The 56,608-nt window shown below is 70.0% G+C and carries 49 protein-coding genes (2 of these 49 cut by a window edge); 22 read left to right on the forward strand and 27 right to left on the reverse strand.

The window, feature by feature from the left end; translation table 11 throughout:
• On the forward strand, positions 1-745 hold the 3' portion of the coding sequence (locus CK500_RS12655; protein ID WP_095637579.1) for an LLM class oxidoreductase. The gene continues 224 nt to the left of window position 1, outside the view; the window shows 745 of its 969 coding nt (coding positions 225-969); its start codon lies beyond the left edge, outside the window; it ends in the stop codon at positions 743-745.
• 27 nt (positions 746-772) lie between these two features.
• Here the strand turns inward: CK500_RS12655 and CK500_RS12660 are convergent, their stop codons facing one another.
• Positions 773-1,411: an NAD(P)-dependent oxidoreductase gene (locus CK500_RS12660; protein ID WP_095637580.1), complete on the reverse strand. Its 639-nt coding sequence runs from the start codon at positions 1,409-1,411 to the stop codon at positions 773-775.
• Positions 1,412-1,673: 262 nt separating this feature from the next.
• Between CK500_RS12660 and CK500_RS12665 the strand changes: the two genes are divergently transcribed.
• Positions 1,674-2,219: a hypothetical protein gene (locus CK500_RS12665; protein WP_095637581.1), complete on the forward strand. Its 546-nt coding sequence runs from the start codon at positions 1,674-1,676 to the stop codon at positions 2,217-2,219.
• A gap of 300 nt (positions 2,220-2,519) precedes the next feature.
• Here CK500_RS12665 and CK500_RS12670 read toward each other — a convergent pair whose 3' ends face one another.
• Positions 2,520-3,593 carry an aldo/keto reductase gene (locus tag CK500_RS12670; RefSeq protein ID WP_095637582.1) on the reverse strand — a complete coding sequence of 358 codons (1,074 nt, stop codon included), beginning with the start codon at positions 3,591-3,593 and terminating at the stop codon, positions 2,520-2,522.
• A gap of 187 nt (positions 3,594-3,780) precedes the next feature.
• Here CK500_RS12670 and CK500_RS12675 point away from each other — a divergent pair, with 187 nt between their 5' ends.
• From CK500_RS12675 to CK500_RS12685, 3 genes are all read left to right on the forward strand, one after another.
• Positions 3,781-4,692 carry an acyltransferase gene (locus CK500_RS12675; RefSeq protein WP_095637583.1) on the forward strand — a complete coding sequence of 304 codons (912 nt, stop codon included), beginning with the start codon at positions 3,781-3,783 and terminating at the stop codon, positions 4,690-4,692.
• Between the two features lie 47 nt (positions 4,693-4,739).
• The gene (locus CK500_RS12680) at positions 4,740-6,032 is read left to right on the forward strand and encodes a glucose-6-phosphate isomerase (RefSeq protein WP_095637584.1); all 1,293 of its coding nucleotides are present in this window, start codon (positions 4,740-4,742) and stop codon (positions 6,030-6,032) included.
• Positions 6,033-6,120: 88 nt separating this feature from the next.
• The gene (locus CK500_RS12685; RefSeq protein WP_095637585.1) at positions 6,121-6,849 is read left to right on the forward strand and encodes a CPBP family intramembrane glutamic endopeptidase; all 729 of its coding nucleotides are present in this window, start codon (positions 6,121-6,123) and stop codon (positions 6,847-6,849) included.
• Between the two features lie 381 nt (positions 6,850-7,230).
• Here the strand turns inward: CK500_RS12685 and CK500_RS12690 are convergent, their stop codons facing one another.
• On the reverse strand, positions 7,231-8,514 hold the full coding sequence (locus CK500_RS12690) for a DNA double-strand break repair nuclease NurA (RefSeq protein ID WP_095637586.1): 1,284 nt from the start codon (positions 8,512-8,514) through the stop codon (positions 7,231-7,233).
• 501 nt (positions 8,515-9,015) lie between these two features.
• On the opposite strand from CK500_RS12690, the gene CK500_RS12695 reads away from it, so the two are divergent.
• Complete coding sequence (locus tag CK500_RS12695; RefSeq protein WP_269843958.1) at positions 9,016-10,833, forward strand: methyl-accepting chemotaxis protein; 1,818 nt, start codon at positions 9,016-9,018, stop codon at positions 10,831-10,833.
• A 96-nt stretch (positions 10,834-10,929) separates the two neighbouring features.
• On the opposite strand, the gene CK500_RS12700 is transcribed toward CK500_RS12695, so the two are convergent.
• The 4 genes from CK500_RS12700 to arcD form a co-directional block, all read right to left on the reverse strand.
• Positions 10,930-11,403 carry a hypothetical protein gene (locus CK500_RS12700; RefSeq protein WP_095637588.1) on the reverse strand — a complete coding sequence of 158 codons (474 nt, stop codon included), beginning with the start codon at positions 11,401-11,403 and terminating at the stop codon, positions 10,930-10,932.
• Entirely contained in the window at positions 11,403-11,861 is a 459-nt protein-coding gene (locus CK500_RS12705; protein ID WP_095637589.1) for a DUF2240 family protein, read from the reverse strand. The genes CK500_RS12700 and CK500_RS12705 overlap by 1 nt, the downstream gene beginning before the upstream one ends.
• A gap of 131 nt (positions 11,862-11,992) precedes the next feature.
• Positions 11,993-13,408 carry an MFS transporter gene (locus tag CK500_RS12710; protein WP_095637590.1) on the reverse strand — a complete coding sequence of 472 codons (1,416 nt, stop codon included), beginning with the start codon at positions 13,406-13,408 and terminating at the stop codon, positions 11,993-11,995.
• The gene (gene arcD, locus CK500_RS12715; protein WP_095637591.1) at positions 13,371-14,846 is read right to left on the reverse strand and encodes an arginine/ornithine antiporter ArcD; all 1,476 of its coding nucleotides are present in this window, start codon (positions 14,844-14,846) and stop codon (positions 13,371-13,373) included. The genes CK500_RS12710 and arcD overlap by 38 nt, the downstream gene beginning before the upstream one ends.
• A 212-nt stretch (positions 14,847-15,058) precedes the next feature.
• Here arcD and CK500_RS12720 point away from each other — a divergent pair, with 212 nt between their 5' ends.
• Positions 15,059-16,045: an NOG1 family protein gene (locus tag CK500_RS12720; RefSeq protein WP_095637592.1), complete on the forward strand. Its 987-nt coding sequence runs from the start codon at positions 15,059-15,061 to the stop codon at positions 16,043-16,045.
• A gap of 81 nt (positions 16,046-16,126) precedes the next feature.
• Here CK500_RS12720 and CK500_RS12725 read toward each other — a convergent pair whose 3' ends face one another.
• The 3 genes from CK500_RS12725 to CK500_RS12735 all read right to left on the reverse strand — a co-directional run bounded on the left by CK500_RS12725 (position 16,127) and on the right by CK500_RS12735 (position 20,638).
• Positions 16,127-16,888: an SIMPL domain-containing protein gene (locus CK500_RS12725; protein ID WP_095637593.1), complete on the reverse strand. Its 762-nt coding sequence runs from the start codon at positions 16,886-16,888 to the stop codon at positions 16,127-16,129.
• Between the two features lie 86 nt (positions 16,889-16,974).
• A complete protein-coding gene (locus CK500_RS12730; protein ID WP_095637594.1) occupies positions 16,975-19,179 on the reverse strand; it encodes a formate/nitrite transporter family protein in 2,205 nt (734 codons plus the stop codon).
• A 184-nt stretch (positions 19,180-19,363) separates the two neighbouring features.
• A complete protein-coding gene (locus tag CK500_RS12735) occupies positions 19,364-20,638 on the reverse strand; it encodes a TIGR00341 family protein (protein ID WP_095637671.1) in 1,275 nt (424 codons plus the stop codon).
• 217 nt (positions 20,639-20,855) lie between these two features.
• Here CK500_RS12735 and CK500_RS12740 point away from each other — a divergent pair, with 217 nt between their 5' ends.
• Positions 20,856-21,107 carry a hypothetical protein gene (locus CK500_RS12740; RefSeq protein ID WP_095637595.1) on the forward strand — a complete coding sequence of 84 codons (252 nt, stop codon included), beginning with the start codon at positions 20,856-20,858 and terminating at the stop codon, positions 21,105-21,107.
• Positions 21,108-21,291: 184 nt separating this feature from the next.
• The gene (locus tag CK500_RS12745; protein ID WP_095637596.1) at positions 21,292-22,173 is read left to right on the forward strand and encodes a homoserine kinase; all 882 of its coding nucleotides are present in this window, start codon (positions 21,292-21,294) and stop codon (positions 22,171-22,173) included.
• 632 nt (positions 22,174-22,805) lie between these two features.
• Here the strand turns inward: CK500_RS12745 and CK500_RS12750 are convergent.
• Genes CK500_RS12750 through trxA form a run of 3 tightly spaced genes read right to left on the reverse strand, consistent with a single transcriptional unit; the run spans position 22,806 to position 24,911 of the window.
• A complete protein-coding gene (locus tag CK500_RS12750) occupies positions 22,806-23,378 on the reverse strand; it encodes a class I SAM-dependent methyltransferase (protein WP_095637597.1) in 573 nt (190 codons plus the stop codon).
• A gap of 45 nt (positions 23,379-23,423) precedes the next feature.
• Positions 23,424-24,572 carry an aminotransferase class V-fold PLP-dependent enzyme gene (locus CK500_RS12755; protein ID WP_233139172.1) on the reverse strand — a complete coding sequence of 383 codons (1,149 nt, stop codon included), beginning with the start codon at positions 24,570-24,572 and terminating at the stop codon, positions 23,424-23,426.
• Positions 24,573-24,911 (reverse strand): thioredoxin, encoded by a 339-nt coding sequence (gene trxA, locus CK500_RS12760; RefSeq protein ID WP_095637598.1) that lies wholly within the window; start codon positions 24,909-24,911, stop codon positions 24,573-24,575.
• Positions 24,912-25,054: 143 nt separating this feature from the next.
• On the opposite strand from trxA, the gene CK500_RS12765 reads away from it, so the two are divergent.
• The 3 genes from CK500_RS12765 (at position 25,055) to CK500_RS12775 (ending at position 27,127) form a co-directional block, all read left to right on the forward strand.
• Positions 25,055-25,585 carry a DUF5817 domain-containing protein gene (locus CK500_RS12765; RefSeq protein WP_095637599.1) on the forward strand — a complete coding sequence of 177 codons (531 nt, stop codon included), beginning with the start codon at positions 25,055-25,057 and terminating at the stop codon, positions 25,583-25,585.
• A gap of 91 nt (positions 25,586-25,676) precedes the next feature.
• Positions 25,677-26,693 (forward strand): DUF7490 domain-containing protein, encoded by a 1,017-nt coding sequence (locus tag CK500_RS12770; RefSeq protein ID WP_095637600.1) that lies wholly within the window; start codon positions 25,677-25,679, stop codon positions 26,691-26,693.
• The gene (locus tag CK500_RS12775; protein ID WP_095637601.1) at positions 26,690-27,127 is read left to right on the forward strand and encodes a hypothetical protein; all 438 of its coding nucleotides are present in this window, start codon (positions 26,690-26,692) and stop codon (positions 27,125-27,127) included. The genes CK500_RS12770 and CK500_RS12775 overlap by 4 nt, the downstream gene beginning before the upstream one ends.
• A 26-nt stretch (positions 27,128-27,153) precedes the next feature.
• Here CK500_RS12775 and CK500_RS12780 read toward each other — a convergent pair whose 3' ends face one another.
• Both CK500_RS12780 and CK500_RS12785 read right to left on the reverse strand, forming a co-directional pair.
• The gene (locus tag CK500_RS12780) at positions 27,154-27,522 is read right to left on the reverse strand and encodes a hypothetical protein (protein ID WP_095637602.1); all 369 of its coding nucleotides are present in this window, start codon (positions 27,520-27,522) and stop codon (positions 27,154-27,156) included.
• A 98-nt stretch (positions 27,523-27,620) separates the two neighbouring features.
• On the reverse strand, positions 27,621-28,457 hold the full coding sequence (locus tag CK500_RS12785; protein ID WP_095637603.1) for a cytochrome B: 837 nt from the start codon (positions 28,455-28,457) through the stop codon (positions 27,621-27,623).
• 242 nt (positions 28,458-28,699) lie between these two features.
• Between CK500_RS12785 and ppc the strand changes: the two genes are divergently transcribed.
• Positions 28,700-31,402, forward strand: a complete 2,703-nt coding sequence (gene ppc / locus CK500_RS12790; protein ID WP_095637604.1) for a phosphoenolpyruvate carboxylase — start codon at positions 28,700-28,702, stop codon at positions 31,400-31,402.
• A gap of 81 nt (positions 31,403-31,483) precedes the next feature.
• Here ppc and CK500_RS12795 read toward each other — a convergent pair whose 3' ends face one another.
• The 6 genes from CK500_RS12795 to CK500_RS12820 all read right to left on the reverse strand — a co-directional run bounded on the left by CK500_RS12795 (position 31,484) and on the right by CK500_RS12820 (position 39,807).
• The gene (locus CK500_RS12795) at positions 31,484-33,940 is read right to left on the reverse strand and encodes a DUF5059 domain-containing protein (protein WP_095637605.1); all 2,457 of its coding nucleotides are present in this window, start codon (positions 33,938-33,940) and stop codon (positions 31,484-31,486) included.
• Between the two features lie 359 nt (positions 33,941-34,299).
• Positions 34,300-34,755: a 30S ribosomal protein S19e gene (locus CK500_RS12800; protein ID WP_095637606.1), complete on the reverse strand. Its 456-nt coding sequence runs from the start codon at positions 34,753-34,755 to the stop codon at positions 34,300-34,302.
• 154 nt (positions 34,756-34,909) lie between these two features.
• Positions 34,910-36,253 (reverse strand): hydroxymethylglutaryl-CoA synthase, encoded by a 1,344-nt coding sequence (hmgB, locus tag CK500_RS12805; protein WP_095637607.1) that lies wholly within the window; start codon positions 36,251-36,253, stop codon positions 34,910-34,912.
• Positions 36,254-36,315: 62 nt separating this feature from the next.
• The gene (locus tag CK500_RS12810; protein ID WP_321166837.1) at positions 36,316-37,908 is read right to left on the reverse strand and encodes a carboxypeptidase regulatory-like domain-containing protein; all 1,593 of its coding nucleotides are present in this window, start codon (positions 37,906-37,908) and stop codon (positions 36,316-36,318) included.
• A gap of 108 nt (positions 37,909-38,016) precedes the next feature.
• Entirely contained in the window at positions 38,017-39,507 is a 1,491-nt protein-coding gene (locus CK500_RS12815) for a PKD domain-containing protein (protein ID WP_233139177.1), read from the reverse strand.
• A gap of 99 nt (positions 39,508-39,606) precedes the next feature.
• Entirely contained in the window at positions 39,607-39,807 is a 201-nt protein-coding gene (locus CK500_RS12820; RefSeq protein ID WP_095637609.1) for a hypothetical protein, read from the reverse strand.
• A 187-nt stretch (positions 39,808-39,994) separates the two neighbouring features.
• Here CK500_RS12820 and CK500_RS12825 point away from each other — a divergent pair, with 187 nt between their 5' ends.
• Positions 39,995-40,720, forward strand: coding sequence for a nucleoside phosphorylase (locus tag CK500_RS12825; RefSeq protein WP_095637610.1), 726 nt, complete (start codon positions 39,995-39,997; stop codon positions 40,718-40,720).
• Between the two features lie 21 nt (positions 40,721-40,741).
• Here CK500_RS12825 and CK500_RS12830 read toward each other — a convergent pair whose 3' ends face one another.
• Positions 40,742-41,188, reverse strand: a complete 447-nt coding sequence (locus CK500_RS12830; protein WP_095637611.1) for a UPF0179 family protein — start codon at positions 41,186-41,188, stop codon at positions 40,742-40,744.
• 125 nt (positions 41,189-41,313) lie between these two features.
• Here CK500_RS12830 and tmcA point away from each other — a divergent pair, with 125 nt between their 5' ends.
• From tmcA to CK500_RS12845, 3 genes are all read left to right on the forward strand, one after another.
• Positions 41,314-43,737: a tRNA(Met) cytidine acetyltransferase TmcA gene (gene tmcA / locus CK500_RS12835; protein WP_095637612.1), complete on the forward strand. Its 2,424-nt coding sequence runs from the start codon at positions 41,314-41,316 to the stop codon at positions 43,735-43,737.
• Positions 43,738-43,859: 122 nt separating this feature from the next.
• Positions 43,860-44,870 carry an ATP-dependent sacrificial sulfur transferase LarE gene (gene larE / locus CK500_RS12840; protein WP_095637613.1) on the forward strand — a complete coding sequence of 337 codons (1,011 nt, stop codon included), beginning with the start codon at positions 43,860-43,862 and terminating at the stop codon, positions 44,868-44,870.
• Positions 44,871-44,973: 103 nt separating this feature from the next.
• Positions 44,974-45,177: a hypothetical protein gene (locus CK500_RS12845; protein WP_095637614.1), complete on the forward strand. Its 204-nt coding sequence runs from the start codon at positions 44,974-44,976 to the stop codon at positions 45,175-45,177.
• Between the two features lie 807 nt (positions 45,178-45,984).
• On the opposite strand, the gene CK500_RS12850 is transcribed toward CK500_RS12845, so the two are convergent.
• Complete coding sequence (locus CK500_RS12850; RefSeq protein WP_095637615.1) at positions 45,985-47,169, reverse strand: M50 family metallopeptidase; 1,185 nt, start codon at positions 47,167-47,169, stop codon at positions 45,985-45,987.
• 1,139 nt (positions 47,170-48,308) lie between these two features.
• Positions 48,309-49,181 (reverse strand): fumarylacetoacetate hydrolase family protein, encoded by an 873-nt coding sequence (locus tag CK500_RS12855; RefSeq protein WP_095637616.1) that lies wholly within the window; start codon positions 49,179-49,181, stop codon positions 48,309-48,311.
• A gap of 198 nt (positions 49,182-49,379) precedes the next feature.
• On the opposite strand from CK500_RS12855, the gene CK500_RS12860 reads away from it, so the two are divergent.
• The 5 genes from CK500_RS12860 (at position 49,380) to CK500_RS12880 (ending at position 54,762) form a co-directional block, all read left to right on the forward strand.
• Positions 49,380-50,906, forward strand: coding sequence for a class I adenylate-forming enzyme family protein (locus CK500_RS12860; protein WP_198951565.1), 1,527 nt, complete (start codon positions 49,380-49,382; stop codon positions 50,904-50,906).
• Positions 50,907-50,976: 70 nt separating this feature from the next.
• On the forward strand, positions 50,977-51,837 hold the full coding sequence (locus tag CK500_RS12865; RefSeq protein ID WP_198951561.1) for a branched-chain amino acid ABC transporter permease: 861 nt from the start codon (positions 50,977-50,979) through the stop codon (positions 51,835-51,837).
• 4 nt (positions 51,838-51,841) lie between these two features.
• On the forward strand, positions 51,842-52,864 hold the full coding sequence (locus CK500_RS12870) for a branched-chain amino acid ABC transporter permease (RefSeq protein WP_095637618.1): 1,023 nt from the start codon (positions 51,842-51,844) through the stop codon (positions 52,862-52,864).
• A 115-nt stretch (positions 52,865-52,979) separates the two neighbouring features.
• Entirely contained in the window at positions 52,980-54,218 is a 1,239-nt protein-coding gene (locus CK500_RS12875) for an ABC transporter substrate-binding protein (protein WP_095637619.1), read from the forward strand.
• Between the two features lie 88 nt (positions 54,219-54,306).
• Positions 54,307-54,762, forward strand: a complete 456-nt coding sequence (locus tag CK500_RS12880) for a pyridoxamine 5'-phosphate oxidase family protein (RefSeq protein ID WP_095637620.1) — start codon at positions 54,307-54,309, stop codon at positions 54,760-54,762.
• A 23-nt stretch (positions 54,763-54,785) separates the two neighbouring features.
• Here the strand turns inward: CK500_RS12880 and CK500_RS12885 are convergent, their stop codons facing one another.
• The 3 genes from CK500_RS12885 to CK500_RS12895 all read right to left on the reverse strand — a co-directional run.
• Entirely contained in the window at positions 54,786-55,490 is a 705-nt protein-coding gene (locus CK500_RS12885) for an ABC transporter ATP-binding protein (RefSeq protein WP_095637621.1), read from the reverse strand.
• On the reverse strand, positions 55,487-56,206 hold the full coding sequence (locus CK500_RS12890; protein WP_095637622.1) for an ABC transporter ATP-binding protein: 720 nt from the start codon (positions 56,204-56,206) through the stop codon (positions 55,487-55,489). Before CK500_RS12890 ends, CK500_RS12885 begins: the two co-directional genes overlap by 4 nt.
• 117 nt (positions 56,207-56,323) lie before the next feature.
• Positions 56,324-56,608, reverse strand: the end of a protein-coding gene (locus tag CK500_RS12895) for a UbiA prenyltransferase family protein (RefSeq protein WP_095637623.1). It continues 696 nt past the right edge of the window; only the last 285 of its 981 coding nucleotides appear in the window; its start codon lies off the right edge, out of view; the stop codon is at positions 56,324-56,326.

A 56,608-nucleotide genomic window follows, 5' to 3' on the forward strand; every position in this document is an offset into this window, starting at 1 on the left:
CGACGCCGGCGGCGCGTTCGACCCGTGGGCGCTGCTCTCGCACGCGGCCGCACGCACCGACGAGGTCGCGCTCGGCACGGCGAGCGTCGTCCTCCCGCTCCGCCACCCGATCCACCTCGCGAAGTCCGCCGCGACCGTCGACCGGCTCTCCGACGGCCGGGTCGTACTGGGGGTCGCCTCCGGCGACCGCGACCCCGAGTACCCGGCGTTCGGCGTCGACCCCGAGCGGCGCGGGGAGATGGTCCGGAACCGGATCGCGGCGATGCGCGCGTGCTGGCGCGAGTCGTTTCCCGAGGTCGACGGCGAGTGGGGCGAGCTCGACGGGGAGCTCGACGTGCTCCCGAAGCCGACGACGGAGACGCTCCCGGTGCTGCCGACGGGCAACGCGCGGCAGTCGACCGAGTGGATCGCGGAGCACGGCGACGGCTGGCTGTTCTACCACCTCCCGGACGAGACCCTCCGGAGCTACGTCGCCGAGTGGCGCGAGCTGGCGGGCGCGAAGCCGTTCGCCATCGCCGTCGGCGTCGAGTTCGCCGACGACCCGACCGCCGAGCCAGAACACCTCCACCTCGGCTACCGCGCCGGCGCCGAGTGGTTCCGCGAGTACTTCCGTCGGCTCGACGAGTTCGGCGTCGACCACGTCGTCGTCGGCCTGCGCGGCGACGACCCGGAGGGGGCGATGGAGACGTTCGCGGATGAGGTGATGGGAGCGGTCAGCGGCGGAGACGGCGGAGGCGGCGGGTAGGCGCCGCGACGGGGGACGCGGCGTCGTTCAGTAACCGGTTCCGAGGTAGGTGTGGACGGCGTCGCCCGACTCGAGCTCGTCGACGAAGGCGATCGCGAAGTCCTCCATCGAGATGTAGCTGTCGCCGTCCTCGTCGGCGACGAGCTCCCCCTCGGCGGTCCGGTACTCGCCGGTCCGCTCGCCAGGTTCGATGAGCGCGGCGGGCGCGACGTAGGACCACCGGATGTCGTCCGCCTCCCGGAACACCTCGAAGGCGTCGATGGCGGCTCGGGCGACCGGCTCCCACTCGTCCGGGAACTCCTCGGTGTCGACGAGCCGCGTGCCCGGAGCGACCTCCAGCCCGCCGGCGCCGCCGGTCCAGACGAGGCGGTCGACGCCCGCCTCGCGCATGCCGCCGACGACCGCCTCCGCCATCGACACGAGGGCGTCGACGGTCTCGTCCTCGCTGGGGCCGAGCGCGGACGCGACCGCGTCACGGCCCGCGGCGAGGTCCGCGATCCGGTCGGCGTCGGTCGCGTCGCCGGCGACCGCCTCGAAGTCGGGGTCGTCGACGCCGTCGACCTCGCCGCTCCGGGAGACGCCGGTGACCGCGTGGCCGCGGTCGAGGAGCTCGTTCGCGATCCGGTGACCGATTCGTCCGCTCGCACCGAGTAGGAGTACGTCCATTGTTGGAGTGGTGTGGTGGGTCGCCTGTCGACGCGAAACGAGAGACCGTAACTCGATCGCGCGTTCGCGTCGGTCTTGGCCCGTGAGCCACATATACGTTAGCGGACGGCGACCCGATCAGGTCACACCGATGTCACCGGGCGGTCACGTGATCCCCGTCAGTCGTATCCAGACCCCGAGCCCGACACCGAAGACGAGGTGGTACGCGTGCGAAGGTGTACCGAACCGCAATAGCTAGTTCCGTGGGAGCGCATCGCCCCGTATGAGAACGGAACGACGGACGGTGATCGCCGTCTCGGTCGGCCTGCTCACGGCGGGGTGTACCGGACTGAACGACGGCGGCTCGGACGGCGACGCGCCTCCGACGGGTCCCGGACCGGACACGCCGCAGTGCGACCCCGACGACGTCGCTCGCCCGCCCGTGGCGACGGGGACGAACATCGAGGGGCGCGAGTACCCGCGCAAACCGGAGACGCTGACGGAGCAGTCGATCATGGAGTACTTGGACGACTTCGAGACGTCGTTCGCCTGGAACCGGATCCTGCAGTCGGCGGAGGGCGTGACGAGCGTCAACGTCGACAACCTGAACGGGTTCACCCCGGACGAGACGGGCGACGGCTTCCTCGCCTCCAGCGGGATCCGCGCCTCCTACAGCACGGAAGCCGGGGCGACCGACGAACGGGAGTACATCGCGAACTACTTCGTCGCTCCCGGGGCGGTGTACCGGCACGAGTCGACCGGCGACCCGACGGCGCCGGAACCGCGAGACGAGGAGACGGCGCTCGTGCAGTGCGGGACCGACGACTGAGCGAATCACGGTCAGTTTATGGTCGTCGCCGAGTTACTCCCCCTGTGGTGGCCATGACGATCCGTTACCCCCTCTGAGCCCCTTGTGACGATCAGTTCCCACCGAGCCACCACGTTCACGCCGCCGAGCGGCGGCGCTCTCGGTTTCCTCTCACGCAGTTTCGTCACCCTCAGCCTCCTCGTTCGCAGTCCCGTCGCTCGCGTCCTCGTCAGTGATCCACAACCGCGGTGAAAGTGGTTCGAACACTGATATTCCCGTCGCTGTCTTGCGGTTTCGACGAGAAACGAGCGGGTCGGGCGTTCAGTACGACGCGGCGCGCTTGTCGAGGCCGGCGGCCTCGATGTCCTCGCCGCCGACGGAGGTCCGGAGGGAGTCCATCCCGTCGTCGCGGTCGATGTCGAAGTTGCGCGCGTACAGCTCCTCGACGCGGTCGTACTCGGCGTCCGAGAGCGGCGGCACGTCGCTCGCGGCGCTCCACGCCGCGATGTCGTCGCCGTCGCGGAACGTCGGCGTCACGGAGGCGACCTCGTCGTGCGCGAGCAGCCAGCGGATCGCCGCCTGCGCCATCGTGCGAGTCCCCTCCGCGTGGTCGGGTTCTTCGAGGAAGCGGATCGCCTCGACCTTCTCCCAGCCGGTCTCGTACCACTCCTTGGGGCGGTGCGAGCGGTGGTCGCCGTCTTCGAGGACGGTGTCGGGCGTCACCTGCTCGTTGAGCAGGCCGGAGGAGTGCGGGACGCGGGCGATCACGGAGGTGTCCGAGTCGCTCTCGCGGATCGCGTCGACGAAGTGGCGCCCCGGCTGCTGCTCGAACAGGTTGAAGACGGTCTGGACCGCATCGAACTCCTCGTACTCGATGGCGGCGTCGCCCTCGGCGAGCCAGCCGATCGAGGGGCCGAGCGCCCAGCCGAGCGCGCGGACGCGCCCCGACTCCTTCCACTCGCGGAGGAGGTCCCGGACCTCGGGCGTCACGTCGTCGACGTTGGCGTTGTGGAGCTGGAGCAGGTCGACGTAGTCGGTGTCGAGCCGGTCGAGCGAGCGCTCGAACGCGGTCTCGAGGTACTCGCGGTCGAGCTCCTTCGGGAGCTCGCCGTGGCCGGCCTGCGGGTTGTTGTAGAAGTCGTAACCGATCTTCGTGGCGAGCGTCACCTCGTCGCGGCGGCCTTCGATCGCCTTCCCGATTATCTCCTCGCTGTCGCCGTGGCCGTACACGTCGCCGGTGTCGACGTAGGTGACGCCCGAATCGAGCGCGTCTTCGACCATTCCGACCGCCTGTTCGTCCGAGCGGTCGCCCCACCAGTCGGTGCCGACGACCCACGCGCCGAAGCCGATCTCCGAGACCTCGACGCCGGAGTTCCCGAGTTCGCGGTGCTGCATACCCCTCTTTCGGGATCGGGACACTTAGCGGGTGCGGTCTCCCTCACCGGGCGGGAGCGCGGAGCGGGTTTATACGACCGACCGCTCCCGGCCCGGCCGGCGACGACCGACCGCTCCCGGCCCGGTCGGCGTGGCGCGAACGTCGCACAACCGAATCCCTTTGGGGCACGGCGACGAACGGGCGGTGATGACAAAGCGACACGTGTCCCTGCCCGACGCCGCGGAGGCCGGGGTCCGAGGCTTCATCGACGAGGTGGACGAACGCCTTTCCTCGGACGAGGACACCTGTGAGGTCGTCCGAGACACGCTGATCGACCTCCACGGCGACCGCGAGCGCTGGGAGGCGTGGCAGGACGGCGAGTCGGTGTCGAAGGCGGAGCGCGTGCGCCTGCAGGGGTACGACCCGTGCAACGCCACGCTGGAGTCGGAGTACTACGCCGAGAAGGACGAGGACCGGTTCCAACGCTCCAAGCACCTCCAGTGGCTCTGGCGCCAGTTCGACGCCACGCCGATGGCCGACAACGTCGAGTTCGCGCTCCGGTTCCGCCAGATGCTCGGGAACCACCTGTTCGCCGAGTGCGGGGAGAACTGCCGATTTTTCAAGGGGATCTCCGTCACCTACGGCCACAACATCGAGGTCGGCGACAACGTCGTGATCCACGACGACGTGCACCTCGACGACCGCGGGAAGCTGACGATCGGCGACCGCGCGTCGATCTCCGACGGCGTCCACCTCTACAGCCACGACCACGACCTCGTCGACCAGACCGAGGTCCGGAACTTCCACACGGTCGTCGAGGACGACGCCCGCGTCACCTACGACGCCATGGTCCGGGCCGGCTGCCGGATCGGCGAGAACAGCGTCGTCGGCGCCCGGTCGGTCGTGCAGGGCGACGTGCCGGATCACCACGTCGTCGTCGGCTCGCCCGCCCGGAGCGTCCGCGTGAAACCGGGCTGGGAGGAGGTCGCCGACGAGCTGGAGGACGGCCGGCTCCCCGACCGACAGGACGAACGCGAGATCGAGTACGAGCTCCCCGAGGACCTCGATCGGTTCGACGAGTTCCAGCGCGACCTGCGGCCGCCGAACCCGCCGCAGTGAGTCCGTCGGAGACCCATGCTTAAGTCCCGGTCGCGCCCACGTCCGGTATGCACGTCGACCTCGGCAACGCCCTCGACACGACGCCGGGACTCACGGCGGAGACCTTAGAGCGCCTCGACGACCGAGTCGCGGACGCGCACGACCGGATCGCCGCCGGCATGGCGGACGACGAGTTCGGCTACGCCGCCCTGACCCTCCCGGAGACCGCCGATCCGGACGCGATCCGCGAAGCGACCGACCGGTTCGACCGCCCCGAGGCGGTCCTGACGGTCGGCATCGGCGGGAGCGCGCTCGGCGCGGCGACGCTCGCGAACGCCCTCGAGAGCGACGTGGACGCGTACTTCCTCGACAACGTCGACCCGGACGCGGTCCGATCGCTGCTCGACGACCTCCCGCTCGCGGAGACCGTCGTCAACGTCGTCTCGAAGTCGGGGACGACCGCGGAGACGCTCGCGAACTTCCTCGTCGTCCGCGAGACGATGGAGCGGGCGGGCGTCGACTGGACCGAGCGCACCCTCGTCACGACCGGGGAGGCGGGGAACCTCCGCGCGCTCGCCGACGCCCACGACCTGCCCGCGCTCGACGTGCCGGACGGGGTGCCGGGGCGCTTCTCCGCGCTCTCGACGGTCGGGCTCGCGGTGCCGGCGCTGCAGGGACACGACATCGAGGCGGTCCTCGCGGGCGGCCGCGACGGGATGGCGGACTTGTCGGGCTCGCTGTTCGAGACGCCCGCGTACGCCTACGGCGCGGCGACGTACGCGCTCGCGGAGCGCGGCGCGCTCACGAACGCCGTGATGCCGTACGCGGAGTCGCTGGAGACGTTCGCGGAGTGGTTCGCCCAGCTGTGGGCCGAGAGCCTCGGGAAGGACGGGCTCGGCCAGACCCCGGCGCGCGCGCTCGGCGCGACCGACCAGCACTCACAGCTCCAGCTGTACCGCGCCGGGCCGCCGGACAAGCTGGTCTCGCTGATCCGGCCGACCGAGCGCGCAGAGACGGCGATCCCGGAGACCGACCTCGATGGGCTGGCGTACCTCGGCGGCTCGTCGCTCGGCGACCTGCTCGACGCCGAGTTCGAGGCGACCGAGGCGAGCCTCGCGGCCGCCGACGTGCCGAACCTCCGCGTCGAAATCGACCGCGTCGACGAGCGCAGTCTCGGCGAGCTGCTGTACGGGATGGAGGCCGCCTGCGTGCTGTACGGCGAGCTCGCGAGCGTCTCGACGTTCACCCAGCCCGCGGTCGAGTGGGGGAAGAAGGCGGCCCGCGGGCTGCTCGGCGGCGGCGACTTCCCGGAGGCCGACGCGGTGGCGGACAAACGCGAGCTGCGGATCGACGGGTCCTGAGGCGGGTCCGGGTCCGGGTCCGGGGCCGGAGCGGTCGAGCCGTTCCCCTTCCGGTGCCGATAAACCGCAGCGAGCCGTATCGCCGTCGATGAGCGAGTCGCCCCCCGAGCCGGTGAACCGGGTCCTCCGCGTCGCCAGCGCCGCGTTCGCGGTCGTCTTCGCCCTCCTCGTCGCCAGCGCGGTGACCGAACCGGCGGCGCAGGCCGCCGTCTCGCTGGGGCTCGTCGGCGCGGAGACGACCGGACAGCAGGTGGTACGCACCCTGGTGCAGTTCGCCGGGTTCCTCGCCGCGGTCGTCGGCTACCTCGCGATCACCGACCAGTGGGGGCTCGTCAGGCTCTCGCGGCCGACGCTACGCGACGCCGGGCTCGTCGTCGGCGGGGGGATCGCCCTGTTCGCGTTCCAGTACGGCGCGCTGTTCGCGCTCGGACAGGTCGGGCTCACCACCGGCCAGAACCAGGCGGTCGTCCCCGCGGGCGACCCGGTGACGTACTACCTCGCCATGATCGCCGTGTCGCTGTTCGTGGTCGGACCGGTCGAGGAGGCGCTGTTCCGCGGCGCCGTGCAGGGCGGGCTCCGGCGCGCGTTCGACGCCGCCCCGGCGATCATGCTCGCGAGCCTCATGTTCGGGCTGGTCCACTACCCCTCCGTCTCCGGCACGCCGGGCCAGCGGTGGGCCTACGTCGCCGTCGTCGTCGTGCTCGGCGCGGTGCTCGGCGTCCTCTACGAGCGCACGGGGAACGTGTTGGTCCCCGGATTCGCTCACGGCGTGTACAACGCCGTCATCTACGTCGTGTTGCTCGCGCAGTCGCTTTAAAACGGAGTGAGAGACCCGAATAGCTCCGAAATCCTGGCCGCTCGGTTATAAATCGCTGACTGTGGACCGGCAGTGAACACCTCCAAAGCCCCAGTCGCGACGACTCGCGTGACTCGCTGCGGTCCTCACTCACTCGCTGCGCTCGTTCCTTGCGTCGTCAAGCGTGTCCTCGCGACTGCCCCTTTGAGTCCCACCCCCGCAACCGCACAGCACCTCACGCCTCCCCAACCTCGCGGCTCCCTTCGGTCGCCGCGTCCCTCGCGCGTGCTCTCGCCGGCGGCGTCGCCGCCGGCTGTCAGAGAGACCGAAGGTCTCTCCCTACTCGCGGCCGCCTTCGGCGGCACGCTCACAGGCACGCGCCACCGCGTCGGGACATTGGCGTTAATACGGCGCTTTTCCCCACCGCTGATCGTCGTACGTCGCCTGCTGGTCGCTGTCGAACCGCTCCTCGAACTTCCGTCTGAGCGCCGCCTTCTCAGTCGCCGAGATCCGCGCCAGCTCGTCGGCCTTCCCGACCGCCTCCGGCGGGCCGCGGGTGGTCGCCACGTCGGCGAGGACCTGCCGGGTGAGCCGGTCGCGGACCGCGTCGTCGCGGGCGAACGCGTAGGGCGTCTCCAGCTTGTACGTCACGTCGGTCCGGGGGTCGTACACGACCATGAACGTCGGCTCGTACAGCTCCGGGTCGAGCTCCCGGTCGATCCCGAGCGCGTCGCCGTCGGCGGCCATCGTCGCGTCGGCGCCGCCCCGGCTCCGGAACCACGTGGTGAAAGTGAGCTCGTCGTCGACGCGCTCGGTCCGACCGCTCCCCTCGCTCCGGCCGCCGCCCGCAGAGCCCTCGGCCTCGCGCCGCTCCAGGAGCCGGGTGAAAAGCGCCGTGTCGTCGGGCCACGGCGGCTCGATCCCCTTCCGGGCGAGCGCGCGGACGATCGTCCCGCTGGAGGGGTTCTTCACGAAGCCGGCCAGCGGCACGTCGCGCTCGACGAAGCGCTCGACGAGGCGGACGTACTTCTCGACCACCGCGCGCGGCTTCGCCTCGCGGGCGAGCGCGCCGAGTTCGGGGTTGCGGTCGTCCCACGTGAACAGCTCCTTCGGGTAGATCGGGCCGTCGAGGACGAGCAGGTCGTCGACCGCGTCGGCGTGGTCGAGGGCGTGCGTCCCCTCGGCGAGGTATAAGGCGAGCGCGTGGACGACGCCCTCGGCGTACCGGTTCACCCGCGGCGCGTGGAGCACGCGCTGGCGGGTGTGGCCGTCGTCGCGCTCGCGCCACTCGCCGTCGAAGCTCGCGGTCGAGTCGCCGGCGTGGACGGTCGCGACGATGGTCCGGTCGCGGTGGAGGTCCAGATCGCTCGGCGCGCTCGCCATCGCGGCGTGGGCCACGTCGACGACGAGGCCGTTCTTGAACGTGGTCGGGTTGATCGTGCCGGAGTCGAGCCCGTGGACCGTCTCGAACGGCCGGTCGGTGAGGGCCACGTCGTCGATGGGGGCCCGCCGGCGCTCGTGCTCGTCGACGGGCTCGATCACGACCCGCCCGTCGCGGCGGAGCTCGGGGAGCCAGTCGCGCCACACCCGCCCCGCGAGATCGTCGTGATCGGTCGTGTCCACGTCGCCAGCGATGCCGTACGCGAGCTGCGCGATGTTCTCGACGTGGATCGGATCGAGCGTCACGGGCGTACCGCGGCGCGGACCGATATAAAAGTCGTCGGCTCGGGAACCGGTTCGGGCCTCACTGATCCGACAATCGACCGGGAGCCGCCGGCTCCCGAGCCGAGGGCGACCCGACGAAAAACCGACCATGAACTCACGACAAACCGACGACGAGGGCCGGGCTCCGAGCGTCGGGCGAACATGTTCGACTCGCGTCGTACAACCAGCAAGGTAGCCAGGGTTTCTCCGGCGGATCGACGGCCGCACCGATCAGCGGGCGGAACCCGGCAACAGCAAATCAGATGTCGGTTTATGCGAGGTTCGCAGTATCAACGGTAATAGTTGGAGGCGACGTTCTTTTTACCGATACGACGTTCGACGTGTATGGCAGAGCCAGCGATTGGCGCGGAGACGGGGGAGACAGCACGCGGGGGTGCGGCCGGCTCGCGAGACGACACGGAGGGCGGCGGGATCGGGGCGACGGTTCGAGACGTGATCCGGTACATCCCGGACGGCACGTCGATGCCGGAGGAGATGTGGCACGGCCGCCACCGGAACATCCTCCTCATCGTCGTCGCGCAGGTCCCGTTCCTGATCGCGTTAGGGCTGTACGAGGGGACGGAGTCGCTCCTCACGGGCGCGGAGATCCCCGCGACGCCGACGTGGATGCTCGTCGCGTTCGTGACGATCATCCTCGCCACCGCGGCGCTGGCGATGTGGGCACCGATCGACCGCCGAAAGCGGACCGTCCTCGCCGCGTTCAGCGTGATGACGGTCTCGATGGCGCTCGTCAAGCTCTCCGGCGGCTACATCGAGGCGCACTTCCACTTCTTCGTGTTCGCCGGCGTGCTGGCGCTGTACGAGGACTGGCTCCCGTTCGGCGTCGGGGTCGCGTACGTGGCGGTCGGCCACGGGGCGTTCAGCCAGATCGACTCCAGTCTCGTGTACAACCACGCGGCGGCCATCGAGAACCCCGTCGTGTGGGGCGGTATCCACGCCGCCTTCGTCCTCGGGCTCGTGGGCGCGCTGATGGTCAACTGGTACTCCATCGAGAAGTCCCGCGAGGAGGCGCAGCGCCAGCTCGACCTCGTCGCCGAGCAGAAGGCGGAGATCCAGGACGTCGAGGCGGCGAAGGCCGAGGTCGAGGAGCGCCGCGAGGAGGTCGAACGGCTGAACGACCACCTCGAACGGAAGGCCGACGACTACAGCGCGACGATGGCCCTCGCGGCCGACGGCGACCTCACGGTCCGGCTGGACGCCGACAGCGAGAGCGAGGCCATGGAGCAGATCGGGAGCGCGTTCAACGAGATGATGGACGACATCGAGGCGACGATGCAGGACGTGCAGTCGTTCGCGGGCGAGGTGTCCGCGGCCAGCGAGAAGACGGTCGAGGGCGTCGACGCCGCCGAGGCGCGCAGCGAGGACGTCCGCGGGTCGATCGGGGAGATCGCCGAGGGCGCCGACGACCAGCGCGAGATGCTCGAACAGGTCTCCGGCGAGATGAACAACCTCTCGGCGACGATCGAGGAGGTCGCCTCCTCGACGGAGACGGTCGCCGACGCGGCCCAGCAGACCGCCGCCATCGCCGACGAGGGGCAGGAGACCGCCGACGAGGCGATCGACAGCGTCCGGGAGTCGCAGGACGCGATCGGCGAGACGGCCGAAAAGGTCCGGGTGCTCGACGAGCGGATGGAGGACATCGGCGAGATCGTCGACCTCATCGGCGACATCGCCGAGCAGACGAACCTGCTCGCGCTGAACGCGAACATCGAGGCGGCGCGGGCGGGCGGGAGCGGCGGCGGGAGCGACGGCTTCGCGGTCGTCGCCGACGAGGTAAAACAGCTGGCGGAGGAGACCCAGGAGGCGGCCCAGGAGATCGAGGAGCTCATCGCCGGCACGCAGGCGCAGACGCAGGCGACCGTCGAGGAGGTCCGGACCGCCGAATCGCACATGGAGGACGGTGCCGAGGCGGTCGAGGACGCCGGCGACGCGTTCGCCGAGGTGGCGGACAACGCCGGGGAGACCGACGACGGCATCCGCGAGATCAGCAAGGCGACCGACGATCAGGCCGCGAGCACGGAGGAGACGGTGTCGATGGTCGAGGAGGTCGCGGGGATCAGCCGGTCGACCGCCGACGAGGCCGACGCGGTCGGCGCCGCGGCCGACGAACAGCTCGCCGCGATGTCGCAGGCGACCGCCGAGGCCGGCTCGGTCGCCGAACAGGCCGAGCGGCTCCGCGCGCTGCTCCGGAAGTTCGACGTCGGCGGGGAGTCGGTCGACGATCCCTCCGCGTCGGGATCGCGCAACGTCGCGATGGGCGACGGCGGACAGGCGAACTGAGGCGAGACGGTCAACTGAGGCAGAAGACCAACTGAGGCGCAGGCGGACGAACGAGACGACTGCCCGCGGCGCTGCTCTCCCTTTTGCCCCGCGGCGCTACTCCCCGTTTCCGGTCGCGTCGAGTGCGGGTTCGACGACCGCTTCGAACACCGGGAGCGCCCGCTTCACCTGCGCGCCGTCCTCGACGAACACCAGCGTCCGCGGCGGGCGGACCGCCTTCGGTCTCACGCGGAGGCCGACCTCGTCGGCCGCGTCGGCGGCGGCTTCCGGGCGGACAGGCTGTTCGACCGCGTTCCCCTCTCCGCCGGCACCCGCGACGAACTCGATCCGAACGCGGTCGGGCTGGACGTACACCTCTGCGACGGTGAGGGCGTCGGCCTCCGCGTCGTCCCCCGCACCGCCCTCCCCGGCGCGAACGATCCGGTACGCGAGCGCGCCGTCCGGGGTCGGCTCGACGTCGGGGTCGGCGTCGGCCAGCGCGAGGTCCCGCAGGCGCCCCTCGTTGCCGGAGATCTCCGACGCGAGCAGCTGACCGATCCGGACCCCGTCCGTCAGGCGGTCCGCGACCATCACTCCGCCCCCGCGGCGGCCAGTTCCTTCCGAACGTCGGCCGCGAGCTGGTCAACCGCGGCGCCGTGCTCCTTCGCGAACAGGACCGCGGCGGCCTCGATGCTGATCGCGAGGGCGCGCTGCCGCTCGTTGATGCCGGCGACCGCGCGCTGTTTCTCCACCCCGGCGGCGACGATCGCGTCGAGCGCCGTCTCGAAGGTGGACTGCTCGCGGAGGATCGACTCGTCGGGCGTGAATCCCTCCGGCACGGTCACGTCGGCGGGGTCGAAGCGCGCGCGGAGGTCGCCGTCCTCCTCGGCGACCAGCCCGCGCCCGACCGCGACGTCGACGAGCCGCTTTGCCTGGTCCGGAGAGAACCACTCCCGATCGAGCGACAGCGCGACGACGAACTCGCCCTCGCCCAACCGCTCCGTCGCTCGCTGCTTGAAGGGCACGGCGACGGCGACCTCGAGACTCATGTACGGGGGAGGGCGCGGCGGGCGCGTAAACGTGTCGGACGGGGGCGGAGAACGGTGGGTAGGGGCGGAGAACGGTGGGTAGGGGCGGAGATAGTGGTAGGTTGCGGCGGAGACCGGTCGGACGGGGCGCGTCACCCCGCCGCTCGCGGGGCGTCGCCGTCGACGCGCCGACCGACCGCGAGCCCGACCGCCGCGCCGGCGAGCACGAGCGCGCCGGCGACGGCGAACGCGAGCCCGTAGCTGTCCGCCGCGAGCCACCCGCCGACGACGCTGCCGATCCCGCCAGCGAACGCGCCGAGCGCGGCGTACACGCCGAGGGCCTCGCCGCGGATCGCCGGCGGCGAGAGCCGCGTGACGACGGTGCCGGCGGTGACGGCGATCACCGCCCACGTGAGCCCGACCGCGGCGAACGCGGCCCCGACGGCGGCGAACCCGAGCGCGCTCGCCCCGAGCGCGGCGCCGACCACGGCGACGACCGGGAGGAGGACCCCGCGAGCGACCAGCCCACCGACCTGGAGGCGCACGACGTTCCGGTCGGCCGAGAGCCGTCCGACGGTCCCGAACGCGACCGCGGCGGCCGCGCTGTTCGTGAGGTACAGCGCGAACGTGCCGCCGGACCCGAATCCGACCTCGGTGAGGAACGCCGGGAGCGGCGCGAAGAAGGCCGCGGAGCCGGAGAGAAACAGCAGCGCGGCCGCGAAGTACGCCGCGAGCGCGGGGGTGAACCGCGCGGCGAACCGCCGGGGATGCAGTCCGCGGAAGTCGGTCCGCGTGAGGGCTCCGGGGAGCGTCGCGCCGCGGACCGCGAATCGGTCCGCCCGGCGGATGGCGCGCCGAACGCGGCTGCCGGAGGGGATCGCCGCGGCGCCGTCCGCCCCGACCGGATCCGCCGGGAGCGCCCGGACGACGACGACGCAGGAGCCGGCGGCGGCGAGCGCGAGCGGGACGAACAGCGTGCGCGTCGCGGTCGCGGGCGGAACGAGTCGCGTGCCGCCGACGGTCCAGACGGTCCCGAGCAGCAGCCCCAGCGCCCAGCCGATCCCCTGGAACCGGTTGAGGTCCGCGATCCGCTCGCTCCACGCGGACTCCGGGACGCCGGCGACCGCGAGCAGCGTCAGCACGGGCGTCGCGGCCGCGAAGGCGAACCAGACGACCGCGTTGGCCGCGATCACCGCGCCCACGCCGTCGGTGAGCGGGATGGCGGCGATCGCGGCGGCGGACGCGGCCAACGCGGCGAGTACGAGGTCTCGTCGGCGGCCGGTCCGGTCCGCGACGCGACCGAACCACAGCGCGCCGGGGACGCCGACGGCGGCGGCGACCGCCGCGAGCACGCCGAGCACGAACGGACCGCCTCCGAGGTCGACGACGTACAGGGGAACGACGAGCGAGGCGCCGCCGAACGCGACCGAGCCGAGTCCCCAGCCGTAGAGCCAGCCGTCGGTCATACGCTGATCCGTGAACGCGAGAAGAAAACCGCACCGGTCGATGCCGTCGGCGGCGTCCGACCGCTCAGTCGTCGTCGGTTCCGGCGGCCGCGCCGGCGGGATCGACGGCCTCGGAGGACGCCGCGGCCGCCGCGGGCGTCGCGTTTAACGAGTAGCCGGTCGCCGCCATCGCGAATAACACGAGGGGCGAGAGGAACGCGAACAGGTAGTACGGCGCGTACTCAAGCGTCGGGACGCCGGTGACGCCCGCCATGTAGACGGCGCCCGCGTGCCACGGGAACAGCGCGCCCGTCGGCGTCCCCGCGGCCTCGACGGCGCGGGAGAGCTGGTCGGTGTCCATGCCGAACTCGTCGTAGGTGTTCCGGAGCGTGACGCTCGGGAGGACGATGCTCATGTACTGCTGCGCGGTGAGCGCGTTGATGACGATCGCGGAGACGCCGGTGCCGGCGACGAGCGACCCCGGACTCTTCACCGCCGAGGTGAACGCGTGGGCGATGACCGCGAGCACGCCCGTGCGCTCCAAGATACCGCCGAGCGCGAGCGCGGCGACGACGACCGTGATCGTCCACGCGGAGCCGACGAGCCCGTCCGTGTCGAGCAGCTCGTTCACCAGGCTGGAGCCTGACTCCGGCGCGGTGCCGTACATGAACGTCTCCCAGGCGGCGACGAAGCCGGACCCCTGCACGAGGAGCGTCGTGAGCACGCCGGCGAACACGCCGGCGACGAGGGTCGGGAGCGCGGCGTACCCGCGCAGCGCCAGTCCGAACGTGACGACGAGCGGGATGAACGCGAGCAGCGTGATCGCGTACGTCTCGCCGAGCGCGCCCTGGATCTCCGCGATCCGGCCCGCCGGGATCTCGCCGCTGGCGCGGAGGCCGAGCGCGAGGAAGCCGAGCACGGCGAGCCCGAAGGCGACGGCGGTGCCGGTCCGCATCCGGCGGATGTGCGCGTACAGGTCGGTGTTCGTGACCCCCGCGGCGAGGTTGGTGGTGTCTGAGAGCGGCGACTGCTTGTCGCCGGCGTAGGCGCCCGAGAGCACCGCCCCGACCGTCATCGGGGCGGGAACGCCGAGCCCCGCGCCGATGCCGACGAAGGCGACGCCGAGGGTCCCCACCGTGGTCCACGAGGAGCCGATGGCGAACGCGACGACCGCGGCGACGACCGCGGCCGCCGGGAGGAACGTCGTCGGCGAGAGGATCTCCAGCCCGTAGTACATCAGGCCCGGGATCGTGCCGGCGCTGACCCACGTCGCGATCAGGCCGTAGATGGTGAAGATGATGAGCAGCGCCTGCAACCCCATCACGAGGCCGTTCGCGATCCCGTCGAACAGCTCCTCCCAGTCGTAGCCGAGCCACAGCCCGAACCCGCCGACGAAGGCGATGCTCCAGAGGAGCGGCGGGTGCGGGTCCAAGCCGAGGACGGCCGAGCCGATACCGAGGAACGCCACGACGGCGAGGACCGGGATCAGCGCCAGCGCCAGACTCGGGCGGCGGTCCGGGTCGAGGTCCTCGTAGGTCGTGGGCGTGAACGATCGTGCCATGTCCCCGTTTATTCCTTTGAAGCATAAATATATCTCGGAATATGCATGAGGAAGATAACGATCGTTCATCCTCTTTGCGGTCGGCGGAAGCAGCGGCGGAGTTCATCGGTGGCGTTCACCGGCGACCCTGGCGCGTCCGACCGTGTGCCGCCGTGTCGCGGGGGTCGCCGAACGGACGGTCTTATACGCGTCGGCGGTCAAGTCGGGGCAACATGATATTTGAGGGCCTCCCGACGACCCCCCGCTCGGAGGAACTCGTCGACAAGGCGTTCTCGCGGGCGGCGCGCGCGGGACGCGCCAAGCGCGGACACGAGGCGCAGGAGTCGATGCTGCGGACCGCCGGCAACGTGCTCTCGGACAACTTAGAGAACGTCGTCGTCTCGTGGCCCGACTTCGGCTTCGACGTCGACCCGTTCTACTACGAGCTCGCCGACGCCATCGTCGACGTCGACCGCCTCCGGCAGGCCCTCTCGCAGGTGATGTGGGCCAGCCGCCAGATCGAGGACCTCCGCGACGAGTACACGACGAAGATCCGCAGCTCGGACGTGGACACCGCGCGGAAACACCGGAAGCAGGCGTTCGCGCGCATGGCCGACGTGATGGACCAGATCGAGGACGACCTGCGGTACATCGGCGACTCGCGGGACCAGCTGAAGGTGCTGCCGGACGTGAAACCCGACGAGCCCGCCATCGTGATCGCGGGCTACCCCAACGTCGGGAAGTCCTCGTTCGTCAACCGGGTCACCCGCGCCTCGAACCAGATCGCGGAGTACCCGTTCACCACGAAGGGCGTCCAGATCGGCCACTTCGAACGCGACCACATCCGGTACCAGATCGTCGACACGCCCGGGCTGCTCGACCGACCGGCCGACGAGCGCAACGACATCGAGCGGCAGGCGGTCAGCGCCCTCGAGCACCTCGCGGACGTGGTCGTGTTCGTGCTCGACCCCTCCGGCGACTGCGGCTACCCCCTCGACGTGCAGCTCGAACTCCGCGAGGAGGTCCGGGCGCTGTTCGGCGAAGACGTGCCGTTCCTCACGGTGGCGAACAAACACGACCGCTTCGACGCGGTGCAGGCGGAGTCGGTGGACGCGACGATGAGCGTCACCGACGACGAGAACGTCGAGCGCGTGCTCGACATGGCCGTCGAGGCGGCCGCGTTCGAGCCCGACCTCCCGACGCGCGACGGCGAGGAGTGAGGGGAAACCAATAGCGACGCGGCGCCGCGGCTCGGCGGTTCGTCCTTTGCTCTCCGAAAAAGTCTCCGAGCGACCGCCGCGTCAGGCCTGCTCGGCGGCGTAGACGACGTTGACGCTGACCCGCACGCTCACGTCGCCGGTCTCGACGCCCGTCGAGGCGCCGGCGTCCGCGCCGTCGCTCTCGGCGGCCATGGCCGCGTCGGACACGCGGTACGGCGTCACCCCCGCGTCGGCGGTGGAGACGCTGTAGGCGCCGGCCAGTTCCAGCCCGCTGGAGTCCGCGAGGGTGGTGGCGTCGTCCTCGGCGTTCGCCATCGCGTTCTCGATGGCGGCCTCGCGGACCTCGCGCTCGCGCTCCTCGCTCAGCCCGAACTCGATCCGCTGGACCTCGTCGGCGCCGGCGCCGACGGCGACGTCGATGACCTCGCCGACCGCGTCCACGTCGTCGAGCCTGATGGCGTAGCGGTGGGTCCCCTGGTACCGGGTTCGGTCGGGGTTCTCGCGCGTCTCGTACGACTCCCGCACGTCGTACCGGTCGGTCCGGATGTCGTCCTCGTCGAGCCCCCAGTCGGTCAGGGCGGCGCGGAGCGCGTCGTCGCTGGCCGCGAGCTCGTCCCGGACCGCCCCGGAGTCGTTTCCGGTGGCGGTCACCGCGACGCGGATCGTCGCGCGGTCCGGCTCGGCCGTGGCCTCGCCGTCCGCGGTCACTTCGACGTTCCGTTCGAGGGTCGATTCGTCTCCCGCGTCGACGCCGGCGTTGCCGGTCGAGCCGACGAGCCCCGAACAGCCCGCGAGCGCGACGAGCAGCGCGACGCCGACGGCGGTCACCAGTTTCCTGTTCATACGCGACCCGTCGTCGGGAACCGTCAAATAAGCCGCCGTAAGGACAAAGAGCCGCTTTCGTTATCGGACGGGCGACGCCGGCGCGGTCACGGCGCGCCGGTCGAGTCGTCGTCGGAGCCGTCGTCCGTCGCGTCGTCGGAGCCGTCGTCCGCCTCGTCGGGGTCGTCGTCCGGGTCGTCGTGATCCGTCACGACCGACTGCTCCGGGGGAAGCCCCTCACCGTCGAGCGCCTCGTCGTCCGGGCCGCCGTGGTCCGGATCCTCCTCGTCCGGGTCCTCGTGGTCGGTTATCACCGCCGGCTCCGCCGGTCCGTCCGCCGTGTCCTCCTCGTCTGTCCCCTCCGCGTCGCCGTCGTCCGAGCCCGTGAACGTCGGAATGGGGCCCGAGTCGTCGGGGCCGGAGAGCTCGGCGCCCCGGGACGCGTCGGGATCGCGCTCGACGCCGCCGTCCGGCGGTCCGGACACCCGCCGTCCCGAGCCGAACAGCCGCTCGCGGATCGAGCGCGTACTGGGACGCTCGGCGAGCAGCAGCGAGCAGTCCACCTCGTTGACCACGTCGAGGTGGAGAGAGCCCGAGACGAGCCGCGAGAGCAGTCCCTTCTCCGTCGCGCCGATGATGACGAGGGAGTTGTCCGCGGCCTCCCGGGCGATCGCCCCCTCGACGTCGCCGGTGTCGTCGACGATCAGCTCGGCATCCGAGAGCCCGTGCTCCGCGGCCCACCCGGCGAGGAACCCCTCGCCGTCGGCCCGGTCCTCGGGGCCGTCGACGACGTGGAGCAGGGTCACCTCGGCGCCCGCGGTCCGGGAGAGGACGCTCGCGACCTCCGCGCCCAGCGTCGAGTCCGGACCGCCGGAGGTCGGCAGCAGGACCCGCGAGGTGTCGAGGTCGCTCTCGCTCAGGATGAGGAAGTCGCAGGGGAGCTGGTTCGTCAGCTCGTCGATGGGGCGCTCCGCGCGGGCCGCGCCCCAGAGCTGGTCTTCGCCCCACCCCATCAACACGGCGTCGGGGCGGGTCCGCCGGGCCATGTTGAACACCTCCTCGAAGGACCGGTGCGAGACGACCGTGGAGGTGGAGACGTCGATGTCGTACTCCTCGGCGGTCTCGCGGAGCCCGGCCATCCCCTCCTCGGAGACGTCGGCGATCCGGCCCGCGCCGGCCGACAGCGACATCCGCTCGGGCGCCTGCACGACGTGGACGATGTGGACGAGGCCGTCCTCGTGGTCGCTGGCGATCCGGCTCGCGAGCTCGACGATGGGGCCGTCGGTCCGCGGGTTCGTGATCGGGACCATGATCCGGTGGCCCTCGTTGGCGAACAGCGTCGCCTCCGTGGCGTCCAAGATCGGGACGTACGAGCGCCCCGCGGCGCGGCCGAGCACCCACTCGGGCACCGTGAGCCGGCGGGTCATCCCCTCGAAGCGCGCCTCCTCCAAGCGCTCCTCGCTGGTCTGGAAGTAGTTGACGAGGGTGACCAACACGACACCGCCGATGGTGTTGCCGAGCAGCACGGGGATCACGAAGCCGACGATCCCGGAGTAGAGGCTGATCTCCGCGCCGTACAGCGGAATGCTGTACTCGAAGAAGAGGTAGAGGACCTCGGTGAAGGAGACGACGACGTGAAACAGGTCGCCGAGCGGGATCGCGAGGAACGCGAGGTAGACGACGAGCATCCGGCTCACCGAGTCGGTGGAGGCGAAGCCGACCCAGACGACGCCGGCGACGATCAGCCCCGCCATCGCGGCCTTGAAGAACAGCGGGACGGCGCCGACGCCGAACCCGCCCTCGGAGATGTACCGCGCCGCGTCGACCGTGTCGCCGGTGAAGACATCGCCGTACGACAGCACGAGCGCCCCGATCCCGCCGCCGACGAAGTTGCCCGCGAGCACGATTGACCAGTGGCGGAGGAGCGTGGGGAGGCTCGCGAGCCGCTCTAAGGTCAGCGCCACCGGCGGCAGCGTGTTCTCGGTGTACAGCTGATAGCCGCCGATGATGATGTAGATGAACCCGAGCGGGTACAGCATGACGCTTAAGATCGGGTGGGAGTCGGTCGCGGCCGTCAGGGAGGCGTACAGCATGAAGGTGATCGTGATCGCCAGCCCCGCCGCGAGCCCGCTGAAGAAGAGCTCGCGGCTCCCGGAGGTCACCTCCTCGTCCGCGGCCGCGATGATCCGCTGGAACACCTCGTCGGACGAGAAGCGGTCCCGGACGGCCTCGCCGACTGCCGGGGCGCCGCTCTGGGAGCGCTCGACGACCTCGCGTATCGAATCGTCGTCGGGTCGCTGTGAGTCGGTCACTGCCGGATCACTCTCGGCGCGGTAAAAAGTAGTTCCTCTTTCGGCATGTGGCACAAAAGATCCGACACGGACTGTGTTTCCTGATGAACTGAATGGGCGTTTAACTATTCGATCCAGATCGGGCGGTTCGTCAGATCGGGGAGCGGCGGTTCGTCTCTCGGAGCCGGTCGCCGCCGACGCCGCGTCAGGCCCGGTCGATCGTCACGAGGCGGACCTCGACGCGCACGTCGGCGCCGATCGTCGCCTCGATCCGGCGGTCGAGCGCGTCGGCTACCCCCTCCACGCCGCCGCCGGGCGGTGCCCCCACGGTGACGATCACGCGCTCGGTGTCGAGCGGCGGGACCGTCCCGCCGCGCTCGACCTCCAGCTCCAGCAGTTCGAGCCCGGGGTCGAGCGCGGCGAGCTCGTCGCCCGCGGCGGACCGGATGTCGGCCTCGGTGGTCGAGGCGACGTACGACTCGTAGGTGACGCCGCCGAGGAACACCGAGAGCACCGCGATCGCGGCCGCAAGCACGGCCGCCCGCTTGAGAAACGCCGCGCGCGCGTCGTCCTCGCGGAACCAGCTCTGCGGCCGGTACCCCTCGTACCAGAGCACGACCAGCGCGGAGAGGTTGATCGAGAGGACGTTCACCGCGACGATCACGCCCGCGCCGATCACGAGCCGCGGGATCCGGAAGGCGATCCCGATCCCGACGGCGGCCGCGGGAGGGATGAGCGCCACCGCGATCATCACGCCGACCAGCGTCGCCGAGACGCCCGCCATCAGCGAGACGATCCCGGCAACTCCGGCGCCGATCGCCACGACGAGCACCAGGACGTTCGGCGCGAGCCGCTCCGAGACCTCCGCGAGCTCCAGCGGATCGAGCCCCGGGGGGACGAGCGCGAACCACCGCAGCGCGAGCGCGAACAGCGTCGCGGCCGCGACCGCGACCGCGACGCCGAGGACCTGCATCCGGACGCCGCGCCGGAACATCTCCTCGTCGTCGACGACCGTGCCGATCGCGGCCGACATCGCCGGGCCGATCAGGGGGGCGATCACCATCGAGCCGACCACCGTCGCCGGCGAGTCGAGCAGGAGCCCGGCGGTGGCGATCACGGCGGAGATGACCGTCATCAGCACGTACGTCCGGAGCCCGGAGGCGAGGTCGTCCGCCTTCGTCTGCAGCTCTTCCCGCGAGATCCGGTCGCCACCGCGTTCGGCGTCCTCGGCGTACCGGTCTTCGAGCGCCTCGAACCGGCGGGAGATGACCGTCTCGGCCGCGACGATGACCGTGTAGGTGCTCTCGTCGATCCCCGCCTCCCGGAGCCGTTCGAGCACGGGTTCGACGGCGGCGGTCGGGAGCGGGAACGTCGCGACCGCGGTGTACTCGCGGCCGCTCGTCTCGTCGGTGACGACGTAGTCGACGCCCTCGTCGTCGAGCGCGCGGACCACGGCCGCGCGCTTCCCCGCGGGGATCATGACCTGAACGAGTCGCACGGTGGGTCGTCTCGCCGGCGCGACTTATAAGGGACGGTGGCCGAGAACGGAAACCGCGGACGGCGGTCGGCGGGGGGATCCTGAGCCCGGTTCGGTCGACCCGGCGGCTGACCGCACCGCGGATCCGGAGGCCGAATCCGCGCCCGCCCCGCACGAAACGGAACTTTAATGCGCGAATCCCTCGCACGTTCAGGCAAGAATGCTCTCGCCGCTGTTCATCGACACGTTCCTGCTCGATTACCACCTCGGGCACGTCATACTGCTCGGGTTCGTCGTCTCCCTTCTGGCGGCCGCGCCCCTGAAGTCCCAGAAGGTGATCGCGTCCGTCTTCGCCGGCTTCGGGACGATCTTCCTTGTCGCCCCGTACACGACGATGCCGCAGGTGTACATCCTCGCGGGCATTCCGATGATCCTGATCGGCGCGCTGCTGTGGACGATGGCCGGGAGCTAATTCCGGCCGCCACCGAACCGCGCCCCCGAATCGCCGACTGCCGCCGTCACCGTTCCACCCTCGTTCTCCGAACCGTTCCGATCTCGTCGGGAGCGCCGCTTCCCGCCTCGCCGCGCCGCCTTCTCCCCCGCCGCGCCGTTGCTCGATCCCGCCTCTTTTTGCACCCCGAGCGACACTCCCCGCCATGGTCACGGTACGGGCACCCGCCACGAGCGCGAACCTCGGCAGCGGGTTCGACGTGTTCGGCGCGGCCCTCACGCGTCCGGCGGACGTCGTCACCGTCGAGAAGGCGGCAGAGACGACGATCGAGGTCACCGGGGTCGGGGCCCAGTACATCCCCGAGGACCCCGAGAAGAACACGGTCGGCGCCGTCGTCGAGGCGCTCGACGCGCCCGCGCGGATCCACATCGACAAGGGCGTCCGCCCGGCGTCCGGCCTCGGCTCCTCGGCGGCCAGCGCCGCCGGCGCCGCCGTCGCGCTCAACCGGCTGTACGACCGCGGGCTCTCCCGCTCGGAGCTGGTCCCGATCGCCGCCGAGGGCGAGGCGGTCGTCTCCGGCGTCGCCCACTCCGACAACGTCGCCCCCTCGATCCTCGGCGGGTTCACGGTGACGACGAGCGAGGGGACCCACGCGGTCGACGCCTCGATCCCCCTGGTGGTCTGTCTCCCCGACGTGGCGGTCTCCACCCGCGACGCGCGCCGGGTCGTCCCCGAGACCGCCTCGATGGAGGAGCTGGTCGAGACGGTCGGCAACGCCGCCACCCTCGCGGTCGGGATGTGCCGCTCCGATCCCGACCTCGTGGGCGCCGGCATGAGCGACCCCGTCGTCACCCCCGAACGCGCGCGGCTGATCACGGGGTACGACGACGTGCGCGCGGCGGCCTTCGACGCCGGCGCGGCCGGGGTCACCGTCAGCGGCGCCGGCCCCGCGATCCTCGCCGTCTGCCGCGACGAGCGCCGGCGGGGGGTCGCCGCCGCGATGCTCGACGCCTTCTCCGACGCCGGCATCGACGCCCGCGCCTACCAGACGCGGATCGGACGGGGGTCGACGGTGTTAGAGGAGTGAAACGGGACGAACGGGGAATTCGGGTCGGTGACGGCGTTTATAAATAGGCGATCGATTCGCGGTGACGATTTTCAAAGCCCGGGCACTCGCTTATAAATAGTAACCAGCAGATCGCCAGCGAACACTGTCAAAGCCCCAGCCGCTCACTTATAAGGAGTTGCCAACAGATCGCCAGCGAACACTGTCAAAGCCCCAGCCGCGAGGGCGGCGTACGCTCGCTGCGCTCCTCGTCACTCGCGTTGCTCGTTCCTGCGGTGCTAGCGTCACCTAAGCCGCCCTCGCGGCTGCCCCTTTGAGTCCCACCCAACCGCAGACCGCCGGAAGACGGTCCTGCTCGCTCACTGCTCGCGGCTTCGCCGCTCGCCAGTCGAGGTGCCCGCTTCGCTCGCACCTCGCACCGTTCGCTGCGCGGGCTGCGACTTCCGTGCTCCCGCTCGCTCCCGTCGGTCGCTCGCGGGACCGCAGCCTCACGCCTCCCCAGCTTCGTCGGTGGTCCTCCGCGTTGCTCCGGACCACCGACTCCCTCACGCGTGCTTCTCGGCCGCGGGGCGGCCTCGAAGGCACGCGCCACCGCAGTTCATTTATAAACAAATTCGACGGTATTCCTTCTTCCGACGGGGCTCCGCCCCCACCTACGACACGCGGGCAATCACGGCGAACGTCTCGGTGCGCTCGGAGGCGGAGATCACCTCGAACCCGGCCGCTTCCAGCGCCGCGACCGCGTCGCTCGCGTCGAAGCGCTCGTCGGCCGGCGGACCGTGTTCGCCGTCGCCCGCGGCCGACCAGTCGAAGAGCGCGAGCCGGCCATCGGTACGGATCGCGCGGGCCAGCTCCGCGAGGGCGTCGTCGCTCGCGAACTCGTGGTACGTCATCGTCGAGAAGGCGGCGTCGAGCTCGCCGTCCTCGAAGGGAAGCGACGCCACGTCGCTCTCGACGAGTTCGACGTTCTCGGGAACGCCCTTCTCGCGGTAGAACGCGTGCATCTCGGCCTGCACGTCGACGCCGTAGACGGCCTCGACGTGAGGCGCGACCGCGTCGGTGTAGAAGCCGGTGCCGCTCCCGAGGTCGGCGACGGTCGCCGCCGCGCGGTCGGCGCCGGCGGCCGTCAGCGATCCGACGACCTCCTCGGCGGAGACCCAGCGGTACCGGACCGCGGGGCGCTCCAGTCGGTCGGCCTGCTCGGCGTCGAACGTGTGAAATCCCATACGCGGTCTTGTGCGTGAACCACTAAAACGCGTCCGGTCGCGGGCTCACCACTCGGCGGCGAGCGCGTCGACCAAGCGGTCGATCTCGGCCTCGGTGGAGACGGCGTGGACCGACGCCCGGACCGCGTCCGGGTGCGGCAGCGAGCGGACCACGATCCCCTCGTCGGCGAGTCGCTCGACCGTCGCCTCGGGGTCGTCGACCTCAACCGTGACGAGCCCGGTCTCGTACTCGCGCGGGCTCAGCAGCCGGTCGTCGGGAACGCCGTCCTTGAGCCGGTCGGTGAGCGACGCGATCCGGTCTTCGATCGTCGAGATCCCGACCGCGTCGATCGCGTCGAGGGCCGCGACCAGCCCGGCGTGGGCCGCCGGGGTCGTCGTCCCGACCTCGAAGCGCTTCGCGCCCTGCTTAAACGCGATCTCGTCGGCGTCGGGGTCCTCGACGCTCCGGTAGCCGACCGCGCGCGGCGCCAGCTCGGCCGCGGCCTCGCGGTCGACGTAGAGGAAGCCGGACCCCCACGGGCCGAGCAGCCACTTGTGGCCCGCCGCCGCCACCGCGTCGGCGCCCCATTCCGAGACGTCCATCGCGACCTGGCCGGGGGACTGGACCGCGTCGACGAGCGTGAACGCGCCCGCCTCGTCAGCGATCTCGACGAGGTCCGCGACCGGGAGCCGCGTCCCGTGGGTCCACGTGATCGCGCTGAAGCAGACGAGCCGCGCGTCCGTCACGGCCTCGGCGTACGCCTCGCGGTCGATCCGCCCGCTCTCCGTCTCGACGACCCGCACCTCGACGCCCTCGCGTTCGAGCCGCTGCCACGGGAGGACGCCGGCGGGGTGTTCCAGGTCCGTCCGGACGACGACGTCGCCGGGCTCCCAGTCGATCGCGCCCGCGATCCGGGTGATCCCGTCGGTCGTGCTCTCGGTCAGGGCGACCTCGTCGGGCTCGGCGCCGACGAAGTCGGCGACGCGCTCGCGCACCGTCTCGTACGTTCCGAAGGCGCGCTCGTACGGGTCGGTCGTCCCGGATCCGAACTCGTGGTCCGCGACGTAGTCGGACGCGGCCTCGACGACGCGCTCGGGGCTCGGCCCGTGCGCGCCGAAGTTGAAGTACGCGGCCTCGCCGAGCGCCGGCACGTCCGCGCGCAGCTCGCGGAGCTCCCGCGAGGTCATCCCGGTATCGGCCTCGAAATCGGCCATTCAGGCGGTGTGCTCCGCGATCGAGTCGGCGAGCGCGTCCTCCGTCTGCGCGCCGACCATCCGCTCCGCGAGCTCGCCGCCGGCAAACACGAGCAGCGTCGGGATGCTCTGGACGCCGTACTCGCCGGCCAGCCCCTGGTGTTCGTCGACGTCGATCTTCAGGACGGTCGCATCGGTGTCGCTCGCGACCGCCTCGACGGCCGGCTCCATCATCTGGCACGGGCCGCACCAGTCCGCGTAGAAGTCGACGAGGACCACGCCCTCGGCGACGTAGTCGTCGAACGCGTCGGGGTCGGTCAGCTGAATCGGTTCCGCGGGGGCAGCGTCAGGTGAACTCATCGCTTCGTAGTACGCGCCCCACGCGGATAATGGTTTTGAACGAGTAACACAATACCGCCCGGCCGGTCGGAGGGGCGAGGCGCGTTCGAGAGAGGGCGACGCGCGTCCGAGGGTTCAAATTCGGGGGCGACGAACCGGGGCGCATGTACGCGGTCGTCGGCTGCAACGAGTGCGCGGCGATGTGGCTCCTCGCGGACCCGCGGACGAGCGACAGCGCGCAGTGCCCCCGCTGCGGGAAGACGCACCGGACGGCGAAGCTCAAGCGGTTCTTCGAGTCGGACGACCGCGAGGCGGCCCGCGAGGCCCGGGCCGCGCTGCTCGCGAAGAAGCGCGACGAGAGCGCGGCGTTCGCCAAGATCGACCACGTCTCGGAGCTCGAACGCGCCGTCGACGAGGCGGGGATCGACGACCGCGAGTACCTGGAAGCGTCCGGGATCGACGCCGACGCCGTCGACGAGGCGGGCGCCCGCGCTGAGGGCGGCGGGTCGGGCTCGCGGAGCCGGACCGAAGTCGTCCGTGACGCGGTCGAGGCGGTCGACGACCCCACCGAGGAGCGCGTCGTGGCGCACGCGAGCGAACGCGGGGTCCCCGCCGAGACGGCCCGAGAGATCCTGACGCGGCTCGCCCGCCGCGGGGAGCTCTCCGAGTCGGGCGGGCGCTACCGGGCCCTCTGAGGGCGTCGGTCCGCGATCGAAGCCCGGTTTCCTGACGACGACGCCCGATTCCCTGACAAAGCACTTATACTATCGTTCAGACGTGTCGCGTATGGACACGCGAACTGCCCTCCTGGCGGCCGCCGCCGCGCTCCTGCTCGCGGGCGCGATCGGCGCCGTCGCCGCGCCGGACGCGATCGTCGACCCGCGCGAGGCCGACGAGCGCCCCGGCGACGTACGCATCGTGGACACGGTCGTCTCGCCGGGCGAAGTGCGCGGCGAGACCGCGGAGCTCCGGCTCGGAGTCGACCTCCGACACCGGGGTTCGGCCGTCGAGAACGTCACGGTCCGCCACCGCGCTATCGGCGCCGACTCGGGGCTGCTCGTCGACGAGACGACGGTCGACGTCGGCGACGTCGACGGCGGCGGCGAGCGCACCGTGAACGGCTCCGTCGACGTGGACCGCGAAGGCGGCTACCGGATCGAGACCGTCGTCTTCGCCGACGGCGAACGGCGGGCGAGCCAGACGACGCGCGTCGGCGGCGTCGCGGCGCTCACGCCCGACTACGCCGACTCGCGGGTCGGCTTCACCGAGGGGAACGTCTGGCCGACCGTGGCGGTCAGCGTGCGCGAGGCCGACAACGAGACGGCGACGCTGTCGGTGTCTATCTCGGTGACGAACCGCGGGGACGCCGCCTCGGAGCCGCTCGACCTCCGAGTGCTCTTCCGGCAGTCGGAGTCGAACGTGATCGCCGACGAGGCGAGCGAGACGGTCGGCGAGGTCCGGCCCGGCCGGACCGACACCGTGACGACGACCGTCGAGGTGCCGGCGAACTACAACTACTACGTCGACGCCGCGCTGTGGAGCGACGACGTGCTCATCGACGAGACGCAGGGCGTCGCCAACCTGAACCCGCGAGAGACGATCAGCGCGGACGAGACGGTCGAGGAGGTCGAGTTCGCCGTCGAGGACTTCACGGGGGGCACGGGGGGCGACGACGCGGCGGACGAAGCCGGCGCTCCCGACCGCGGAGAGGACGGCGCCGGGGACTCGACCCCCGGTTTCGGCCCCCTCGTCGCGCTCGTCGCGCTCGTCGCCGCGGCCCTCGTCGCACGGAGGCGACCATGACCGACGACCGAGACCGCGTCGACTCGGACGGCGATCCCGACGACACCACCGACACACCACCCGGACCCATGACCGACACCACCACCGACGAGACCGCCACCGCCGACCGCGAACCGCGCACGACCGACGCCGGAAGCGACGCGACCGGAGACGCCGACGGAGGCGGCTGGTTCGATCCGATCTCGGCCGGCGACCTCCGCGGGCTCATCGACCGGATCGGGCTCGCCGCGCTGATACTGCTCGCGCTGATCGCGGGGTGGAGCTTCTACAGCCAGGCCGGCCGGGCGATCCGGACGTGGCTCGACCCGGCCTACCAGCCGATCGCCCTCGCGGCGTTCAACCTCGCGGTGCTGCTCGTCGCGCTCGCGGGCGTCGCTCACCAGCTGTACCGGATCCGTCGGAGCGAGGGAGGAGGCGGGAAGGCGGCGGAGTGAGTAGCGGTCGACTCCCCCGAAGCCGCCTACTCTTCGGGGAGGTCGTCGGTGTTCGTCGGAACCCGCTCGACCTGCCCCGCGAGCGTCGCCGCGTCGCCCGCGACGGTGGAGGCGTCGACGCCCGCCTCGTTCGCGACCAGCCGAACGTGCGCGGCCAGCAGGGCGAGCGCGCGAAGCCCCTCGTTCTCCGCGTCGCCGTCTCCCCGCTGAGCGAACGTGGTGTCGACCTCGCCGTCGCGGACGACGCCGACGTGGACCGCCTCGATCCCCTCGCCGTCGAGGAGGTCTCGGGCGCGGTCGACCTCGGCGGCGAACGGGCCGGCGTCCGGGCCCTCGTCCGAGCCGTCCGCGTCGTCGGCCGTCGCTCCGTCTGCGGGGACATCGTCGTCGCTCATGGAACGGGGTACGCGAAGCGGGGAGAAAAGCGCGGCGCCCGGCGGAGCGCGCGGGGGCCGCGGTTGCCGCGGTTCGGGCGCGCGCGTCCGTTCGCCGGCTACTCGTCCGGACGAGGCCGGGCGATGAACAGCGACTCTTCGAGGGTGAACGGGTCGTACGTCGACTGGTGGCAGACGCAGTAGGTCCCGTTGGCGGCGTCGTACCGGGCGGACTCCTCTAACACCTTGTAGTCGGGGATACAACAGAAGTGCGTACAGACGTTGAGGTACGCGATGAACCCCTGGTCCGTCGAGGCGGAGACCCACTCGTCGTTCTCCGCGGCCTCCTCGATCCGCGGCGAGCGGATGACGATAGCGTTGAGGTCGGTGTCGGCGTCCTCGGAGCGCCACGTGACGGACGCCGGCTTCCCGACGCCGTCGTCGCCGACCCCGTTGCCCCACTCGGCGTAGTCGTCGAAGTCGTCGACGTGGATCTGGTCGCCCGCGTCGTAGGTCTCGTCCTGCCAGTCGTACTTCCCGGGGGCCGCCCGGAACAGGTTGTCCGACTCGAAGTTCGGATCGATGTTCTCCTGCGACTCGACGCCGCAGTACTGGAACCACTCGCCGGAGTAGGTCCGGCCGCCGAGCTGCTCCTGTGCGACCTCGATCTCTCGGCCCTCCTGCGTGACGGTCTGGACCTCGGGCCAGATCCCGCGGATGTACCCGTCGTCGGTGACCTCAACCGGGATCTGCGGGAGGCCGCGCGGCGCCGGGCCGCCGGTGTGAGCGATCGACATCGCGACGGTCGACCCGCCGCCGACGCCGCCGGAGGTCGTCAGGGTGTTCACCGTTGCCGACCCCATCGCGCCGACCCCCGCCAGGGCCGCGCCCCCGACGACGCCCTTGACGAAGCGACGCCGGCCGGACTCGGCCGGATACTTGTCGGACTGACTCATACTCGCTGTTCGGGTTGGGCCGGTAAAAAGGGTGACGAACCCTCCACCCGACGAGCGCGACGACCGGGTTCGGGCGCCGGCCGTCCGGGTCGCGACCCCGTCCGAACCGATGGGGCCGAACCTGGACCCCCGCGTCTGGATCCGGGAGCTGTCGAACGATCGATCGATACGTTTATTCGAAACCGAGGCAAACCTTCGTTCGGACACCGCTTTTAACCCACCGCAATGGGTGTACCTGTGGTATGGTGTTGCACAATCGAGACGTGCGGACGGACGTCCGGGAGCTCGGCGCGCTCGTCGGGGACGTCCTCGCCGCGCAGGCCTCCACCGAGGCGTACGAGACCGTCGAGGACCTCCGGAACGCGGCGATCGACTACCGGCGCGGCGACGCGGCGAGCCGCGACGCGCTCCACGAGTCGGTCGGCGAGCTGTCGACGACCCGGGAGGAGATCGTCGCCCGCGCGTTCACGACCTACTTCGAGCTGATCAACCTCGCGGAGGAGCGGGAGCGCGTCCGGGCCATCCGGGGCGCAGACGAGGAGGGAGCGCTCCACGACTCCTTCGACGCCACGATCGCCGAGTTCGCGGCGGCCGGCGTCGAGCCGGAGGAACTGGAGGAACTGCTCGCGGACGTGCTCATCGAGCCGACGTTCACCGCCCACCCCACCGAGGCGCGGAGAGCCACAGTGAAGGCGAAGCTCCGGTCGATCGCCAACCACCTGGAGGAGCTCGACGAGCGCAACCTCACCGAGCGCGAGCGCAACGGGATCTGGCGCGACGTCACCGCCGAGGTGACCAGCCTCTGGGGGACCCGGCAGGTGCGCCAGCGCAGCCCGGAGCCGGAAGACGAGGCGCGGAACGTCCAGTGGTACTTGGAGAACACCCTCTTCGACGTGGTGGGCGACGCCTACGAGGAGTTCGAGGAGACCATCTCGAAGGAGTACGACGACGTGGACTGCCCGAAGCTCTTCGAGTTCCGGTCGTGGGCGGGCTCGGACCGCGACGGCAACCCGTTCGTCACGCCCGAGGTGACCGACGAGACGCTGGCGCGGCAGCGCGAGGTCGCCGTCGAGAAGTACCGCGACCGGTGTAAGCGGCTCTCGGCCGTGTTGAGCCAGGACGGCGAGCGCTACGCGGTCGACGACAAGCTCACGGAGTCGCTCTCGGCCGACGCCGAGCGGTTCCCGACCGTCGTCGAGGAGGCGCGCGAGCGCTACCCCGACGAGCCGTACCGCCAGAAGCTCCGCCTGATGCGCGAGCGGCTCGACCGGGTCGACGACGTGCGCCCCGGCGAGTACCCCGACGGCGACGCCTTCCTCGCGGATCTGGACGTGATCGCCGACTCGCTGGCGGCGGACGGCCAGGACGCGGTCCGCGAGTCGTTCGTCGAACCGCTCCGCCGGCAGGTGGACACGTTCGGGTTCACGCTCGCGTCGCTGGACCTCCGCGACCACCGCGAGAACCACACCGAGGCCGTCGCCGAGGCGGTCGCGACCGAGGGCGTCGACTACCGCGGGATGGACGAGGACGCCCGAGAGGAGTTCCTCACCGAGGCGATCCTCCAAGAGGACCCGGTCGTCGACGCCGACGAGCCCGGCGACGTCTCCGAGACCACCGAACGGGTGCTCCGCCGGTTCCAGGAGCTCGCCGAGTGGCAGGACGAGTACGGCGCGCAGGCGATCGACACCTACTGCATCTCGATGACCGAGGAGCCGAGCCACGTGCTCGAAGTGCTCTTCTTGGCCGATCAGGTCGGCGTCGTCTCGCTGCCGGACCACTGCGGCCTCGACGTGGTCCCCCTGTTGGAGACGGAGTCCGCGCTCAACGGCGCCGAGCGCATCCTCGGGACCCTCTTCGAGAACGAGGCGTATGCGACGGCGCTGGAGGTCCGCGACGAGGTCCAGGAGGTCATGCTCGGCTACTCCGACTCCAACAAGGAGAACGGGTTCCTCGCCGCGAACTGGGACCTCTACGAGAACCAGCGCCGGATCGCGCGGTTCTGCCGCGAGGAGGAGGTCACCCTGCGGCTGTTCCACGGCCGCGGCGGCTCCATCTCGCGGGGCGGCGGCCCCATGAACGAGGCGCTGCTCGCGCTCCCCAACGAGACGGTGACGGGGCAGGTGAAGTTCACTGAGCAGGGCGAGGCGATCGCCGAGAAGTACGCCAACCCGCGGATCGCCGAGCGGGAGCTCGAACAGATGCTCGACGCGCAGATCCGCGCGCGCCACGAGGCCAACGAGGAGCCCACCGAGGACGTGCCCGACGAGTGGGTCGACGCGATGGAGACGATGGCCCCCGCCGCCCGGAAGACGTACCGCGATCTGTTGAACACCGACGGGTTCGTCGACTACTTCGGACAGGCGACCCCGATCTCCGTCGTCGAGAACCTCAACCTCGGCTCGCGCCCCGCCTCGCGCTCCGGCGAGCGCACCGTCGAGGACCTCCGCGCCATCCCGTGGGTGTTCTCGTGGACCCAGACCCGGCTCATCCTCCCGGGCTGGTACTCGCTCGCGTCCGGGCTCGATGCCTACCTCGACGCGGTCGGCGAGGAGGAGGGCCTCGAAACCCTCCGAGAGATGTACGACGAGTGGCCGTTCTTCCGCACGACCCTCGACAACGCCGCGCTCGCGCTCGCCCGCACCGACCCCGAGATCGCCGCCGAGTACGCCGACCTCGCGGACGACGACCTCCGCGAGCGCTTCTTCCCCGAGCTGATCGGGGAGTACGAGCGCGGCCGCGAACTCGTCCTGTCGATCAGCGGCCGCGACGACCTGATCCGTCGCGAGTGGCTCGAAGAGAGCCTCGACCGGCGGAACCCCTACGTCGACCCACTCAACCTGCTGCAGGCGAACCTGCTCGGGCGGACCCACCGCACCGACGAGGAGGAGCGGACCCTCCGGCTCACCGTCAACGGCATCGCCGCCGGGATGAAGAACACGGGGTAGTCCGCCCGTTCGCTCGCCTCGGCGGCGGCTCCTCCGTTCGGAGGCGGAGCGGGCCGGCCGGAGACGGGTGCCCTCGCTGTGCTACTCGACGGTCACGGTCCCGACCATGCCGGCGGCCTCGTGGGGGATACAGACGTACTCGTGGACCCCGGCGGTCTCGAACGTGTGGACGAACGACTCACCGGACTGCACAGCGCCCTCTCCCTCCTCCCAGCCGCTTCGGGCGGCCTCCTCCGAGTCGAATCTGCCGGAGGCCCAGTACTCGGCTTCCGCCGGGATCCCGTCCTGGGACGCGCTCACCGAGTGAGGTTCCCCGGCCGCGAACCGCCACGCAACCGTGTCGCCCCGAGAGACGGTGAGATCGGCGGGCTCGAACGCGACCGCGGTCATGTCGACGACGTGGTCGGCGTCGTCGGGAACGCCTTCGACGACGTTCGGCCCGCCTTCGAGGTCGGCCTCGCCGTCGTCCCCGTGGTCGGACCCGGTCTCCCCCTCGCCGCCGGCGCCGGCGAGTTCGAGGTCGAGCGGGAGCTCTTCGACGCCGTCCACGAGCGCGAACTGGGCGTATTGGGCGGCGCGAGCGAACGACTCGGCGGCGCCGGACACGTCGCCACCCTCCCGAACCGCCGCGACGTACCGGTCGAGGGCCCCCTCGAACGCCTCGTAGGCGTTCCGATCGGCCGCTTCGAGCGCGTCGTGGACGCGGGCCTCCTCGAAGCGGGCGAACGTCGCCTCCAGCAGGTCGGCCGCGGCCGACGCACCCGGTCCGCCCGCGCTCTCGACGACGGCGTAGGCCGCGGCCACCGCCTCCGCGTCGAACCGCACCGCGGCCGGGTACACGTCCTCGTCCCCGTCGGCAGCCGCGACCACGGCTTCGAGCCGCTCTTCGAACGACTCGTACAGCGACTCGTCCGCGGACTCCAGCGCCTCGTGGAACCCCGCCGCGTCCGACTCGAAGTGTTCGAAGACCCCCTGCGCGACGCTCCGCGCTCGATCGCCCGCACCGACCGCGTCGAGCGCGGCCGCGTCGAACCCCCTCGCCGTCACGTACGGCGCCTCGGCGGCGCTCGCGGTCGCGGCGTCGCCGGCCGCCGTCGCGAACTCGAGCAGCGTCGATCGCGCCCCCTCCTCGTGGGTCGCGACGGCCGAGTCGTCGCCGTTCTCGAACGCGTCGACGAGCGCACCGAGGTGTTCGTCTTCGAACCGGACGTACAGGTCCTCGCTCGTCGACTCCACGGCTTCGTGGAGGCCGAGCTCGTCCCGCTCGAAGCGGTCGAACGTCGCCGTCGCGATCGACGCCGCCGCGTCCGTCTCTCCAGAGCGATAGCGCTCTCGGGCATCGGCCAGCCGCACCCGGAAGAACGCCGCTTCGAGCAGCGGCGCGTCCGCCCCCGCGAGCGCGTCGATACCGGCCACGAGGGCCGAGTCGATCGCCGCCACGGCCTCGTCGACCCCCTCGAGGTCGGCCGCCGAGGCGGCCGACCGGAGGTCGGAGAGTCCGTCCTCAAACCCCTCGTACGCCCCGTGATCAGCCGATTCGATGGCCTCGTGGGCTCGGGCCTCCTCAAAGTGTGCGAACACGTCGCTCGCGACCGCGGCGGCCCGGTCGGTCTCGCCCGCCGCGGCGAGGCGTCGGGCGTCGTAGGCGCGGGCTCGGTACGCGGTCAGCGTCGCCGCGTGTGCGAACCCGGTCGACGGACCTCCCGCCGACGCCAGCGCGGCGGCGTCCCACCCGCGGGCCTGCAGCGCGGCGACGTGGCCCGCGCTCGCGGCCGACTCGGAACCGGCCAGCGCGTAGCTGCCCGCCGTCGCCGCAGAGAACGCTGCTTCGGCGTTGGACCGGACGGTCCCCGCGTCACCCTCGGCTGCGGCGTCGGCCGTCGCCCTCGCGGCGTCCGCGAAGGCCTCGCGGGCGTCGGGGTCCGCGGAGTCGAGCGCTCCGCTGACGGCCGCCTCGTCGAACCGATCCACGGCGTCTCGGACGGCGGTCTCGGCCGCCTCGAAACGGTCCGCGGGGGCGAGAAACGCCGCGTCGACGACCGCGGCGCCGAACAGCTGGAGTTCCAACGCGTCCGCCGTGTCGTCGTCCGTGATCCGACGCTGCGCCTCCGCGAGCTGCGTGTCGGCGATCACCGTCTCCTCCCGGGCGCGTTCGATATCACCCGGTTCGAGGCCGGCCGTCCGGAGCTCGCCAAGCGCCTCCTCGAACTCGGCGTAGTTCCCCTCGTTCGCCTCCTCGAGCGCCTCGTGGGCGCCGCGTTCGCCCGAGGCCTCCTCGAAGCGCGCGAACGTCTCCCGCGCGAGGGCCGCCCCGGTCTCGGCGTCCCCCGCGCGCCCCAGCGCAAGGGCGTCCCACAGCCGGGCGCGCATCGCGTTCCACTCGGCCGCGACGGCCGAATCCGCCGTCGGAGGCGTCGACGTCGCCGTCGATGACGGCTCCTCTCCGGCCCCGTCCCCCTGAGAGGCGTTACAGCCGGCCAGTCCGGTTCCGAGCGCTACGCCAGCGGTCGCCAGCAAATGCCGTCTGCGGAGTCGCATACGTTTTTGGCCAGCCTAAAAATTAATAACGCTGTCGGCCGTTTTCCGGTTCCGGTAATCCGGCGTTTGAAACTCATTAAACTGCGATTTCGGGAACCGAGTAGAATCGGGAGAACGTCAGCCGAGATGATCCGACCGGATCGGTCGTTCGTCAGTTGGACTGCGGGTAGACTGCAGGCCGCCGATATAATTCCATATAGCGATATACAATACATCCAGAGCGAATCGGCTCAGTCACAGCGAAACGAGATCGGAGCGGCTCAGGGCGCGAGGCGCCGCTCTCGACGAGAGAGACGGAGTCGGAACTCGAAGTCGGCGGAGCGACGCAAGAAACGGAGCTTCGATCGACGGACCGGGAATTACGCGTAGCGTTCGAGTTCCGGCCGGTCGAGGTCCTCGAAGACGTCGGCGGCGACCTCGGAGAGGAAGGCCTCGCCCTCGTCGGAGACGCGGCGCCCCTCGCCGGCAGCGGTCGTCACGAGCCCGTCGTCTTCCAGCGCCTGCAGCGACGCGCGGATGAGCTTGCGGGAGCCGCCCTCGTGCTCGCCGGGGCGGACGGAGTAGCGGTTCGAACCGCGCTTCTTCGAACCGTACTCGGTGGCGAGCCGCTCGATGCCGATCGGCTCGTTCTGGGCGACCTTCCGGAGGAGGCTGGCGGAGCGCACGTACCAGAAGTCCTCCTGCTCCGGCGGAAGCTCCTTGCCGGCGCCGCTCTTGGCGAACTCGACCCAGTCGGGCTCGTCGATCCGGTCCTCGAGTCGTGCGGCGACCTCCTCGATGAGGGCGTCGGCCGGCACGTCGTAGATGGTTACCATTGAGGGGAATTTCAGCCTAACGTCGTTTAAACCCATCGTATTCGAGAGGCGTCGTGTGACCCGTTTTCACGGGTAGCGGAGCCACAGAAGGGGATCGCGACGCCGGAACCGGGAGAGAAGCTCGCCGTCGACTCGCCGACCCGCTGCTCGACGGCTACTCGACGTACTCGTACTTCCGCTCGTTCATCCGGCCCCAGCCGGTGAAGACGAACTCCGCCTCCGGCTGCGTGAACTCCTCGATCTCGCGGTCGACATCCATGTCGTACTCGTGAACGTCGTGGACGTCCTCGTACTCCTCCCACGTGAGGTCGTAGCGCGCCGCGAGCTGGTCGTCGATGTCGAGCCCCTCGATCTCCGCGCGCCAGCCCTCGCGGACCGTCTCCGCGTGGATCTCGGCCTGCGCGCCGGAGCCGTAGGAGGCGACGAGCAGCGTGTCGTCGACGAGATCCCGATCACGGGTCAGGGCGTCTCGCAGGGCGCTCACGCGGGCGATGTGGACCGAGCTGGTGTACCAGTTCCCGACCTCCCGGGAGAGCCCGAGCGTCGGTTCCACGGCGCTGTCGTACCACGTCTGATACTGCTCGGTCGTCTTCAGCTCGTCCATGTAGTCGCGGATGGCCTCCTCGTAGGCCTCGCGGTCCGCGTAGTCGGCCTCGCGGGGCTGGCGGCCGATCTCGTCGGCGAGCGCGTCCTCGTACTCCGTGTCGCGGATGACGTGCCGGTACGCTAAGAGGGCCGCCTTCCGGACCATCCCCGGGAACGGCGTGTGGAACGGGGCGTACGCGAAGTCGTCGAGGGAGATGTCGTCGGTGACGGACTCGTAGTCCTCCAGCGCCTCGCGCATCCGGGCGAGGTACACCTGCACCGAGCGCTTCCCGTCGACGCTGGGGAACTGCTGGTTCGGCTTCAGGAAGTCGGTCTCGTCCTTCGAGCCGTACCCCTGATCGGTCGAGAGCGCGACGATCGAGGGATCCTCATCGATCAGCATCGCGACGGCGCCGGCGCCCTGCGTCGCCTCGCCGGGGTCGCCGCGGGCGTACAGCGCGGTGTCGGTCGTGATGACGAGCGCGGGGCGATCGCGGTTTCGGCCGGCCCGGATCCAGTTGTACGCGTCGTCTATCGCCTGCGTGCCGGCCAGACACGCGAACTTGCGCTCGCCCTTGTTGGCGTGGGTGAAGTCGCCGTCGTACACCTGCTCCAGACAGCCGGCGATGTACGTCGACACCGGCTTCGAGTGGTCGAACGCCGACTCCGTCGCCACGTCGATCCGGCCGATGTCCTCGGGAACGAGGCCCTCGCGGTCCATCAGCCCCTTCGCGGCGTTCGCCCCCATCGTGACAATGTCCTCGTACACGTCGGGGAACGAGGAGTTGTTGAGCCCGAGCCCCTTCGTGTACTTCTCCGGGTCGTCGCCCTTCTCCGGCGCGAACGTGCCCGGCAAGTCGAGCTTGAGCTTTCCGGTCCAGATCTCGACGGCGTCGATGCCGACTTCGGTCATACACGGTCGTTCATGCGGCCGGCATATGGGCTTGTCGATGGTCGATTACGTCGATCGTGGTACTATTCGTCGTCGGACTCGATCGTCGGTTCGGGGTCGAACGCCGCGCCGGTCGCGGCGACGGTCCCGCCGTCGCTCGCGATCCGGATCGTCCCGTCGGCGAATCCGAACCACGACCGCCCGGTCGCGTCGAACGCGCCCTCGCGCACGTCCACGTCCCCCGCCGCGGAGACGTCGATGTCGCCGGCTGACACGCCGAAGAGCGCTCGTGCGGCGGTCGTCACGCCGACGCCGCGCGCGTCGACGTCGCCCTCCGAACGGACCGTCACGTCGCCCGCCGACGCCCCGACGAACCGATCGCTCGACGCGTCGAGCGTCGACCCGTCGCCGAGCGAGACGCCGTCCGTGCCGACCAGTTCGATCGCGGTCGCGGAGAGCGTCACGCCCTCCTCGACGACGACGCGGTCGGCCCGCACCCCGACGGAGCCGACGACCTCGGCGTCTTCGAACACGACGAACCGCCCGTCGAGCCCGTTCAGAAACGCCAGCTCCGCCGCCGTGAACGTCTCGTCGGCCGAGCCGTCCCCGTCGCGGTCGACGTACGCGACCGCGTCGGTCTCGGCGTCCAGCACCTCGACGGTCGTCGTCGCCGTGTCGTCCTCGCTCGCGACCGCGAGTTCGACCTCGCCCGCGTCTGCCGGGAGCGTCTGCCACGCCAACGAGACCCGGCGGCGCTCGCCGCCCGCGAGGGTGATCTCCTCCCCGTCGACGACGGCGCCGGCGGCGGAGAGTTCGACCCGTTGGGTCCCCTGCTCGTCGCCGACGTTCTCGACGGTCGCGTTCACGACGACGGGATCTCCCGCGTCGACGCGGGCGTCGACATCGTCGATCCGCACCGCGAACTCGGCGGGCGCGAGGGGGTCGAGCGTGACATCCGCGGTCGTCGTCTCGTTCGATCTGACTGTGACAGACTTGCTCGCCGAAGCGAATCCGGCGGCCGACACCGAGAGCTCGTACGTTCCCGGTTCGATCCCCTCGATCCGGTACGCGCCGCCGGCGGCCGTGGTCGTCTCGGCAACGCGTCCGACGCCCTCGACGGCGACCGTCGCGCCCGACACGGGAGCGACGGAGCGGCGGAGCCCGAACGCGGCGCCCGAGGCGACGAGCGAGGACGCCCCGGACCCGACGACGGTCCCCTCGACGGCGCCGGGTTCGGCCGCCGGTTCGGGGGTCGGCCTGAGCGAGGCCCGAGCGATCTCCTCGCCGGAGGGTTCGTGGACGAGCCGGACCTCGTTGGTCGCGTTCGCGACGAGCGCGTCGGGGAACGTCCGCTCGTCGCCGGGTCCGAAGCGGCCGTCGGGCGGCGCGAACGCGAGTCGGGTGGCGTTCCCCTCGGCCCTGACGACCGCCGTGAGCTCGTCGTTGGGGAGGGCGTCGCCGCCGAGGTGGCTGACGCGGAGATCGGTCCCGTCGGCATCGATTTTCGTCGACAGCAGCATCTCGTCGTCCGGAGTCGTCTCGTTTACCAGGGTGGCGCCGAGCGTGGTGGCCAAGATGAGAAACACCGCTGCGAGTAGGATCACACCGATCGTACTCGACTGAGCGCGGCCGTGGGTAATGGGCACCATATCAGATTTGACCAAAGTCGTTGGCATTCCGTGAGAGCGGCATATGAGGTTCCGGACCCGTATATTGAATGCGATAACTGGAGAGAGGATCGACAACACTGGAAGGGATCGACGGCAACTGACCGTCGTTCGCCCTCAGCTAGGATCGTTTCCGTCCGCCGTGTCATCGACGATCCGACTATCGACGACGGCGCCAGACTCGTCGAGTACGAGAACGGCGAGTTTATACGACGTACCCGTCCCGTCGTTCGGATTTACTTCGACGTTGTTCGCGGTGCGCGAAGCGACAACAGTGGAGCCGGAAGCGCCGTTCCCGTTCCGATTGAGGGCGTAGAGACGCGTCTCCGAGAACGATCCGGTCGATGAGAGGTCATAAGTAAACCGGTATCTGACGCCGTTGTTCCCAGTGTTGGATTGATCTTTGATCTGGGTGCTTTGGATCGCTGCGCTATCGGATCGTGACAGGTCGTCGTTCTCGGTGCTTGGGTTCTGCGTGTCGGCGTTGGTGTAAATTGTCTGTTGGGCGACTGTGCTTCCGTTTCTGAATGCTCTGACGGTCACCGCAAACTCCTGACCTTGACCGAATCCGGGCGAGAGCGACACGCCACCTCGTCCATCGAAGAGGGACGCCGAATCCCTAGCGGTGGATTCAGTACTCGTAGCGGAGGCTTCGATCCCGTCGAAATCTCCGCTAACGTCGTACGAGACGTAAAATCTAGGGTTGTTCGGTCGACGGTTGGTAACGTCGTCGACTCGTATCGCGACCTGTGGAGTAGGTCCGGCACCGGGGTCGCCGGTCGTGGGCGATCGAATGTTCTGTCTGGCGCCACCTTCCTTCGGTGTTTCCTCGATTCCGACCGTATTGACCCGTACATCGTCCGAATCCGTCCGGAGAGTGAGGGCGTGGACTCCTGTAGCGTAAGAGTCGTCGTCAACGCCCGTATACACGCTTTCGTCACCGATCGCGTCGTCCCAGTACTCGGTCCCGTTGAGCCGGGTTGGCAACGTGACGTTCAGGGTTCCGGTCGGTAATGCTTCGGCGGAACCCGAATCAGTGGGGTAGAGATCGACGTTCACTCGTCCCGTGCCGCTCCGACGGAAGTCGTTCTGGAGCAGCGTGATCCGGACGGTACCGTTGTCGACGAGATTCTGGTCTTCGACGATAGCGATATTACCTCCGCCGTCCCGCTCGTCCAGATACAGAACAGAGTTGTCATACCACGTGGGCGACCGGCTAATCTCGTTGTACCCGGGACGGTACTGGATGAACCGAGAGGGAATCGTGACATTGGTCGTTTCGTTTGAGACCGTCACGTTGTATGTCGCGCTCGTCTGGAGCGTTCCAGCCGGCGACGGTGGATTGATCGCAAAGAGCCTGTTTGGATAGTTCGTGCCCAGTCGCACCGATTCGAACTGAGGGGTATTGGCCTGTCCGGCGGTTGAGATCCCTCCCCGGAGTTCGACGAGATCGTTGCGAACATCCTCGAAGTGCTGGAACTCCACCTGTGCGTTCTCCTGTGGGACGACCTGTACCTGATACAGCGAGAGCGCGAGGATCAAGAACCCGAACAGGATCACCGTTCCGATCACGACCGACTGGCCCCGACGGTCGCGATTGAAGCGCATTGGGGTATATCGACGGCGGACAGGTATAAAATCCTCCGTCCAACCTCTCAGTTGCGATAACCGCCGTGCGGCCGAGGCCGGCGTCGCAGCCGTCGAGACTTACTCACCGCTCGCTCGTCGCGCCGTCAGCCGCGCCGACAGGACGGCGACGGACCCGGAGAGCCCGCCGATCAGCACGGCCTGCGTCCAGTTGAAGCCGAGCAGCGTCCCGGCGATCGGCGTGATGAGGAGGAACGTGACGACGAGCGCGCCGATCGACGCGGCGAGCGAGACGGCGGCGGGGTCGTCGGAGTCGCTCATGCCCGACCCTGGCGAGGGCGGGCGATAAACCGGCCGATCCGTCGGCGTCGACGCGCTCGTCGGAGAGATGGGGTCAGTCCCGATACGCCAGCTATAAATCACATTCCGCGATATCAAATTGCCATCTCGGCCGCCTTCCCGCCTCCCGACCGGTCCGTTTTTGCGCGCGGCGGGTGTCTCGCCGCGTATGGCGAAACAGCCGCACCTGCTGGTCGAAGAGGGCGACGTCCACGAGATCGCGATCATCCCCGGCGACCCGGGGCGCGTCGACCGGATCGCGGACCTCTGTGACGACAGCGAGCTCGTCGCGCAGAACCGCGAGTACAAGGTCGTCAACGCGAGCTACGAGGGCGTCGACCTCACCATCTGTTCGACCGGGATCGGCTGTCCGTCGGCCGCGATCGCGATCGAGGAGCTCTCGCGGGTCGGCGTCGAGACGTTCCTCCGGTGTGGCACCTGCGGCGCCCTGCAGGCGGACATGGAGGTCGGCGACATGGTGGTCGCGACGGGCGCGGCCAAGGAGGAGGGGACGAGCAAGCGCTACGAGTCCGTCGAGTACCCCGCGGTCCCCGACTACGACGCGCTCACCGAGCTCGTCGGCGCCGCAGAGGACAACGGCGAGGAGATCCACGTCGGGCCGATCGTCTCCGACGACGCGTTCTACAACGAGAGCGACGAGTACATCGACGACTGGGAGGACGCGAACCTCCTCGCGATCGAGATGGAGGCGGCGACCGTCTTCGCGCTCGCGCGGCGCAAGGGGCTGCGGGCCGGCGCGATCTGCACCGTCGACGGCAACCTCGTCGCGGGCACGCAGAAGGGCGCGGACTCGGACGACGAGCTGCCGGAGAAGGCCAAGGACAACGTCGAACGGGCGATCCGGATCACGCTGAACGCGGTCACGGCGCTGTAGGCGTCGGTCGCGGTCGGTCCGCTACTCCTCCGCCCGGAACTCCACCAGCGTCAGGTCTCGGTCGAGCGCACAGGTGTCGTGCGGCGGCTCGCCGAGCACCTGGTCGATCACGCGCTCGTCGTCGAAGTCGGCGCCGTCTGGGACGCAGTACCCGTGGCTCGGGCACTCGGTGTGCGGGCACGGTCCCGCGAGCGACACGCGGCCGCCGGCGTACGCCTGCTTCGACGGGACGTTCGCGGGGACGGGCGCGGGCTCGACCTCGACGGCGCGGACGCCGGCGTCGTGGACGGCGCAGTCGAGCGTCTGCGCGTTCTCCCGGATCCCCGTCACGCGGTACCGGGTCCCCTCGGAGAGGTTGAGACACTGGCCCCGGTAGGGACACCCCTCGCAGTCGGGCGACTCGCCCTGATAGACGAACTCGCGGCCGGTGTCCGCGAGCCGCGTGCCGATGAGCGTGACCGTGGTCATGGGCGACACGACGCTCCGCGCCGCCGTAAGCCTCCCGCCTCGGGCGGCAAGGGCGCGCACCCGGAGAGGCGCGGCGCGCCCGGAGGGGAAGACACATCCGGGCGCTCCGGCAACCACGACCAACGATGATCGCGGCGCTGGCACGAGACGCGAATCGGGAGGCCGAGGCGGCGAACGAGCGGCGCGTCCTCGTGCTCGCCGGCGACCGCGACCGCGGGTTCGACGCGGCCTACGACGCGATCGAGGCGGTCGATCCCACTTCGACCGCGATCGTCTCCACGCGAGAGGGGTTCCGGTTCGAGGAGCATCGCCCGCGGAACGCCGACGAGCTGCTGGGCCGCACCCGCGAGGTCGTCGTCCTCGACTGCCACGAGCGGTTCGTCCCGAACGCGCTCGGCCGCTGCGTGGGTGCCGTCGACGGCGGCGGCCTCCTCGTCCTCCTGACCCCGGACCTCGACGAGTGGCCCGCGGTCCGCGACCGGTTCGACGACTCGCTCGCGGTCCCGCCGTACGGGGTCGACGACGTGACGGGGCGGTTCCGCGAGCGCTTCGTCGGGACGCTCCGGTCGCATCCGGGGATCGCGGTCGTCTCGCTCGGGGAAGACGGGCCGGCGGGCGACGCGGTCGAGCGCGACGGGCTCACCGGTCCGCGGGAGGAGACGACCGCGGAGTCGACCGTCCCGCCGAGCGCCCCGCCGAGCGCCCCACCGAACGCGGCGTTCCCGGCCGCGGCCTACGAGGCCTGCCTCACGGGCGATCAGGTCCGGGCGGTGCGGGCGTTCGAGTCGCTCGCGACGCCGGGACACGCGGTCGTCGCCGAGGCGGACCGCGGGCGCGGGAAGTCGAGCGCGGCCGGGATCGCGGCGGGCGCGCTCGCGCTCGCGGGCGCCGACGTGCTCGTCACGGCGCCGGCGTTCCGCAACGCGTCGGAGGTGTTCGCGCGGGCGAGCGAGCTGATCGGCGAAGGGGAGACCGATTCTGAGACCGCTCCCCGCCGCCTCGACGCGCCGGACGGCGGGCGGGTCCGGTTCCTCGCTCCCGCCGAGGCGGCCGAGCTCCCCGACGACCCGGACGCGGTGATCGTCGACGAGGCGGCCGCGCTCCCGGTGCGGCTGTTGGAGCGGTTCCTCGACGCGCCGGCGGTCGCGTTCTGCACGACGGTCCACGGCTACGAGGGCGCAGGCCGCGGGTTCGCGATCCGGTTCACGGAACGCCTGCGCGCGAGCCGCTTTTCGGTGCGGGAGGTGCGGCTCGACGAGCCGATCCGGTACGCGCGGAACGACCCGGTGGAGGCGTGGGCGTCGCGGGCGCTCCTGTTGGACGCGCGCCCGGCGGTCGACGAGGCGGTCGCGGGGAGCGCGGTCGGGGACGCGACGTACCGCGCGCTTCCGGCCGACGACCTGCTCGGGGACGAGGCCCTGCTCCGGGAGGCGTTCGGGCTGCTCGTCGCTGCCCACTACCGCACCGAGCCGAACGACCTCGCGCGGCTGCTCGACGCGCCGAACCTCACGGCGCGGGCCCTGACGGCCGAGGGCCGGGTCGTCGCCGTCGCGCTGCTCGCGCGGGAGGGCGGGCTCGACGCCGAGACGCGCCGGCGGATGTACGAGGGCGAGCGGATTCGGGGGAACATGGTGCCGGACGTGCTCACGAGCCAGCTCCGCGACGAGGAGGCCGCCGCGCCGCGGGGGCTGCGGACGGTCCGGATCGCGACCCACCACGCGCTCAGGGGCGAGGGGTTCGGCACGCGCCTGCTCGACGAGGTGCACGCGGAGTTCGGCGGGGAGGGCGAGGAGCGCGGGGAGGGCGAGGAGCGCGGGGAGGGCAAAGAGGGCGAGGAGCGCGGGGAGGGCGAGGAGCGCGGGGAGGGCGAGGAGCACGGGGAGGGCGAGGGGGTCGACGCCGAGGTCGACTACTTCTCGGTCGGCTACGGCGCGACCCCGCGCCTGCTCCGCTTCTGGCGGCGGGCGGGCTACCGGACGGTCCACCTCTCGACCTCCCGCAACGACGCCTCCGGGGAGTACTCCGCGATCATGGTGCGGCCGGTGACCGCGGCCGGCGAGGGGGGACCGGGAAGCGCGCTGCTCGACCGCCACGCCGCCGCCTTCCGCGACCGCGAGCGCGACGGGCTCTCGGACGCCCACCGCGACGCGGACCCCGACGTGGTCGCCGGTGCGCTCCGGGCCTGCTCGGCGTCGGTGTCCGTCGACCTGACCGAGACCGAGTGGCGCTCCGCGGTGGGCGCGTCGTTCGGTCCGGGGATGTACGACAGCGCGCCCGGCGCGTTCCGCGACCTCGCCATCGCGGCGCTGATCGAGGGCGGGAGAGAGAGCGACGACGGCGACGGCGACCCCCTCGACGACCGCGAGAAGCGCCTGCTCGTCCGGAAGGTCCTGCAGGGCCGCCCGAGCGAGTCGGTCGCCGACGAGCTGGGGTACGTGTCGGCCGGGGCCTGCATGCGCGCGCTCGGCGACGCCTACGAGCCCCTCGTCGAGCGGTACGGGACCGAGTTCGCGCTCGCGGAGCGGGAGCGGTTTATAAACTCCGAGTGAGCCGCGCGGCGAGCGGGTACAGACCGAGTCGACCGGCGCCGCGAACCGGCCGCGGCGACCGCACTCGGTCCCGGCCGTCCGCGGCCGACGCGCTTTTTCCCGCCGACCGCGAAGCCGAGGCCATGAGCCAGCACACCCTCGCCGCCGACGGGAGCGAGCTCGCCCCCGAGACGGCGGCGAAAGCGGCGGCCGCCCGCGACGCGCTCGCCGAGCGCGACGGCGTCCTCGTCGCCTTCTCCGGCGGGGTCGACTCCTCGGTCGTCGCGGCGCTCGCGCGCGACGCGCTCGGCGACGACGCGGTCGCGTGCACGGCGCGGAGCGAGACGCTGCCGGCCGCGGAACTCGACGACGCGAAGCGGGTCGCCGGCGAGATCGGGATCGCCCACGAGACGGTCACCTTCTCCGAGCTCGACGACCCGAACTTCGTCGCCAACGACGGCGACCGCTGTTACCACTGCCGGACGATGCGGCTCGGTCGGATGTACGAGACGGCACAGGAGCTCGGCATCGACACCGTCTGCGACGGGACGAACGCCGACGACCCCGGCGAGGGCCACCGTCCCGGCCTCCGCGCGGTCGAGGAGCTGGACGTGTTCTCGCCGCTTCTGGACGCGGCGATCACGAAAGACGAGGTCCGGGAGATCGCCGAGGCGTACGACCTCTCGGTCGCCGACAAGCCCTCGATGGCGTGTCTCTCCTCGCGGATCCCGACCGGACTGGAGGTGACGGAGGAGCGGCTGACCCGCGTCGAGAAGGCCGAACGGGTGCTCCGCGAGTGGGGATTCGAGGGGTTTCGGGTGCGCGACCACGATGGGCTCGCGCGCGTCGAGATCGCGCCCGACGAGCTGGAGCGCGCCCTCGATCCCGCCTTCGCCGACGCGGTCCACGAGCACCTCACCGACGTGGGGTTCGAGTACGTCACCCTCGACATGGCCGGCTACCGCACCGGGAGCGTGAGTCCGGGCGGCGGCGATGGCGGGGAGGAGGACGACGGCGAGGACGCGGCGAGCGGCGAGGGGACAGAGAGCGACCAGGGGGCGGGAAGCGGCGAGGACGCGGAGAGCCGCGATGGGACGGACGACGCGAGCGGCGACAGGACCGTCGTCGATCTCGGCAGACAGTACCCCCGCTGAGGCGTCGCGGGCCGGGCGTGACGCCGGCCGCCCGCGACGGGCCGTTATCACCCGAGAGAACCCGACGCGAACGTTTATCTCCCGTGTTGCCGAACCGACAGCTATGAGCGAGGCGAAGACGCTCGCGATCATCGCGGGCGGCGTGGGCGGAGCCGTCGGCGCGTTCGTCGGCGTCGCCGTCGGCGGGGACGCGCTCGGCGTGACTCTGACGACGCTCGTCGTCGCGGTGCTCGTCGGCGCGGCGGTGATCGCGAGCGCCGTCATCGCGGGCGACGTGGAGTTCTTCGTGAGCGCCGACGGCGAGTGAATCGGCCTTCCTGAGCGGGCCCATTGAACTCCCCAGCCGGAGGCACGTTCCGCCCCGATGGCGATTGATTGCGGGAGTGAGTATTGCAGATCAGTGGTGGTGAGAGAATGTTTAAAAGGGATGTGGGCGACGGCGACGATCGCTTATAAACCGATTGTGGTGGCGCGTGCCTCCGAGGCCGCTTCGCGGCCGAGGAGCACGCGCGAGGGAGTCGGCCGGCGCTTATAAGCGCCGGCCGACGAGGCTGGGGAGGCGTGAGGCTGCGGTCCCGCGAGCGACCGAAGGGAGCGAGCGGGAGCACGGAAGTCGCAGCCCGCGCAGCGAACGGTGCGAGGTGCGAGCGAAGCGAGCACCTCGACTGGCGAGCGGCGAAGCCGCGAGCAGTGAGCGAGCAGGACCGTCTTCCGGCGGTGCTGTGCAGGGTGGGACTCAAAGGGGCAGTCGCCGGCGGCGGAGCCGCCGGCTGCCAGAGGCGCGAAGCGCCTCGCTGCCGCGAGGACGAAGCACGGCGACGCAAGCACTGGAAAGAGCGAGCGCAGCGAGCGACTGAAGCGCGCAGCGAGCCGCGCGAGTCCTCGCGGCTGGGGCTTTGGAGGTATTCACCGCGGCCACATCGATCACTTATAAACACTCGTCAGCAACACCCAAATTCAACTTATAAACAACCGATCAGCCAATTTGCGATACCCACTCCCGCCATCGATCAAGAGCAGTCGATTGGCGGCCGACCCCGTCGGATGAGACGCTGTCTGAAAAACCGTCCGACGGGGCCTCGGGATCCCTCGTAACGAGGTTGTAACCGCGGTCTCAGAACAGGCCGGGGCCGCCCTCGGCCCCCTGTCGGCGCCCGCTGATGATGCTCGGGGTGCCGCCCGTCTGGATGATGTTGAACGCGGTCATCAGGTCCGTCCGAGAGATGATCCCGACCAGCTCGCCGCTCCGGTCGACCACCGGGAGCCGGCCGACGCCGTTCTCCTGCATCGTCTGCAGCGCGGTCATCGCGTCGGCCTCGGGGCCGATGCCGACCAGATCGGTCTCCATCACGTCGTCGACTCGATAGGCGTCCCGCTCGACGTCCCGGACCGATCGGGCGTCCTCTAAGGTCACCATGCCGACGAGGTCGTCGCCGTGGAGCACGGGGTAGCCGGTGTGCCGCTCCTCGAACATCCGGCTCATCAGGTCGGCGACCGAGGTGTCCGCGGTGACCGTGTGGAGGTCCTCGCGGCGGGTCATCACGTCGGCGACGGTGACGTCCTCGAAGGCGGCCTTCAGGGTCGTCTGCTGGGCCTCGCCGGAGGCGGCGATGTAGATGAAGAAGGCCAACACGATGAGCAGCAGTTGGAAGTTCAGTACCCCGATTAACCCCATGATGAAGGCGAACACCTTACCCACGGAGGCGGCGCGCTGGGTCGCCTGCGCGTGCGGCTGGTTCCGCGCGAGGAGCGCCCGGAGGACGCGGCCGCCGTCCATCGGGAAGGCGGGGAGCATGTTGAACACGGCGAGCACGACGTTCAACAGCGCGAGGTAGCCGAAGAGGAACAGCACGGCGTTCGAGCCGACCGGCGCGAGCGCGAACACGCCGAAACAGGCGAGCCCGACCGCGACGCTGACGACCGGGCCCGCGATCGCGATCCAGAACTCGTGTTTCCAGTCCTCGGGGAACTCCGCGAAGTTCGCGAGCCCGCCGAGCAGCCACAGGGTGATCGACTCGATCTCGTAGCCGTACCGCATGGCGACGATCGAGTGACCGAACTCGTGGAGGAGGACGCCGCCGAACAGCCCGAGCGCGGCGGCCAGGCCGAGCGCCCAGGGCGTGAAGCCGCCGGCGAGCGCGGCCGGGTCGATGCCGGCGCCGAGCGACTGGTTCATCACCTCGGCGATCATTCCGACCTGCGAGCCGATGAGATAGGCGAAAAGCGGCAGTACGATCAGAAACGTCCAGTTGAGCCTGACCGGGATCCCCAACACGGTCCCGACCTTGATTCCACGCATACCCGCGAGTTAGACGGGCGGGTGGATAAACGTCGGGGGGATCACAACCGTCGATCGATCTCGAATCCGGCGTCTATCTGCGCTAACCTACCAAATTCACAGAATAGTATGTGATTTTGTTTATTTTCGAGTATGAGTTCGGCCAGAGGTCCGCAGCGGGACTCACAGAACAGATCTCCGGCCGGAACCGAGCCGGTCTCTGTCTCGGGGTGACGGTCGGTGGAGGGGCGGTGAAAACGGGAAGCCGTCACTTTCGCACCGACCTGTTTGAAATATACTGCTATATAAAACAGAACCGAACGAATTTTCGAAATAGGCTTCCAATTCATAAAATTCGAACGGGACAATCGGTAGGTACCGTCTCGATCGACGAAACCGAGTCGACTTGGGCGTCCCGTCGAAACAGCGACCCTGTTATGAGAAGGCACGGCTCAAGTGATCGGCGCCAATTATAACAGATATCCTATTTAATATCGAAATAGTCGTTTCCTGAACTACTTGAACGCCGGCGATCGTCGGCGACGAAAACGCACCGGGTCACACCGGGTTGGGGGTGACGAACCGGCGAGCGCTCCGGAACGGATTCGGGTCCCGTTCGACCGCGTGATCGTGGGGGAACGCGAAGCGAGCCTGACTCAACGTTCGTTCGCAGAGAGGAAACGTTACACGAGTAGCTCGATCCGATCGGAGCCGCCATTCGATCCGGGACTGCGGTGAATCGGCCGCGTCCGACGCGAACCGACGCGGGTCCCGGTGGTCGACCGCTCACTGACCGGCACCGGTGGTCGACCGCTCAGTGATTCCACGACTCGACGCGGCGGCGTCGGGGCCGAACCGGACCCGCTCGGTCCGACGCGGCCGGCCCGGACCCACGCTCTGCGATCGACGAGCCGTCGTTTATCCGAAAACATGTGCGCCAATAGCGAACGCTGCTTCGCCCGCGTGAGCGCCCAACGACGACGGGTCCGAGTCCCGTCCCGCCGGAACCGCGGTGAGGACCGACGGACCGCCGATAAAATTACAATCTTATGTTTGTAATCTCTGTGCGGCTGGCCGTCTCGCTCGGCGCCCGTCCGGAAGCGCCGGCTTCGCGTTTCGGAACCTTTGTTCTCTGTGAGCGAACGTCCGGCTCGGGGCGCCTACCCGTCCTTGTTCACGTCGACGTCGGAGAAGGCCGTGTCGCGCTCCGTCACGTCGACGGTCATCGAACCGACGTCCTCGATGGTGGCGTCGATCGTGTCGCCGTCCGACAGCGCGCCGACTCCTTCCGGCGTTCCCGTCGTGACCACGTCTCCAGCCTCGAGGGTGGCGCCGATCGACGCGTACTGGACGATGTTCCCGCACGTGTACACCATGTCGGCGGTGCTGTCGTCCTGCTTGGTGTCCCCGTTGAGCTGGAGCTCGAGCGAGAGGTTCTGCGGGTCGTCGACCTCGTCGGCGGTGACGACGCTCGGTCCGACGACCGTGAACGTGTCGTAGGACTTGCGGTTCGAGCGGTCCTGGTCGCCGCGGACGGAGATGTCGAGGAGGATCGTGTACCCGAAGATCGCGTCCCACGCCTCCTCGACCGAGGCGTCCTTGACGTCTTTGCCCATGACGAACGCGAGCTCGATCTCGTGGTCGCAGCGCCGGTCGGAGAAGGGGAGCTCGATCCCGTGGTCGGGGCCGACGACGCTGGACGGGGCCTTCAGGAAGTACCCCTTGTCCTCGATGGTGAACCACTCGTCGGTGGTGATGTCCTTGTCAGCGATCGCCTCCTCGATGTGGTTCTCGTAGTTCAGCGGCGCGGCGATCACCTTCCCGGGGCGGCGGACCGGGGCTCCGATCTCGACCTCGTCGCGGGCGACGTCGGCCGGCTCGTCGGCGTACTCGCTCGCGTCGAGCCCCCGGTCGAGGTACTCCTGAAGCGGGTCCTCGCTCTCGAGGTCGAGCCGGTCGGTGAGATCGACGATGCCGTCGCCGTCTTCGGTGAGCAGTCCCAGCCGCCCGTCGTCGTACTGGACGAATCGCATACGCCAGCCTACTCGGCGAGCGTTATAAAACATCCCCTGTCGACCAGTATCGACGGTTCCCGCGGGAACGCCCGGCGGTCGAGATCGCGTCGTCGGGGACGGGCGAACCGGGGCCCGGAGCGCTCGCCGATCAGGCCCCTGCGGATACCACAATAGTTAATGTCATTTGTCGACGTGTCAGTGGTACCCACGATGGTCATGAACTGTATCGACGCATTCGACAGGTCCGTCCGATGTCATCCGAAGCGGGACGCGGTTCGGACCGAGGACGGGCGGCGGCTCACGTACGCCGAACTCGACGAGCGGACCGACCGGCTCGCGGCCGGCCTCGATTCGCTGGTCGGTTCGGACCGCATCGCCACGATCGCCCATACGAGCGCTGAGGCGGTCGAGGCGATGATCGCGAGCCAGAAGCGCGGCGCCGCCAACGCCCAGCTCCCGTTCCGGTCGAGTCCGGGGGAGCTCGTCGGGATGCTCGAACCGACGGACGCGTCCCTGCTGCTCTTCGACGCGCCGAACGCCGAGACGGCGCTCGCGGTGCTCGATCGGACCGACATCGAGGTGGCGGTGAGCGTCGGCGGCGAGGCCACCGACCGCGACGACGTTCGCGACTACGAGGCCCTCCTCGAGGAGACCGACCCCGAACGCCCGGACCCGCACGGGAACGAGCACGGGATCCTCTACACGAGCGGGACCACCACGGCCTCCAAGGGCGTGTTGTTCGAGCAGGACCAGCTCTGGTACGGGAGCACGCAGGTCGTCATGGAACACGGGATCGACCGCCACGACGTCGCCGTCGTGACGACGCCGTGGTATCACATGGTGACGACGGACGCGTGGATCCTCCCGCACCTCCAGGCGGGCGCCACGCTGGTCATCCAGGAGGCGTTTGACCCGCCGGAGACGCTCTCGCTCATCGACGAGCACGACGCTACGGGGGTGCTCGCCGTCCCGACGCAGCTCCACGGGCTCGTCGACGCCGCCGAGGCGGGCGAGTACGACCTCTCGGCGCTCTCGTACATCCGGACCGGCGGATCGGTGGTGACGGAGGACCTCGCGACGGCCGCCGGCGAACACCTCACGGACGGGATCTACAACACCTACGGGCTGACCGAGGGGGGACCGAACCTCGCGTTCGCCGACCCCGAGATCCAGACGGAGAAGCCCGGAACCATCGGCAAGGAGTCGTTCACGTGGGAGCTCCGCGTCGTCGAGACGCCGCCCTCGCCCGACGAGTTCGACCCGACCGCGGAGGTCGACGCCGGCGAGACCGGCGAGGTGATCGGGCGCTCCCCCGGGATGTGTGACGGCTACCTCGACCGCCCGGAGCGCACCGAGGAGCTGTTCGCGGACGGGTGGTTACGGACGGGTGACGTCGCGCGGATCGACGAGGACGGGTACCTCTACATCGTCGATCGGGTCGACAACATGATCATCAGCGGCGGCGAGAACGTCTACCCGCAGGAGGTTGAGGAGGTGATCGCGCGGCATCCGGACGTCGAGGAGGTCGCCGTCGTCGGCCTCGACGACGAGACGTGGGGGAGCCGGATCGCCGCGGTCGTCCGGGGAGACACCGACGAGGAGACGCTCGACGAGTTCCTGCGCGACAGCGACGACCTCGCCGACTTCAAGCGCCCCCGCGAGTACGTGATCGGCGCCGACTCCCTGCCGCGGACCAGCACCGGGAAGATCCGGAGAGAAGAGGTCCACTCGGAGTTCTTCTGAAGCGGGTCGGACGCACGTGTACTGAGACCATCATAATCATTAAACCGTTACAAAATAGGGTTACCACAAAATGGATACCGGAATACGACTGATTGAACTGTTGATCGACGGGATATCCCGCGGGATGGTGTTCGCGCTCCTCGGGGTCGGCATCACCGTCGTGTTCGGACTCGGCGGCGTGTTGAACCTCGCGCTCGGCGTGTTCTCCGTGATCGCGATCATCCTCGCGATGGAGCTGTTCGGTCTCACGGGGACCCTCTTCGCCGCGATCCCGCTCGCCGTCCTCGCGGTCTCGCTCCTCGGGCTGGCCGTCGACCGCTCGCTGCTCTCGCTCGTGTACCGCTCGGAGGGCGACGAGCGGATCCTGCTCGGGATCTTCACCACGCTCGGGCTCGCGACGTTCCTCGACGGGATCCTGTTTATCACCTACCCCTCGAGCTACTCGCTGAGCAGCGGGATCGCGTCCGTCTCGCTGGCCGGCGTGCAGATACGCGGCTCGTCGATCGCGGTGATCGCGATCGCGGCCGCGGTGTTCGCCGCGTTGTACTACTTCTTCAGCCGGACGTACCTCGGCGGGGCCATGCGGACCGTCCTGCAGGACGAGACGGGTGCGATCCTCTGCGGGATCAGCCCGCGGCGCATGCGGACGTACGTGTTCCTGTTGAGCACCGCCGTCGCCGGGCTCGCCGGTATCCTGTACAGCTTCACCTTCGAGGTCTCGGTGGCCACCGCGTTCGAGCTCACGATCTACGCGATCATCGTCTCGATCGTGGGCGGCGTGACGAGCGTCCTCGGCGCCGCCGTCGCCGGGCTGCTCCTGGGGATCGTCGTCACGTTCACGAGCGCGTTCGTCGGCGCGTACATCTCCGAGATCGTCCTCTTCGGCGTCGCCATCGCCGTGTTGATCGCCCGCCCCGAACAGATCAAGTGAACCAATGTCAACCGAAACCACACGCTCCGGCCTGACGTGGGATCGCCTCCGAATACCGGTCGTCGTCGCGGTGCTCGCGGCGCTGCCGCTCCTGTTTTTCGACCCGAGCTACACGTACATCTCGCGGCTGTTCATCCTCACCTTGGTGTTCGCCACGCTGGCGCTGGCGCTGAACATCGTCTTCGGCCACACCGACCAGCTGTTCCTGTTCGTGGGCGCGCTCACCGGGATCGGCGCGTACGCGACGGCGCTCACCGCGGACGCGCTCGGCGTGTCGCCGTGGGTGACGCTCCTCTTCGGGGCGACGCTGGCCGGCGTGCTCGGCGCGCTCGTCTGTTACGTGGCCGCCCGCCGTCGGTTCACCGTCATCCTGATCGCGATCCTCACGCTCTCGTTACAGCTGGCGATCATCGAGATATTCGTCGGCGCGCGCGACATTACCGGGGGAAGCACCGGGTTCCGGTTCTCCGGACTCGGGCTCGAGTCCGTGCAGAACGCCCTCGGCGTCCACGAGCACATGGTGCTGTACTACGTCGTGCTCGCGCTGCTCACCGGCGTGTTGGCGCTGTACCACTACATCCGGAACTCGAAGTACGGGATGGCCTTCGACGCGATCCGGCAGGACGAGATCGCGGCCGAGGCGATCGGCGTCGACGTGGTCCGGTACAAGACCCTCGCCGGGTTCGTGAGCGCGTTCGTCATCGGGCTCACCGGACCGATGTACGCGCAGCTCGAGTCGCTCGTGCTCCCGGGGATGTTCGAGTTCAACGTCATCGACGTGCTCGTGCTGATCATCCTCATCGTCGGCGGGATCCGGACGATGCTCGGGCCGATCGTCGGCGCGGCGGTCATCATCTACGTCAACGAGGAGCTCCAGGCGACCGGACAGTGGCGGACCGTCGTGTTCGGGTTCCTGCTCATCGTGCTGTTCCTCTACTTCCGGAGCGGGATCGTCCCCTACCTCGACGACGTGTTGAACGAGCGGCTGGGGCTCAAAGCCCGGATCAGATCGCTCGTCGCGGACTGACCGCGCGATCCGCTTTTCGCGATGACGCGCCGTTCGGCACCGACTCGCCGCGGCCGAGGTCAGTAGCATAAAAACATTAAAGATGGGGAAGAACGCATACACGTTTCGAAGCCGCATGACAAACGATATCACGAGATCATCGAACAGGCGACAGTTTCTGAAGGCGACCGGCGCCGGGACCGGCGTGGCGGCGCTCGCCGGGTGTCTCGTCGGCGACAGCGGCGGGGACGGCGGCGACGGCAGCGACGACGAACCGATCGTCGTCGCCGGGCTGCAGCCCTACTCCGGGCCGTTCGCCCTGTACGGTGACACTCACACGAGCGGCATCGAGTACGCGTTCGAGGAGGTCAACGCCGACGGCGGGGTCGAGGGGCGCGAGCTCGAGCACAACGCGATCGACACCGAGTCCGATCCGGGCGAGGCGTCGTCCATCCTGACGAGCGAGGTCGAGTCGGAGGACGCCGTCGCGGCCGTCGGTCCGGTGTCGAGCGACGTCGGGGTCACGGCCGCACAGACCGCCGAGGACCTCGAGGTGCCGCTGTTCTTACACGCCGCCGGCGACATCGACATCCTCAGCCGCGACTCGCGGTACACGTTCCGCACCGCGCTGCCGCCGGCGCCGGCGTTCATCCGGGGCGTCGCCGGGATCATCGACGACCGGGGGTTCGACACGGTGGGCGCGATCAACGGCGACTACGCGTGGGGGATCGCCGCCGAGACCGCCATCGAGCGGGAGTTCCCCGAGAGCCTCGATCTCACGATGTCGATGGCGCCCGCGGGCGAGAGCGACTTCGTGCCGTACCTCCGCGACATGCCCGACGACCTCGAGATCCTCGTCGGCTCCGGCCACCCGCCCGGGCTGAACGACATGTATCGGCAGATGCTCGAGGTCGACCTCGAGCCGGAGGTGTTCACCGCGGCGGTGTCGCCGCCCGAATCGAACTACGGCGCGATCGGCGACGACGTCGCCGAGGGGTTCCTCTTCGGTCACCTGCCCGACGTCTACTCCGAGGAGTACCAGTCCATCGCCGAGGAGTTCTACGAGGAGACCGGCGAGTACTTCGGTCCCACGCAGGCGGTCGGGTACGTGACCGGCCATCTCATCGCGGAGGGGCTCAGGCAGGCCGACGAGGTCAGTCGGCAGGCGCTCAGCGACGCGATGCGCGACATCGAGTTCGACACGATCTACGCGAACCCGATCCAGTACACCGAGTGGGGAGAGCTCGACCAGTACGAGCTCATCTGGAGCGGCTTCGAGCTCGAGGCCCCCGACTACTACCCGGACGGGGACTTCGACCTCGTCGAGGAGTTCCGGACGGAGAGCCTGGACGCGGTCGACCCCGAGGACTACTGACGGCGCGGACGCTCCGTCTGCCGCGTCCCCACCGCGTTCGGCGGGAGAATTATTATCCGGGTGGCCGTATCTCCGCCGTGATCCGACGATGACAGATCCCGACGTGTCCACGGTCAAGGGCGTGGAGATGACCGACGAACAGGTGGATCGAACCCTCGAGGAGCTGGGTCACGGGACCCTCTCGCTCGCCGGCGACGGCGACGCGTACGGCGTGCCCGTCTCGTTCGGCTACGACGGCGAGCGCGTGTTCCTGACGCTGCTCCGGTTCGGCGAGGAGAGCCGGAAGCTGTCGCTCGTCGAGGAGACGGAGACGGCGACGCTCACGGCCTACGAGACGACCACCAAGTTCGACTGGCGCAGCGTGATCGCCTCGGGACCGCTGTCGGACGTGGCCGAGGCGGACGTCGAACACATGGAGGAGACGATGGACGACAACGCGTGGTTCCCGACGATCTTCCCGCCGTCGGAGCCCATCACGGGATCACGACGGGTCGAGCTCCGGATCGAGAGCGCGACGGGACGGAAGGGAGAGGAGTACGACTAGCGCCCCCGCGGGCGGAACAGGGGTTACCCGCTCAGGTACGCGTCGCGGACGTGGTCGCTCTCGAGCATTTCTTGCCCGGTTCCGGCCTGCGTGATGCGACCGTTCTCGAGGAGGTACGCGCTGTCGGCCAGGTCGAGCGCGCGGTCGACGTGCTGTTCGACGAGGAGGACGGTCACGTCGTCGCTTATCTCTTCGATCTTCTCGAAGACGCGCTCCGCGAGCTGCGGCGCCAGCGCCCCGGAGGGCTCGTCGAGCGCGAGCAGCTTCGGCTGCGCCATCAGCCCGCGGCCGATGGCGAGCATCTGCTGTTCGCCGCCGCTGAGCGTCCCGGCGTCCTGATCGCGTCGCTCCGCTAACACCGGGAACATCTCGTACACCTCTTCGAGGGTGTCCTTGAACTCGTCGCGGTGCTGGTACGCCCCCATCCGGAGGTTCTCGTAGACGGACATGTCGCCGAAGAGGTTCCGGCCCTCCGAGACCTGCACGAACCCGAGCGAGACGATCTCGTCGGCGTCGTACGCCGAGACGTCCTCGCCGAGCAGCTCGATCCGCCCGCTCGTCGGCTCGACGATCCCGGAGAGCGTCTTCATCAGCGTCGTTTTCCCCGTTCCGTTCGGCCCGACCAGCGCGACGACGTCGTCGTCCGCCTCGATCGTCATCGAGACGTCCCACAGCACCTGGAGGTCGCCGTAGCCGACGTTCAGGTCCTCGACCTCGAGCATCGTCATTCGTCGCCACCCCCGAGGTACGCCTCCGTGACGCGCTCGTCGTTCCGGACCTCCTCCGGCGGCCCGTCGGCGATCTTCTGGCCCTGATCGAGGACGATGATCCGGTCGGTCGCGCCCATAATCGCGTCCATGATGTGTTCGATCCAGAAGACGGAGATCCCGCGGTCGTGGCAGGTCCGCTCGAGCGTGTCGGTGAGGGTCTGCAGCTCCGCGGGGGTGAGCCCGCTCCCGATCTCGTCGACCAGCATGAAGTTCGGGTCGGTCGCGAGCCCGCGGGCCAGCTCCAGCAGCTTCCGGTCGGCGAGGTTGAGCCCCGACACCTCCGCGTCCGCCTGGTCTTCCAACCCGACGAACGAGAGGCACTCCCGGGCGGTCTCCTCGGCCGCGTCCGGGTCCTGTCCGTCGCCGAAGACCGCGCCGACGGTGACGTTCTCGAGGACGGTCGACTCGTTGAACGTCCGCGCCGTCTGGAACGTGCGGACGACGCCCTGTTGGGCGATCTCGAAGGGCTTTCTCCCGGTCAGCTCCGTGCCGTCGAGCGTGATCGTCCCCTGGTTCGGCGGGTGGACGCCCGTGATCGTGTTGAAAAGCGTCGTCTTGCCCGCGCCGTTCGGACCGATCAGCCCGACGATCTCCTCGTCGTCGACGCTGAAGCTCACGTCGTTGACGGCGACGAGCCCGCCGAACGACTTTGTCACGCCCTCTGCCTGTAACATATCCGCACCCAACGGAGCGTGGGTTATAAAATATTTGGTACGACACAACATGCCGGGAGGCGAGCGGTCTCGCGTGGCTCGGCCTGACGCCACGGTTCGACGATCCGTCCCGACGGATCAGACGAGCAGGCGGAGGATCCCCCCGCAGGCCGCGTCCCCCGCCAGACAGACGGGCGCGACGAGCAGCGCGGCGAGCGGGTACAGCGACGCCATCTGCGCGAGCACGGAGCGCCGACGGGGGCGCGCGAAGACGGCCGCCGCGCTCGCGGGACAGACGGCCGCCGCGGCCAGCGCCCCCCAGGGGAGCGCGCCCGCGGCGACGGCGACGGCGACGGTCGCCCCGGCCGCGAGGAACAGCGTCGCGGCGAGCCGATCGGCCGCGGCGGCCCCGAGCGCGACGGG

Source organism: Halorubrum salipaludis, from assembly GCF_002286985.1.
Classification (GTDB): Archaea; Halobacteriota; Halobacteria; order Halobacteriales; family Haloferacaceae; genus Halorubrum; species Halorubrum salipaludis.

What these genes read in the sequence shown, in the direction of transcription:
- CK500_RS12855 (WP_095637616.1), bottom strand. Translation starts at nt 49,181, where the DNA reads ATGCGATTCGTCCAGTACGACGACGGGCGGCTGGGACTGCTCACCGAA.
- CK500_RS12735 (WP_095637671.1), bottom strand. Translation starts at nt 20,638, where the DNA reads ATGATCCCCGCGGGGAAGCGCGCGGCCGTGGTCCGCGCGCTCGACGAC.
- CK500_RS12720 (WP_095637592.1), top strand. Translation starts at nt 15,059, where the DNA reads ATGATATTTGAGGGCCTCCCGACGACCCCCCGCTCGGAGGAACTCGTC.
- CK500_RS12695 (WP_269843958.1), top strand. Translation starts at nt 9,016, where the DNA reads ATGCCGGAGGAGATGTGGCACGGCCGCCACCGGAACATCCTCCTCATC.
- tmcA (WP_095637612.1), top strand. Translation starts at nt 41,314, where the DNA reads ATGATCGCGGCGCTGGCACGAGACGCGAATCGGGAGGCCGAGGCGGCG.
- CK500_RS12670 (WP_095637582.1), bottom strand. Translation starts at nt 3,593, where the DNA reads ATGCAGCACCGCGAACTCGGGAACTCCGGCGTCGAGGTCTCGGAGATC.
- hmgB (WP_095637607.1), bottom strand. Translation starts at nt 36,253, where the DNA reads ATGACCGAAGTCGGCATCGACGCCGTCGAGATCTGGACCGGAAAGCTC.
- CK500_RS12880 (WP_095637620.1), top strand. Translation starts at nt 54,307, where the DNA reads ATGACAGATCCCGACGTGTCCACGGTCAAGGGCGTGGAGATGACCGAC.
- CK500_RS12780 (WP_095637602.1), bottom strand. Translation starts at nt 27,522, where the DNA reads ATGAGCGACGACGATGTCCCCGCAGACGGAGCGACGGCCGACGACGCG.
- larE (WP_095637613.1), top strand. Translation starts at nt 43,860, where the DNA reads ATGAGCCAGCACACCCTCGCCGCCGACGGGAGCGAGCTCGCCCCCGAG.
- CK500_RS12875 (WP_095637619.1), top strand. Translation starts at nt 52,980, where the DNA reads ATGACAAACGATATCACGAGATCATCGAACAGGCGACAGTTTCTGAAG.
- CK500_RS12860 (WP_198951565.1), top strand. Translation starts at nt 49,380, where the DNA reads ATGAACTGTATCGACGCATTCGACAGGTCCGTCCGATGTCATCCGAAG.
- CK500_RS12750 (WP_095637597.1), bottom strand. Translation starts at nt 23,378, where the DNA reads ATGGGATTTCACACGTTCGACGCCGAGCAGGCCGACCGACTGGAGCGC.
- CK500_RS12795 (WP_095637605.1), bottom strand. Translation starts at nt 33,940, where the DNA reads ATGCGACTCCGCAGACGGCATTTGCTGGCGACCGCTGGCGTAGCGCTC.
- CK500_RS12685 (WP_095637585.1), top strand. Translation starts at nt 6,121, where the DNA reads ATGAGCGAGTCGCCCCCCGAGCCGGTGAACCGGGTCCTCCGCGTCGCC.
- CK500_RS12785 (WP_095637603.1), bottom strand. Translation starts at nt 28,457, where the DNA reads ATGAGTCAGTCCGACAAGTATCCGGCCGAGTCCGGCCGGCGTCGCTTC.
- CK500_RS12765 (WP_095637599.1), top strand. Translation starts at nt 25,055, where the DNA reads ATGTACGCGGTCGTCGGCTGCAACGAGTGCGCGGCGATGTGGCTCCTC.
- CK500_RS12870 (WP_095637618.1), top strand. Translation starts at nt 51,842, where the DNA reads ATGTCAACCGAAACCACACGCTCCGGCCTGACGTGGGATCGCCTCCGA.
- CK500_RS12885 (WP_095637621.1), bottom strand. Translation starts at nt 55,490, where the DNA reads ATGACGATGCTCGAGGTCGAGGACCTGAACGTCGGCTACGGCGACCTC.
- CK500_RS12865 (WP_198951561.1), top strand. Translation starts at nt 50,977, where the DNA reads ATGGATACCGGAATACGACTGATTGAACTGTTGATCGACGGGATATCC.
- CK500_RS12830 (WP_095637611.1), bottom strand. Translation starts at nt 41,188, where the DNA reads ATGACCACGGTCACGCTCATCGGCACGCGGCTCGCGGACACCGGCCGC.
- CK500_RS12825 (WP_095637610.1), top strand. Translation starts at nt 39,995, where the DNA reads ATGGCGAAACAGCCGCACCTGCTGGTCGAAGAGGGCGACGTCCACGAG.
- CK500_RS12725 (WP_095637593.1), bottom strand. Translation starts at nt 16,888, where the DNA reads ATGAACAGGAAACTGGTGACCGCCGTCGGCGTCGCGCTGCTCGTCGCG.
- CK500_RS12815 (WP_233139177.1), bottom strand. Translation starts at nt 39,507, where the DNA reads ATGCGCTTCAATCGCGACCGTCGGGGCCAGTCGGTCGTGATCGGAACG.
- CK500_RS12755 (WP_233139172.1), bottom strand. Translation starts at nt 24,572, where the DNA reads ATGGCCGATTTCGAGGCCGATACCGGGATGACCTCGCGGGAGCTCCGC.
- arcD (WP_095637591.1), bottom strand. Translation starts at nt 14,846, where the DNA reads ATGGCACGATCGTTCACGCCCACGACCTACGAGGACCTCGACCCGGAC.
- CK500_RS12800 (WP_095637606.1), bottom strand. Translation starts at nt 34,755, where the DNA reads ATGGTAACCATCTACGACGTGCCGGCCGACGCCCTCATCGAGGAGGTC.
- CK500_RS12680 (WP_095637584.1), top strand. Translation starts at nt 4,740, where the DNA reads ATGCACGTCGACCTCGGCAACGCCCTCGACACGACGCCGGGACTCACG.
- CK500_RS12770 (WP_095637600.1), top strand. Translation starts at nt 25,677, where the DNA reads ATGGACACGCGAACTGCCCTCCTGGCGGCCGCCGCCGCGCTCCTGCTC.
- CK500_RS12700 (WP_095637588.1), bottom strand. Translation starts at nt 11,403, where the DNA reads ATGGTCGCGGACCGCCTGACGGACGGGGTCCGGATCGGTCAGCTGCTC.
- CK500_RS12665 (WP_095637581.1), top strand. Translation starts at nt 1,674, where the DNA reads ATGAGAACGGAACGACGGACGGTGATCGCCGTCTCGGTCGGCCTGCTC.
- CK500_RS12660 (WP_095637580.1), bottom strand. Translation starts at nt 1,411, where the DNA reads ATGGACGTACTCCTACTCGGTGCGAGCGGACGAATCGGTCACCGGATC.
- CK500_RS12820 (WP_095637609.1), bottom strand. Translation starts at nt 39,807, where the DNA reads ATGAGCGACTCCGACGACCCCGCCGCCGTCTCGCTCGCCGCGTCGATC.
- CK500_RS12745 (WP_095637596.1), top strand. Translation starts at nt 21,292, where the DNA reads ATGGTCACGGTACGGGCACCCGCCACGAGCGCGAACCTCGGCAGCGGG.
- CK500_RS12740 (WP_095637595.1), top strand. Translation starts at nt 20,856, where the DNA reads ATGCTCTCGCCGCTGTTCATCGACACGTTCCTGCTCGATTACCACCTC.
- CK500_RS12890 (WP_095637622.1), bottom strand. Translation starts at nt 56,206, where the DNA reads ATGTTACAGGCAGAGGGCGTGACAAAGTCGTTCGGCGGGCTCGTCGCC.
- CK500_RS12775 (WP_095637601.1), top strand. Translation starts at nt 26,690, where the DNA reads ATGACCGACGACCGAGACCGCGTCGACTCGGACGGCGATCCCGACGAC.
- CK500_RS12675 (WP_095637583.1), top strand. Translation starts at nt 3,781, where the DNA reads ATGACAAAGCGACACGTGTCCCTGCCCGACGCCGCGGAGGCCGGGGTC.
- CK500_RS12850 (WP_095637615.1), bottom strand. Translation starts at nt 47,169, where the DNA reads ATGCGTGGAATCAAGGTCGGGACCGTGTTGGGGATCCCGGTCAGGCTC.
- CK500_RS12810 (WP_321166837.1), bottom strand. Translation starts at nt 37,908, where the DNA reads ATGCCAACGACTTTGGTCAAATCTGATATGGTGCCCATTACCCACGGC.
- CK500_RS12705 (WP_095637589.1), bottom strand. Translation starts at nt 11,861, where the DNA reads ATGAGTCTCGAGGTCGCCGTCGCCGTGCCCTTCAAGCAGCGAGCGACG.
- trxA (WP_095637598.1), bottom strand. Translation starts at nt 24,911, where the DNA reads ATGAGTTCACCTGACGCTGCCCCCGCGGAACCGATTCAGCTGACCGAC.
- CK500_RS12845 (WP_095637614.1), top strand. Translation starts at nt 44,974, where the DNA reads ATGAGCGAGGCGAAGACGCTCGCGATCATCGCGGGCGGCGTGGGCGGA.
- ppc (WP_095637604.1), top strand. Translation starts at nt 28,700, where the DNA reads ATGGTGTTGCACAATCGAGACGTGCGGACGGACGTCCGGGAGCTCGGC.